50 protein-coding genes and 1 pseudogene (1 of these 51 only partly in view) are annotated in these 56467 nt (G+C 72.2%); 29 read left to right on the top strand and 22 right to left on the bottom strand.

What is annotated here, in order from left to right:
* Positions 1-137: 137 nt before the first annotated feature.
* Positions 138-728, bottom strand: coding sequence for a malonic semialdehyde reductase (locus tag ACZ3IG_RS11555; protein WP_467431107.1), 591 nt, complete (start codon positions 726-728; stop codon positions 138-140).
* A gap of 222 nt (positions 729-950) precedes the next feature.
* Between ACZ3IG_RS11555 and ACZ3IG_RS11560 the strand changes: the two genes are divergently transcribed.
* The 5 genes from ACZ3IG_RS11560 to ACZ3IG_RS11580 all read left to right on the top strand — a co-directional run bounded on the left by ACZ3IG_RS11560 (position 951) and on the right by ACZ3IG_RS11580 (position 5721).
* On the top strand, positions 951-2255 hold the full coding sequence (locus tag ACZ3IG_RS11560) for a nucleotide sugar dehydrogenase (RefSeq protein ID WP_467431110.1): 1305 nt from the start codon (positions 951-953) through the stop codon (positions 2253-2255).
* Positions 2252-3757 carry a glycosyltransferase family 2 protein gene (locus ACZ3IG_RS11565; RefSeq protein ID WP_467431112.1) on the top strand — a complete coding sequence of 502 codons (1506 nt, stop codon included), beginning with the start codon at positions 2252-2254 and terminating at the stop codon, positions 3755-3757. Before ACZ3IG_RS11560 ends, ACZ3IG_RS11565 begins: the two co-directional genes overlap by 4 nt.
* Positions 3754-3879 carry a hypothetical protein gene (locus ACZ3IG_RS11570; RefSeq protein WP_467431113.1) on the top strand — a complete coding sequence of 42 codons (126 nt, stop codon included), beginning with the start codon at positions 3754-3756 and terminating at the stop codon, positions 3877-3879. The genes ACZ3IG_RS11565 and ACZ3IG_RS11570 overlap by 4 nt, the downstream gene beginning before the upstream one ends.
* Entirely contained in the window at positions 3876-5414 is a 1539-nt protein-coding gene (locus ACZ3IG_RS11575; protein WP_467431115.1) for a polysaccharide deacetylase family protein, read from the top strand. The genes ACZ3IG_RS11570 and ACZ3IG_RS11575 overlap by 4 nt, the downstream gene beginning before the upstream one ends.
* Positions 5415-5505: 91 nt before the next feature.
* On the top strand, positions 5506-5721 hold the full coding sequence (locus ACZ3IG_RS11580) for a DUF4287 domain-containing protein (RefSeq protein WP_467431116.1): 216 nt from the start codon (positions 5506-5508) through the stop codon (positions 5719-5721).
* A 27-nt stretch (positions 5722-5748) separates the two neighbouring features.
* Here ACZ3IG_RS11580 and ACZ3IG_RS11585 read toward each other — a convergent pair whose 3' ends face one another.
* The 3 genes from ACZ3IG_RS11585 to ACZ3IG_RS11595 all read right to left on the bottom strand — a co-directional run bounded on the left by ACZ3IG_RS11585 (position 5749) and on the right by ACZ3IG_RS11595 (position 8696).
* Entirely contained in the window at positions 5749-5997 is a 249-nt protein-coding gene (locus ACZ3IG_RS11585; RefSeq protein WP_467431119.1) for an exodeoxyribonuclease VII small subunit, read from the bottom strand.
* Between the two features lie 9 nt (positions 5998-6006).
* Entirely contained in the window at positions 6007-7215 is a 1209-nt protein-coding gene (gene xseA, locus ACZ3IG_RS11590; protein ID WP_467431120.1) for an exodeoxyribonuclease VII large subunit, read from the bottom strand.
* Between the two features lie 116 nt (positions 7216-7331).
* A complete protein-coding gene (locus tag ACZ3IG_RS11595; RefSeq protein ID WP_467431121.1) occupies positions 7332-8696 on the bottom strand; it encodes an APC family permease in 1365 nt (454 codons plus the stop codon).
* Between the two features lie 92 nt (positions 8697-8788).
* On the opposite strand from ACZ3IG_RS11595, the gene ACZ3IG_RS11600 reads away from it, so the two are divergent.
* Both ACZ3IG_RS11600 and ppgK read left to right on the top strand, forming a co-directional pair.
* The gene (locus tag ACZ3IG_RS11600; RefSeq protein ID WP_467431124.1) at positions 8789-9805 is read left to right on the top strand and encodes a 4-hydroxy-3-methylbut-2-enyl diphosphate reductase; all 1017 of its coding nucleotides are present in this window, start codon (positions 8789-8791) and stop codon (positions 9803-9805) included.
* Between the two features lie 29 nt (positions 9806-9834).
* Positions 9835-10593: a polyphosphate--glucose phosphotransferase gene (gene ppgK, locus ACZ3IG_RS11605; protein WP_403532661.1), complete on the top strand. Its 759-nt coding sequence runs from the start codon at positions 9835-9837 to the stop codon at positions 10591-10593.
* 120 nt (positions 10594-10713) lie between these two features.
* Here the strand turns inward: ppgK and ACZ3IG_RS11610 are convergent, their stop codons facing one another.
* Positions 10714-11355: a DUF6542 domain-containing protein gene (locus ACZ3IG_RS11610; protein WP_467431125.1), complete on the bottom strand. Its 642-nt coding sequence runs from the start codon at positions 11353-11355 to the stop codon at positions 10714-10716.
* Between the two features lie 299 nt (positions 11356-11654).
* Here ACZ3IG_RS11610 and ychF point away from each other — a divergent pair, with 299 nt between their 5' ends.
* Positions 11655-12743, top strand: coding sequence for a redox-regulated ATPase YchF (ychF, locus tag ACZ3IG_RS11615; protein ID WP_467431128.1), 1089 nt, complete (start codon positions 11655-11657; stop codon positions 12741-12743).
* A 43-nt stretch (positions 12744-12786) separates the two neighbouring features.
* On the opposite strand, the gene ACZ3IG_RS11620 is transcribed toward ychF, so the two are convergent.
* From ACZ3IG_RS11620 to ACZ3IG_RS11645, 6 genes and pseudogenes are all read right to left on the bottom strand, one after another.
* A complete protein-coding gene (locus ACZ3IG_RS11620; RefSeq protein WP_467431130.1) occupies positions 12787-12966 on the bottom strand; it encodes a hypothetical protein in 180 nt (59 codons plus the stop codon).
* A 127-nt stretch (positions 12967-13093) separates the two neighbouring features.
* Positions 13094-13389: pseudogene (locus ACZ3IG_RS11625) on the bottom strand (CPCC family cysteine-rich protein).
* Between the two features lie 375 nt (positions 13390-13764).
* On the bottom strand, positions 13765-14358 hold the full coding sequence (locus ACZ3IG_RS11630; protein WP_467431131.1) for a hypothetical protein: 594 nt from the start codon (positions 14356-14358) through the stop codon (positions 13765-13767).
* A gap of 11 nt (positions 14359-14369) precedes the next feature.
* Positions 14370-15530, bottom strand: coding sequence for a hypothetical protein (locus ACZ3IG_RS11635; RefSeq protein WP_467431134.1), 1161 nt, complete (start codon positions 15528-15530; stop codon positions 14370-14372).
* Positions 15531-15588: 58 nt separating this feature from the next.
* On the bottom strand, positions 15589-16023 hold the full coding sequence (locus ACZ3IG_RS11640) for a hypothetical protein (protein WP_467431135.1): 435 nt from the start codon (positions 16021-16023) through the stop codon (positions 15589-15591).
* On the bottom strand, positions 16020-17744 hold the full coding sequence (locus ACZ3IG_RS11645; protein ID WP_467431136.1) for a hypothetical protein: 1725 nt from the start codon (positions 17742-17744) through the stop codon (positions 16020-16022). The genes ACZ3IG_RS11640 and ACZ3IG_RS11645 overlap by 4 nt, the downstream gene beginning before the upstream one ends.
* Before the next feature lie 285 nt (positions 17745-18029).
* Here ACZ3IG_RS11645 and ACZ3IG_RS11650 point away from each other — a divergent pair, with 285 nt between their 5' ends.
* Both ACZ3IG_RS11650 and ACZ3IG_RS11655 read left to right on the top strand, forming a co-directional pair.
* Positions 18030-19190: a sensor histidine kinase gene (locus ACZ3IG_RS11650; RefSeq protein ID WP_467431139.1), complete on the top strand. Its 1161-nt coding sequence runs from the start codon at positions 18030-18032 to the stop codon at positions 19188-19190.
* The gene (locus tag ACZ3IG_RS11655; protein WP_467431140.1) at positions 19187-19888 is read left to right on the top strand and encodes a response regulator; all 702 of its coding nucleotides are present in this window, start codon (positions 19187-19189) and stop codon (positions 19886-19888) included. Before ACZ3IG_RS11650 ends, ACZ3IG_RS11655 begins: the two co-directional genes overlap by 4 nt.
* Positions 19889-19904: 16 nt before the next feature.
* On the opposite strand, the gene ACZ3IG_RS11660 is transcribed toward ACZ3IG_RS11655, so the two are convergent.
* A complete protein-coding gene (locus ACZ3IG_RS11660; RefSeq protein ID WP_467431141.1) occupies positions 19905-20480 on the bottom strand; it encodes a hypothetical protein in 576 nt (191 codons plus the stop codon).
* Positions 20481-20641: 161 nt separating this feature from the next.
* Between ACZ3IG_RS11660 and ACZ3IG_RS11665 the strand changes: the two genes are divergently transcribed.
* From ACZ3IG_RS11665 to ACZ3IG_RS11695, 7 genes are all read left to right on the top strand, one after another.
* A complete protein-coding gene (locus ACZ3IG_RS11665; protein WP_467431143.1) occupies positions 20642-21223 on the top strand; it encodes a TetR/AcrR family transcriptional regulator in 582 nt (193 codons plus the stop codon).
* Between the two features lie 169 nt (positions 21224-21392).
* Positions 21393-22505, top strand: coding sequence for a DUF4190 domain-containing protein (locus tag ACZ3IG_RS11670; protein WP_467431144.1), 1113 nt, complete (start codon positions 21393-21395; stop codon positions 22503-22505).
* A 225-nt stretch (positions 22506-22730) separates the two neighbouring features.
* Positions 22731-23483: a GntR family transcriptional regulator gene (locus tag ACZ3IG_RS11675; RefSeq protein ID WP_467431145.1), complete on the top strand. Its 753-nt coding sequence runs from the start codon at positions 22731-22733 to the stop codon at positions 23481-23483.
* A gap of 389 nt (positions 23484-23872) precedes the next feature.
* Positions 23873-24061 (top strand): SPOR domain-containing protein, encoded by a 189-nt coding sequence (locus ACZ3IG_RS11680; protein WP_467431148.1) that lies wholly within the window; start codon positions 23873-23875, stop codon positions 24059-24061.
* Positions 24062-24253: 192 nt separating this feature from the next.
* On the top strand, positions 24254-24673 hold the full coding sequence (locus ACZ3IG_RS11685; protein WP_467431150.1) for a (deoxy)nucleoside triphosphate pyrophosphohydrolase: 420 nt from the start codon (positions 24254-24256) through the stop codon (positions 24671-24673).
* Between the two features lie 217 nt (positions 24674-24890).
* A complete protein-coding gene (locus ACZ3IG_RS11690; protein ID WP_467431152.1) occupies positions 24891-25298 on the top strand; it encodes an ATP-binding protein in 408 nt (135 codons plus the stop codon).
* A gap of 238 nt (positions 25299-25536) precedes the next feature.
* A complete protein-coding gene (locus tag ACZ3IG_RS11695) occupies positions 25537-28308 on the top strand; it encodes a SpoIIE family protein phosphatase (RefSeq protein ID WP_467431154.1) in 2772 nt (923 codons plus the stop codon).
* Between the two features lie 74 nt (positions 28309-28382).
* Here ACZ3IG_RS11695 and ACZ3IG_RS11700 read toward each other — a convergent pair whose 3' ends face one another.
* The 4 genes from ACZ3IG_RS11700 to ACZ3IG_RS11715 are packed head-to-tail and all read right to left on the bottom strand — an operon-like array spanning position 28383 to position 32285.
* Complete coding sequence (locus ACZ3IG_RS11700) at positions 28383-29165, bottom strand: succinate dehydrogenase/fumarate reductase iron-sulfur subunit (protein ID WP_467431156.1); 783 nt, start codon at positions 29163-29165, stop codon at positions 28383-28385.
* The gene (locus tag ACZ3IG_RS11705) at positions 29162-31096 is read right to left on the bottom strand and encodes a fumarate reductase/succinate dehydrogenase flavoprotein subunit (RefSeq protein ID WP_467431158.1); all 1935 of its coding nucleotides are present in this window, start codon (positions 31094-31096) and stop codon (positions 29162-29164) included. The genes ACZ3IG_RS11700 and ACZ3IG_RS11705 overlap by 4 nt, the downstream gene beginning before the upstream one ends.
* A 20-nt stretch (positions 31097-31116) precedes the next feature.
* Positions 31117-31953, bottom strand: coding sequence for a hypothetical protein (locus ACZ3IG_RS11710; protein ID WP_467431161.1), 837 nt, complete (start codon positions 31951-31953; stop codon positions 31117-31119).
* A 38-nt stretch (positions 31954-31991) separates the two neighbouring features.
* Complete coding sequence (locus tag ACZ3IG_RS11715) at positions 31992-32285, bottom strand: hypothetical protein (protein ID WP_467431162.1); 294 nt, start codon at positions 32283-32285, stop codon at positions 31992-31994.
* Between the two features lie 309 nt (positions 32286-32594).
* Here ACZ3IG_RS11715 and ACZ3IG_RS11720 point away from each other — a divergent pair, with 309 nt between their 5' ends.
* From ACZ3IG_RS11720 to ACZ3IG_RS11750, 7 genes are all read left to right on the top strand, one after another.
* The gene (locus tag ACZ3IG_RS11720) at positions 32595-34808 is read left to right on the top strand and encodes an ABC transporter family substrate-binding protein (RefSeq protein ID WP_467431163.1); all 2214 of its coding nucleotides are present in this window, start codon (positions 32595-32597) and stop codon (positions 34806-34808) included.
* 183 nt (positions 34809-34991) lie between these two features.
* A complete protein-coding gene (typA, locus tag ACZ3IG_RS11725; RefSeq protein ID WP_467431165.1) occupies positions 34992-36908 on the top strand; it encodes a translational GTPase TypA in 1917 nt (638 codons plus the stop codon).
* A 535-nt stretch (positions 36909-37443) separates the two neighbouring features.
* Positions 37444-39054 (top strand): peptide ABC transporter substrate-binding protein, encoded by a 1611-nt coding sequence (locus ACZ3IG_RS11730; protein WP_467431167.1) that lies wholly within the window; start codon positions 37444-37446, stop codon positions 39052-39054.
* 162 nt (positions 39055-39216) lie between these two features.
* Complete coding sequence (locus ACZ3IG_RS11735) at positions 39217-40143, top strand: ABC transporter permease (protein ID WP_403532609.1); 927 nt, start codon at positions 39217-39219, stop codon at positions 40141-40143.
* Positions 40136-41080 carry an ABC transporter permease gene (locus ACZ3IG_RS11740; protein WP_467431170.1) on the top strand — a complete coding sequence of 315 codons (945 nt, stop codon included), beginning with the start codon at positions 40136-40138 and terminating at the stop codon, positions 41078-41080. The genes ACZ3IG_RS11735 and ACZ3IG_RS11740 overlap by 8 nt, the downstream gene beginning before the upstream one ends.
* Before the next feature lie 11 nt (positions 41081-41091).
* Positions 41092-42150, top strand: a complete 1059-nt coding sequence (locus ACZ3IG_RS11745) for an ABC transporter ATP-binding protein (RefSeq protein ID WP_467431172.1) — start codon at positions 41092-41094, stop codon at positions 42148-42150.
* Positions 42143-43288 (top strand): ABC transporter ATP-binding protein, encoded by a 1146-nt coding sequence (locus tag ACZ3IG_RS11750; RefSeq protein ID WP_467431173.1) that lies wholly within the window; start codon positions 42143-42145, stop codon positions 43286-43288. Before ACZ3IG_RS11745 ends, ACZ3IG_RS11750 begins: the two co-directional genes overlap by 8 nt.
* 266 nt (positions 43289-43554) lie before the next feature.
* On the opposite strand, the gene ACZ3IG_RS11755 is transcribed toward ACZ3IG_RS11750, so the two are convergent.
* Genes ACZ3IG_RS11755 through ACZ3IG_RS11775 form a run of 5 tightly spaced genes read right to left on the bottom strand, consistent with a single transcriptional unit; the run spans position 43555 to position 49481 of the window.
* Complete coding sequence (locus tag ACZ3IG_RS11755; protein ID WP_467431175.1) at positions 43555-44544, bottom strand: ABC transporter ATP-binding protein; 990 nt, start codon at positions 44542-44544, stop codon at positions 43555-43557.
* Positions 44541-45596 carry an ABC transporter ATP-binding protein gene (locus ACZ3IG_RS11760; protein WP_467431177.1) on the bottom strand — a complete coding sequence of 352 codons (1056 nt, stop codon included), beginning with the start codon at positions 45594-45596 and terminating at the stop codon, positions 44541-44543. Before ACZ3IG_RS11760 ends, ACZ3IG_RS11755 begins: the two co-directional genes overlap by 4 nt.
* A complete protein-coding gene (locus ACZ3IG_RS11765) occupies positions 45593-46522 on the bottom strand; it encodes an ABC transporter permease (RefSeq protein WP_467431179.1) in 930 nt (309 codons plus the stop codon). The genes ACZ3IG_RS11760 and ACZ3IG_RS11765 overlap by 4 nt, the downstream gene beginning before the upstream one ends.
* Positions 46519-47553, bottom strand: a complete 1035-nt coding sequence (locus ACZ3IG_RS11770) for an ABC transporter permease (RefSeq protein WP_467431182.1) — start codon at positions 47551-47553, stop codon at positions 46519-46521. The genes ACZ3IG_RS11765 and ACZ3IG_RS11770 overlap by 4 nt, the downstream gene beginning before the upstream one ends.
* A 44-nt stretch (positions 47554-47597) precedes the next feature.
* Positions 47598-49481 (bottom strand): ABC transporter substrate-binding protein, encoded by a 1884-nt coding sequence (locus ACZ3IG_RS11775; RefSeq protein ID WP_467431183.1) that lies wholly within the window; start codon positions 49479-49481, stop codon positions 47598-47600.
* A 336-nt stretch (positions 49482-49817) separates the two neighbouring features.
* On the opposite strand from ACZ3IG_RS11775, the gene ACZ3IG_RS11780 reads away from it, so the two are divergent.
* Genes ACZ3IG_RS11780 through ACZ3IG_RS11800 form a run of 5 tightly spaced genes read left to right on the top strand, consistent with a single transcriptional unit; the run spans position 49818 to position 55366 of the window.
* Entirely contained in the window at positions 49818-51443 is a 1626-nt protein-coding gene (locus ACZ3IG_RS11780; RefSeq protein WP_467431185.1) for a peptide ABC transporter substrate-binding protein, read from the top strand.
* Positions 51444-51449: 6 nt separating this feature from the next.
* Complete coding sequence (locus ACZ3IG_RS11785) at positions 51450-52373, top strand: ABC transporter permease (protein ID WP_467431187.1); 924 nt, start codon at positions 51450-51452, stop codon at positions 52371-52373.
* Complete coding sequence (locus ACZ3IG_RS11790; RefSeq protein ID WP_467431189.1) at positions 52366-53349, top strand: ABC transporter permease; 984 nt, start codon at positions 52366-52368, stop codon at positions 53347-53349. Before ACZ3IG_RS11785 ends, ACZ3IG_RS11790 begins: the two co-directional genes overlap by 8 nt.
* A 9-nt stretch (positions 53350-53358) precedes the next feature.
* Entirely contained in the window at positions 53359-54342 is a 984-nt protein-coding gene (locus ACZ3IG_RS11795) for an ABC transporter ATP-binding protein (protein WP_467431191.1), read from the top strand.
* A complete protein-coding gene (locus ACZ3IG_RS11800) occupies positions 54326-55366 on the top strand; it encodes an ABC transporter ATP-binding protein (RefSeq protein ID WP_467431193.1) in 1041 nt (346 codons plus the stop codon). Before ACZ3IG_RS11795 ends, ACZ3IG_RS11800 begins: the two co-directional genes overlap by 17 nt.
* 148 nt (positions 55367-55514) lie before the next feature.
* On the opposite strand, the gene ACZ3IG_RS11805 is transcribed toward ACZ3IG_RS11800, so the two are convergent.
* Positions 55515-56467, bottom strand: partial view of a prolyl oligopeptidase family serine peptidase gene (locus ACZ3IG_RS11805; protein ID WP_467431195.1) — the final stretch only. It continues 1168 nt past the right edge of the window; only the last 953 of its 2121 coding nucleotides appear in the window; its start codon lies beyond the right edge, outside the window; its stop codon occupies positions 55515-55517.

Below are 56467 nucleotides of genomic sequence, written 5' to 3' on the forward strand. Positions count from 1 at the left end.
CTTTCAGTTGCGCCGTCGGTGTCTGGTTGGTTTGTGGGCCTTGTGGGTCGGGGGCTCATTGTTTTGCGGGCCGGGGCTGGCCCCGGGGAACCCGATCGGGTTCCCGGGGCCACGCCCGTTCCTGCTCGGACGGTTGCTCAGACGGTGGTGACGACCTCGTCGTACGCCAGCCGCGGGGAGCGCGGGTACCAGGCGTCGGGGCCCGGCTTGCCGATGTTGACGATCATCAGCGGGGTGTGGTCGTCGTCAAGGAACTCCTTGCGGACGCCCTCGAAGTCGAAGCCGGTCATCGGGCCGGCGGCCAGGCCGGCGGCGCGGACGCCGACGATGAAGTACCCGGCCTGGAGGGCGGCGTTCAGCGCGGCGGCGTTCTCGCGGGCGGCGCGCTCGGAGAAGAAGGCGTCCTTGGCCTGCGGGAAGTGCGGGAAGAGTGCCGGCAGTTCCTCGTGGAACTCGTTGTCCGCGGACAGGATGGCGACCAGCGGGGCGGACGCGGTCTTGGCGGCGTTGCCCTCGGACATGTGCCGTACCAGGCGCTCGCGGGCCTCGGGGGAGCGGACCAGGGTGACCCGCAGCGGGGACTGGTTGAAGGCGGTCGGACCGAACTTGACCAGGTCGTAGATCGCCTGTACCTGCTCCTCGGTCACCGGCTCGTCGGTGAAGGTGTTCGCGGTGCGGGCCTCGCGGAACAGCAGGTCCTGGGCGGCGGGGTCAAGAACGAGAGACATGCGTGCCTTCCTCGGGGGTGTGCGTCGGCTCCGCCTGGTCGGCGGGGTGCCGTTGACGGGGACGACACTACGCCAAAGAAGTTCAATGTTCAACAAAAGTTGGAGCGTGGTGATCCGCTTCACACCGCTGCCGGGGTGAAGGGGCTGTGGCGAGTCGGGCGGTCAGGCGTGTCGGCCGGGGGCCGCGTCGAGGGGGTGCGTCTATATGACGATGTGAAACCTATGTCGAATGGTGATGTATCCGGACACACCGTCGCGGTTGTCGGCCTCGGCTACGTGGGACTGCCCACCGCCCTCGCCCTCTCGGACGCGGGCGCGACGGTCATCGGCGTCGACACCAGTCCCGCCCGGCTGCACGCGATCGCCCGGGGAGCGGTGGACCTGCTCCCCCTGCACCACGCCCAGCTCGCCTGCGCCGTCGCGGGCGACGGCTTCCGCCTCACCACGGAGCCCTCGGCCGTGGGCGCCGCGGACGCCGTGGTCATCTGCGTGCCGACCCCCGTCGACGCCCGCCGCGAACCCGACCTCACGGCGCTGTCCGCCGCCTGCGCCTGTGCGGTGGAGCACGCCGTGCCCGGACAGCTGATCGTGCTCACCTCCACCAGCTACGTCGGCACCACGAGGGACCTCCTCGTCGAACCCCTGCGGGCCCGCGGACTCGTCGTCGACGAGGACGTGTACGTGGCCTTCGCCCCCGAGCGGATCGACCCCGGCAACGAGCGCCACACCCCCGAACGCACCCCGCGCCTGGTCGGCGGCGCGGGACCGCGCAGCACCCGGGCGGCCGCCGCCCTGCTCGCACCGACCGCCTCCGCCGTCCGCACCGTCGCCGATCCCGAGACCGCCGAGATGGCGAAGCTGTGGGAGAACACGTACCGCGCCGTCAACATCGCGCTCGCCAACGAACTGGCGGACGCCTGCCACGCGCTGGGCCTCGCGCCGGTCCCGGTCATCGAGGCGGCGGCGACCAAGCCGTACGGCTTCCAGCCCTTCTACCCGGGGCCCGGCGTGGGCGGCCACTGCATCCCCTGCGACCCCCACTACCTGCTGTGGCAGCTGGACAAGATCCGCCAGCAGGCCCCCGTGGTGGCGACCGCGCTCGCCGCCAACACCGGCCGGCCCGCGCGGATCACCGAACGCGCCCTGGAACTGCTGGCACGGACCGGCGTCCCCGTACCGGGCGCACGGGTGCTGCTGGTCGGCGTCGCCTACAAGGAGGGCGTGGCCGACGTCCGGGAGAGCCCCGCGCTGGAGATCATCGACCGGCTCACCGCGGCCGGCGCCGACGTCGCCTACTGCGACCCCCTGGTGCCCTCGGTCGGCGTCGGCGCGGGCACCCTGCACCACGTGCCCGACCCGCACACCCGCCCCTGGGACCTGGTCGTCCTGCACACCGTCCACCCCGTGCACGACCTGACCTGGCTGCGCACCGGCGACGCCCCGCCCGTCCTGGACCCCCGGCAGCGCGGAGCCCTGGCGACCGGCACCCCGGCCGGCGCCACCGCCGAGGCCGAGGTCACGGCATGACCGCGCCCCGTCCCGGCCGCGCACCGGCCACCCCCGCCGGGTCCGGCACCCCCGTCCCGGGCCCGGCCGCCCCCGTGGCCCGCACCGGTGTCCGCCACCGGCTCGGCGCCCGCCTGGACGCCCTGGACCCGGGCGTCCGCCGCGGCGTCGTACGCCTGCTCACCCTCCTGGCGCTGCTGCCCCTCCTGCTGCTCCTGGCCCTGCGCGCCGTCCGCCTGCCCCACGTCTTCGACCCGCTCGCCCTCTACGGCCTCCTCGTCCTGGCCGGCACCGTCTGCCTCCTCCACGTCGCCTACAGCCGCTACGACGACCCCGCCCTGCGCCCCCTGCGCAGGCGCCCGCGGCACGCGGCGGCGTTCCCGGCCCTGCCCGCGCGGCCCCGGGTGAGCTTCCTGCTGGCCGTGCGCAACGAACGCGACCACATCGAGGCCTGCGTGCGCTCCATGGCCGCCGTCGACTACCCGGACCTCCAGCTCGTCGTGGTCGACGACGCCTCCGACGACGGCACGGCGGACGTCCTCGGCCGGCTCGCCGCCGAACTGCCGCTCACCCTCGTCCGGCTGGACGAGAACCTCGGCAAGAAGGGCGCCCTGGTCCGCGCCTGCTCCCTCGCCGACGGGGACGTCCTGCTGTTCACGGACTCCGACTGCGTCGTCGCACCGGACGCGGTTCGGCGCTGTGTCGATGCCCTGGTGCGCCACCCGGAACTCGGCGCGGTCAGCGGCCACTGCCGGGCGCTGAACACCGACGCCGGACTGCTGGCCCGCGTCCAGGACGTCTGGTACGAGGGCCAGTTCCGGATCACCAAGGCCGCCGAGGCCGCCTTCGGCTCGGTGACCTGCGTCTCCGGTCCGCTCGCCGCGTTCCGCCGCGAGGCGATCTGGAACTACCTGCCCGCCTGGGCCGAGGACCGCTTCCTCGGCGCCCCCTTCCGCTTCGCCACCGACCGCCAGCTCACCGGCTACGTCCTCGGCCAGGCATGGCACGGCCGGGCGCTCAAGGACCGGCACGCCGACTCCCCGTTCGTGACCGGGCACGACTACCCCGAGCGGCGCTGGGAGGTCGGCTACACCCGCGCCGCCCGGGTGTGGACGCGGGTGCCGTCGAGACCCTCGTCCTTCCTGCGCCAGCAGATCCGCTGGAAGAAGAGCTTCATCAGGAACCTCTTCTTCACCGGCCGCTTCATGTGGCGCCGGGGCCCGGCCGCCGCCGCGCTGTACTACGGACACGCCCTGTGGGTGATCGCCGCGCCGGCCCTGGTCCTGCGGCACCTGGTGTGGGCCCCGCTCCGGCTGGCCGGTGTGCTGACCCTGCTCTACCTGGGCGGGGTGGTCCTCAAGGGCTGTGTGTGGGGCATCGCCTACCGGCTCGACCACCCCGGGGACCGGGCCTGGCGGTGCCGGCCCCTGATGAGCCTGCTGTCCTGCTGCGTACTGGCCTGGCTGTTGCCGTACGCCCTGCTCACCCTGCGCCGCGACGTCTGGTCGAGGAGTGCCGCATGAGACGTCCGAGGAGAGCCGTGAGCCTGCTGCACGGGCTGGGCCGCGCGCTCGCCGTCGCTGCCACGCTCGCCGCGATCGGGCTGGTCTACCTGTTCGTCATCACCCGAGGACGCCCGCTGTGAGACACCATGGTTCCCCACCGGACCAGGGGGCGCGACGGCCGCTGCTGCGCGCCGCCCTCGGAGTGCTCGCGCTGGCCGTGCTCGCCCTGCCCTTCACCGTCGCGTGGCAGTACGACACCTTCCGGCGCACGGTGGCGCAGCAGGCGCCCGCGCCCGGGGCGGACGCACGCGGTGGAGCCATGGGGAGCGGCGCGGCCGTGCCGGCCGGCGGGGCGCCGGCCGTCCTCGCGTACCACGACATCGGCCCGGCCGGGCGCAGCCGGTACACCGTCGCCCCGGAGCGGTTCGACGCACAGCTGCGCGCCCTCGACGCCGCCGGGTACCGCACCCTGTCCACGCGGGAGTTCACCGACTTCCTGCGGACCGGCCGCTCACCCGGGCCCCGCAGCGTCTACCTCACCTTCGACGACGGCACACACGGACTGTGGGTGCACGCCGACCCGATCCTGGCCAGGCACCGGATGAAAGCGGCCGCCTACCTGATCACCGGACAGGTGGACACCCACCGGCCGTACTACCTCTCATGGCACGAGGTCGAACGGATGGCGGAGTCCGGGCGCTGGGACTTCCAGGCCCACACCCACCTCAGCCACGACCGTGCCGCCGTGGACGCCGCCGGACACGAGCGGTCGGCGTTCACCAACCGGATCTGGCTGGCGGAGGAGGGGCGCGTCGAGACGCGGGACGAGTACCTGCGCCGTGTCGCGGCCGACCTCGACCGTTCGGTCCGTGACCTGACCGCGCACGGCCTGCCCGAGCCGCGGCTGTTCGCCTACCCCTTCTCGGAGCGGCTGGACGACTCCAACCTCGGGCCGCGCGGCGCCGGCATGCTGCGGTCGCTGCTGCGGGAGCGCTTCACGGCCGCCCTCACCAACAACGCGCGGCGGCCGCTGCCCGCCGGTCCGCGAGCGGCCGCCGCCGGCCTGGTGCAGCGCCTGGAGGTCACCCGGGACACCACACCGGCGGCCCTGCTGCGCGAACTCGCCCGCCGGGCCCCGGTGGCACCGTCCGACGCCGACCGGCCGTTGGCCCACCCGGAACACTGGGAGGTGGCGGGTGACGCCGAGCGGGCCGGTCCGGGCGCGCTCACCGGCGAGGGCCCCCACCCGCGCGGCACGGACCACGTCTCGGCCGCCTATCGTCCCGTCGCCACCGCCGACTGGACCACCTACCGCGTGCGGGCCACCGCCGACGGACTGCACGGCACCACGAACGGCGTCGGCATCACCGTACGGTCCGGCAGCGAACACCCGGTGGCCGTCTCCGTCGGCCGCAACACCGCGAGCCTCACCACGCGCGGGCCCGGCGGCACGGGCGAGAGGCGCTCCTGCCGGCTCGACCCCGCCGACCGGCACGAGGTCACCGTCTCGGTCTCGCCCGAGCGGGTGCGGGTGAGTGTCGACGGCGAGCCCTGCGTGACGGTCCGGGCCGACGGGCGGCGAGCCGCCGAGGGCGCGGGAGGCTTCGTGCTCGGCGTGCGCAACAGCGGGACGGACGAGCAGTGGCCCCGCTTCACCTCCCTCACGGTGCAGTGACGCGGATCACAGGCGGCGGGCGATCACTCGGTCCGCCGCCCGCGGTCATGAAGGGTGCGACGCCATCATCCGCGTAGAGGAGCGCACCGACATGACGACCAGCAGCACGAAGGGCCCCGCCTCCTACTTCCCGTCGATCGAGAAGAAGTACGGCCGCCCGGTCGCGGAGTGGAAGGAGCTGATCCGCTCCTCCCCGCTCACCCGGCACATGGAACTCGTCACCTGGCTCAAGACCGACCACGGCCTGGGCCACGGCCACGCCAACGCGCTCGTCGCGCACACGCTGGCCGAGGACACCGGGAAGTAGGCCCCGCCAGGGCCTGTCAGACAGGCCCTACCGGCCCTCGTCCTCCTCCGCCCCGGCCTCCTCGGCCAGTGCCGCGTCGAGGCGGGCCCGGGCGCCGTCCAGTCGGCGACGGCAGACCTTCGCCAGCTCCTCGCCCCGCTCCCACAGGGCGAGGGACTCCTCCAGCGTCGTACCGCCCGCCTCCAGCCGCCGTACGACCTCGATCAGCTCGTCCCGCGCCTGCTCGTACCCGAGCGCCTCGGACACGGCCGTCGGCTGCTCCACCTCGCTGGTCATCCACCCACCTTACGCATCGACTCGTACGGAGAAATCGCCCTCGGAGACGCGGGCCCGCAGCGTCTCGCCCGGCTCCACCTCGCCCGGGTCGCGGACGGCGTGGCCGTCGGCCCGCTGGAGCACGGCGTACCCGCGCTTCAGGGTCGCGGCGGGGGAGAGGGCCACCACGCGCGCGTGCGTGTGCGTCAGCTCCGAGTCGGCCCGGTCCAACTGGTGCCGCAGCGTACGGCGGCCCCGCTCCAGCAGGGCCGTCACCTGCTCCGCGCGCTCGTCGATCATGCGGTGCGGGTCCTGTACCGACGGCCGGGTGAGCGCGTGGGCCAGCCCCCGCTCCTCCCGGTCGACGAAGGCCGCCACACAGCGCCGCGCCCGGTCCCGCAGCAGCCGTACCCGCTCGTACTCCTCCCCGACGTCCGGCACCACCTTCTTCGCGGCGTCGGTCGGCGTGGACGCGCGCAGGTCGGCGACCAGGTCCAGCAGGGGGCTGTCCGGCTCGTGCCCGATCGCCGAGACGACCGGCGTACGGCACTGGGCGACCGCCCGCACCAGCTGCTCGTCGGAGAACGGCAGCAGATCCTCCACGCTGCCGCCGCCGCGCGCCACGACGATCACGTCCACGTCGTCCCTCGCGTCCAGCTCCTTCACGGCCTGGACGACCTGCGGCACCGCGTGCACGCCCTGCACGGCGACGTTGCGCACCTCGAAGCGGACGGCGGGCCAGCGGTGCCGGGCGTTCTCCAGCACGTCCCGTTCGGCGGCCGAGGCGCGCCCGCACACCAGGCCGACGAGGTGCGGCAGGAACGGCAGCGGCCTCTTGCGCTCCGGCGCGAACAGCCCCTCGCGCGCCAGCGTCTTCTTGAGCTGTTCGAGCCGCGCCAGCAGCTCGCCCACCCCCACCGGCTTGATCTCGGCGGCCCGCAGCGACAGCTGCCCGCGCGGCGCGTACCACTCGGGTTTGGCGCGGACCACCACCCGGGCGCCCTCGCCGATCACGTCGGCGACCGCGTCGAAGACCTGCCGGTAGCAGGTGACGCTCACCGAGATGTCGTGCGAGGGGTCGCGCAGGGTCAGGAACACCACCCCCGCGCCCGGCCGCCGCGACAACTGGGTGATCTGCCCCTCGACCCAGATCGCGCCGAGCCGGTCGATCCAGCTCCCGATGAGCCGCGACACCTCACCCACGGGCAACGGGGACTCCGGACTCGTGTTCACAGCCATGCCGCGAGGGTAACGGGCTCCACTGACAACGCCGGGGACGAGCGACCTCCTCAAGGGGTGCGGGGACCCGCGCGATCAACCGCGTACTACGCGCACCCGCCGACCACCGCCACCCCTCACGGCGACGGCCGCCCCCGCTGCGCCACCAGCACCACCAGCCCGATCACCAGCCAGACCGCCCCCACCACCTGCGCCGTCCCCGACGCCTCCACGATCACCGCCACCGTGATCGCGGCCCCGGCCACCGGCACCAGCACATGCCGCCACCAGCTCACCGGGCCGCCCCGGCGGCGCACCGCGAACCAGCCCACCACGCTCGCGTGCAGCAACGTGAACGCGGACAGCGCGCCCAGGTTCACCACCGTCGTCAGATGGTCGAGGCCGTCGTCCCGCCGGGCCGCCCACACCGCCGCGACCAGCGTGATCACCGCCGCCACCAGCAGCGCCACCCGCGGCACACCGGAGTACGTACGGGACAGCACCCCCGGCAGCCGTCGGTCCCGGCCCATCGCGAACAGCAGCCGCCCGGCCGCCGCCTGCCCGGCCAGCGCCGCGAACGCCGCGCCGACCGCCTTGCTCACCGCCACCAGATCGTGCAGCCACGTGCCCACCGACGCGTCGACCGTGTCGTAGAACGCCGACCCCTGCCCGCCCGGCCCGGCCGCCAGCTCCGCCGACGACATCGGCGCCAGCAGCCCCGCCAGATACGTCTGCGCCACGAACAGCACCCCGGCCAGCGCCAGGCAGAACAGCAGCGCCCGCGCCACCTTCGCCGACCCGCCGGTCACCTCCTCCGCGAACGTCGCGATCGCGTCGAAGCCCAGGTACGACAGCACCGCCACCGACACCGCCCCGACCACCGCCGACAGCGCGAACGCCCCCTGCGTCCCGTCCCCCGACAGCGGCGACAGCCAGCCCCGCTCCGCCCCGTCCCGTACCAGCACCACGACCGCCGCCGCCACGAACACCAGCAGCACCACGATCTCCATCACCAGCACCGCGAACCCCACCCGGGCCGCCGCCCGCACCCCCCACAGGTTCAGCAGCGTGGTGACGAGGACGGCCAGCGCCGTCCACACCCACCGCGACACCTCCGGGACCAGCTCGTTCATCGCGATGCCGGAGAACAGGTAGGCCACCGCCGGGATGAGGACGTAGTCCAGCATCGCCATCCAGCCGGCCACGAACCCGGCCCCCTCGCCGAGCCCCGCCCGCGCGTACGCGAACACCGACCCCGCCTGCGGCACCACCCGCACCATCTGGGCGTAGCTGAACGCGGTGAACGCCATCGCCACCGTGGCGACGACGTACACCAGCGCCACCGCGCCGTGCGACTTGGCGTCCAGCGTGCCGAAGACGCCGACGGGCGCCATCGGCGCGATGAACAGCAGCCCGTAGACCACCAGGTCGCGGAAGCCCAGGGTGCGCCGCAGCTCCCGCCGTTCCCCGGTCCCCGGGGCCGTCGTGCCGGTCTCGGACATCGCGCCTCCGCCCGTACTCGTACACCGTCCCGCCAGTCTCCCCGCCGATGCGCCCCCCACGCGATCTCCGACCCGCCGAACGCGCCCGTACGATGGACCGCATGACTGCTTCGCCTGGCCGCCGTGTCCTGCTCGCCGCCCCCCGTGGCTACTGCGCGGGTGTGGACCGCGCCGTGATCGCCGTCGAGAAAGCGCTGGAACAGTACGGCGCTCCCGTCTACGTCCGGCACGAGATCGTCCACAACAAGTACGTCGTGCAGACCCTGGAGAAGAAGGGCGCCGTCTTCGTCGAGCGCACGGAGGAGGTTCCGCCGGGCAACATCGTCATGTTCTCCGCGCACGGCGTGGCCCCCGTCGTCCACGAGGAGGCCGAGCGCGGCCGGCTCGCCACCATCGACGCGACCTGCCCCCTGGTCACCAAGGTCCACAAGGAAGCGGTCCGCTTCGCCAACGACGACTACGACATCCTCCTGATCGGCCACGAGGGCCACGAGGAGGTCATCGGCACCTCCGGCGAGGCCCCCGAGCACATCCAGCTCGTCGACGGCCCCGGCGACGTCGCCAAGGTCGAGGTCCGGGACGAGTCCAAGGTGGTCTGGCTCTCCCAGACCACGCTCTCCGTCGACGAGACCATGGAGACCGTCGACGCGCTGAAGGAGAAGTTCCCCCAGCTCATCTCCCCGCCCAGCGACGACATCTGCTACGCCACGCAGAACCGCCAGCTCGCGGTGAAGCAGATGGGCGCCGAGGCCGACCTCGTCATCGTCGTCGGCTCCCGCAACTCCTCCAACTCCAAGCGGCTGGTCGAGGTCGCCAAGCAGGCCGGCGCCCGCGACGCGTACCTGGTCGACTTCGCCGACGAGATCGACGAGACCTGGCTGGAGGGCGTGACCACGGTCGGCGTCACCTCCGGCGCCTCCGTCCCGGAGATCCTGGTCGAGCAGGTCCTGGAGTACCTCTCCGCGCGCGGCTACGCGGACGTGGAGATCGTCAAGGCGGCCGAGGAGTCCATCACCTTCTCCCTCCCCAAGGAGCTGCGCCGGGACCTGCGCGAGGAGGCGGCGGCGCTGGTCGCGGAGCGCGGCGGTTCGGGTACCTCGGAGGAGTGACTGTCCGTCGCAGGCCGTAACGTGGTGCCATGCAGATCTTCGGCGTGGACATCGGCGGCTCGGGCATCAAGGGCGCCCCTGTGGACCTCGACAGGGGCGACCTGGCCCAGGAACGCTGCAAGGTGCTCACCCCGCACCCGGCGACGCCGGACGGGGTGGCCGACGGGGTACGGGAAGTCGTCGAGCACTTCGGCTGGACCGGCCCGGTCGGGCTGACCTTCCCGGGCGTGGTCACCGGGGGCGCCACCGTCCGTACGGCGGCCAACGTCGACAAGAGCTGGGTCGACCGGGACGCGCGCGCGTTGTTCAGCGACCGCCTGGGCGGCCTGCCGGTGACCGTCGTCAACGACGCGGACGCGGCGGGCGTCGCCGAGATGCACTTCGGCGCCGGACGCGGCCGCACGGGCACGGTCGTCCTGCTCACCTTCGGCACCGGCATCGGCAGCGCCGTCTTCACCGACGGCGTCCTCGTCCCCAACACCGAACTGGGCCACCTGGAGCTGGACGGCCACGAGGCCGAGAAGCGGGCCTCCAGCAAGGTCAAGGAGGACCACGACATGTCCTGGGAGCACTGGGGGCACCGGGTGCGGACGTACCTGGCGCACGTCGAGATGCTGTTCTCGCCCGAGCTGTTCATCATCGGCGGCGGGGTCAGCCGCAAGGCGCACAAGTTCCTGCCGTACCTCGACGGCATCCGCGCGGAGATCGTCCCGGCCGAGTTGCAGAACAACGCGGGGATCGTCGGCGCGGCGATGCGGGCGGCGGAGGGGCGGCCGGCCGCGGGCTGAGCGGCGCGGGGCCGGGGGCCGCGGGGAGGCCGTCGAGGACGGCCGGACGACGGGGCGGGGCGGGGCCGTCAGGGGTGGTTCAGTGGTGGGCTCCGTGGGCTCCGGTGGCTCTGCGGTGGCTCAGCCCGCGGCCGGTACCCGGCCGCCCCGGGCGGCGACCCGGCGCCGCACCAGCCGGATCCGGCGCACGAGCACGATCGATCCGGCGATCAGCGTCCCGCCGTACAGCCACCCGGCCTCCGTGGCCAGCGCGGTCACGAACCCGGTCAGCGCGCCGGTGAAGCCGTCACCGCCGTCCGCCACGGTGGTCAGCCCCACGGCGAAGGCGATCGGCACCACGATCGGCGCGGTCAGCAGATCGACCTGGCGCACCCAGCAGGCGGTCAGCACGCAGACCGGCAGGAACAGCACGCCGTACACCGTCCGCGACGCCCCGAACAGCACCAGGTCGAAGAACCCGAACACGAGCATCACCGCCGCGCAGAACAGACCGCCGCCCAGCCCGGTCAGCCTGGGGTCGGGCAGCAGACGGGCGGCCCGCGGCGCGGCCGGCCAGGGCGACCGTACCGGCGCGGGTCCGCGCGCGGCGGTCCCGGAGGGCCGCCGGCCCCCCGGCCCCGGCACCCGCGCGGAACCCCGCGCCGGTACGCCCCGTACGTCCCCGGCGCCCCGTACGTCCCGGACGACACGGCCGCCCGCCGGCCCGCCGCGGTCGTCCGCCGGCCTGCCACGGCCGTCCGCCGGCCCGCCGCGGTCGCCCACCGGTCCTCCGGCGGCCCCGCGTGCCGCCGGCAGGCCCCGCTCTCCCCGGCCCTGCCCGGGCAGCGGCGGCCGGCTGTCTCGCGGTCCGTTGTGCGCAGGTCGCGTCCTGTGTTGCTCCACTGGTCCAACTTAGGTCGGTTTATGTGCGGAATCGGCTGTCGGACACGCCGAGAGCCGGGCCTGGCCATGCGTTCGACTGCCCGCCTGATCCGTACCCCACACCCCGTAGACTGGTGGATCGGCCCCGCCCGGGCCGCCCCGCTCCCACCGCATCCTCCTCACGTACGGGAAGTCGCAACGTGTCGCTCACGATCGGAATCGTCGGTCTGCCGAATGTCGGCAAGTCGACCCTGTTCAACGCCCTGACCAAGAACGACGTGCTGGCGGCCAACTACCCGTTCGCCACGATCGAGCCCAACGTCGGCGTCGTGGGCGTCCCCGACCCCCGCCTGACGAAGCTGGCCGAGATCTTCTCCTCGGAGAAGGTCCTCCCGGCCACCGTCGACTTCGTCGACATCGCGGGCATCGTGCGGGGCGCCAGCGAGGGCGAGGGCCTGGGCAACAAGTTCCTCGCGAACATCCGCGAGTCCGACGCGATCTGCCAGGTCATCCGCGCCTTCAAGGACGAGAACGTCGTCCACGTCGACGGCAAGGTCTCGCCCAAGGACGACATCGAGACGATCAACACCGAGCTGATCCTCGCCGACCTCCAGACCATCGAGAAGGTCCTGCCGCGCCTCCAGAAGGAGTCGCGCATCAAGAAGGACATCGCTCCCAAGGTCAAGGCCGTCGAGGAGGCCAAGGAGATCCTGGAGAAGGGCGACACCCTCTTCGCCCACGGCATCGTCCAGAACACCGAACGCGCCGAGCTCCTCCACGACCTGCACCTCCTCACCACCAAGCCCTTCCTCTACGTCTTCAACGTCGACGAGGACGAGCTGACCGACGAGGACTTCAAGAACGACCAGCGCGCCCTGGTCGCCCCCGCCGAGGCGATCTTCCTCAACGCCAAGCTGGAGGCGGACCTCGCCGAGCTGGACGAGGACGAGGCCCTGGAACTCCTCCAGTCCGTCGGCCAGGAGGAACCCGGCCTCGCCACCCTCGCCCACGTCGGCTTCGACACCCTCGGCCTCCAGACCTACCTGACGGCCGGCCCCAAGGAATCCCGCGCCTGGACCATCAAGAAGGGCGCTACCGCCCCCGAGGCCGCCGGCGTCATCCACACCGACTTCCAGAAGGGCTTCATCAAGGCGGAGGTCATCTCCTTCGACGACCTGGTGGAGACGGGGTCGGTCGCGGAGGCGCGGGCGAAGGGGAAGGCGCGCATGGAGGGGAAGGACTATGTGATGCGGGACGGGGATGTGGTGGAGTTCCGGTTCAACGTGTAGCGGCTGACATATCACCACGTCGCTGATCTGGCAAAGATGCAGGTCAGAGAGGGCTCGGCTCTTCGGAGTCGGGCCCTTGGTTTTTTCCCGTGCTGGAAGGCAGGCCGTTGATGACGGCGGGTATGGCGTCGGCGCCGATCGAGATCAGCTCCGCGTGGGCGTCGTAGGACTCGTCGGCCTTGCCGTCGCGCTGCCGGACGAGTGTCTCGATGTGGGAGGTCATGACGCGGAGAGTCCCGGCGCCAGAAGGTGGGCAGGCCACCAGCAGAGCGCCGAGCGGTCATCCAGCCAGGGGCCCGGTCCTCGGCTTCCCAGTCCTCGAAGGAATCGCGCCTCGGTCCGATGGGGCGTCAGGCCGGGTCGAGCGGCTCGTCCTCGGCCAGTGGGCGGACGTACCGAAGGCCGTGCCGGTCGCAGGAGCTGAGGTCCTGGTAGTTGCGCTGGGCCTCGATCAGGGAGACCTTGTTCGCGCCGCCGGGCATGGTCGGCCAGCGGAACCGGACCCCGTCGTCCTCCCAGAGGCACACGGGCAGAGCTCGTACGAGCCGGGCATCGCCTCCAGCACGCGGTGCCCGCAGCACGGGCAGGGGTAGGAGTTGCTCACCTGCGCACTCTCCTTGCAGGACCCGTCGGTGTGCCAGGGCATTCGCCACCTGGCCCCCGCCAGTGGCGGGACACCCGTGAACGGCCGTCGTGAGCCACCGCGTGCCAACCGGAAATTCCCAGGTCGAAGCCCTGGACGAGGCTCCACCGCAGGTCAGGATCGACCCGCAGACATTCCGCTTCACCGTCTGAGCAGCGGCGCAGCGCACGTCGGCAGTCCGACCCTCCTCGGTGACGGCGGCCGGTTCGCGGCCCGTCTCGTCGCCGTTCCGGGGCACGGGGTGAACCGCGACGGTGCCGGACCAGGTCAGCGGCCGGGCCCCCGGCGGATGCGAGGGTCCGGCCGCTGACCTGAGGGGACGGCTGACGCGGGCCGGAGGAGCGGTGTCGCCTCCGCCGCGCCGGCCGTCGGGTGGGCTCAGCCGATCAGTGATCCCACCTGGTCGGCGGGCCGGTTGCGGCGCCAGCCCATGGCGAGGTACGCCAGCATCCCGATGGGCGGGAGTGCGCATACGGTCCAGCTGACGGCCAACGGCGGGCCCGGCTGGTCGAGCACGCCGACGTCGTGCAGGGTTCCGCGGCCGTGGCCGGCGTGGCCGTCGATGTCGAAGGTGAGGTCCACCGTCCCCGCTTCCGGCAGCGCCTGGACGTCCAGCCCCCAGACGTCCAGCTTGCGGGGGTGTCTGGCCAGTTCGGACGTCCGGTCCTCGTCATCGATGCCGGGGCCGTCCATGGTGAGCGTGCCGGCCTTGTGGGTGATGCCGCCGTCGGGCGCGAAGGTGAAGTCGAGTGACTGCATGGCGCGCAGGGGCCACTCGGAGAAGCCGACGGTGACGGTGTAGGGCCCGGCCTTCACCTGTTCGGTGTGCACGATGCCGACCGGGGCGTACGCCGCGGCCGGCGCGGTCGACACCAGGGCCAGGGCGAGGGCGGCGGTCAGGGCGAGGGTCAGCCGGCGCGCGTGGTGGCGGGCCCACCGGAAGGCGGTGGCGGTGCGGCTGGAACGGGACATGCGCATGGGGGTCATCGGCCCTTCGCGACGGGTTCGGTGGAGTGCTCGCGCAGCAGGACCGCGAGTCGTGCGGCGAGGAAGCCGGCGAGGGCACCCGCCGTCAGGCCGCAGGCCGCCATCACCAGCAGGTCGGACGCGGTCGGGGTCGAGACTCCGAGCAGGGCGTCCTGGAAGGGCAGTGACACGCCGACCACGAGTCCGCCGCCGGCCCCCATGATCTGCGGCGCGACGCGGCCCGACCAGCCCCGCTTCCGGCTCAGCCACAGCAGCGCGGTGACGGCTGCCGCGCCCAGGAGCATGAACAGCGGGATCTCCGCGGGCAGTTCGGGCGGGTTGTCGCCGAGGTTGTCGCGCAGCGGCAGACCGCTCGCGTCCGCGTAGACGCGGGCCGCCCACGGGGAGAACCACCACAGGACGGCCTGCAGGGTGCCGAGGGCCGCCGCGATGGTCAGCGCGGAGCCCCGTCGGCCGAGGGTGAACGCCCCCGTGATCAGCAGCAGCGTGGCGAAGAAGATGTTGCCGATGACGTCGGGTTCGACGGGCAGGGGCAGGGCGCTGAAGGCGTTCGCCGTGATGGGGCTGAAGACGATGAGCACGGGGACGCTGAGGACCAGGCCCGCCCTGCCCCACCGGGTGTCGCGGGCGGCGGCGAAGACGATGACGCTTCCCACCATGGAGAAGGAGATCGACAGGAACAGCCCGATGTGGGGCGGCGAGTCCAGTACGGCGTCGAAGCCGTACAGGGAGTGCCACCACAGGTCCAGGAGGCCGAAGAGCAGGAAGAGGGCGGCTCCGATACCGGAGATGAGATGGCCCAGCGGAGCGCGGAAGGTGCCGCCGAGGACCCGTACGAGCTTGCCGGTGGCGGGGTCGACGGGCCGGCCGGCGCGCTGGGCGGCGGTGGCGATCAGGACCATGGCCAGGCTGGTGATGCCGGCGATGGCGCTGCCGGAGTACAGCATCAGGTGGGAGAGCGTGAAGAACGTGTCCGGGCCGACGTCGACGTGCCACTGGACGTCCCAGCTGATGCCGAGCAGGGACGTCAGGGTCCCGGCGAGGACCAGGGCGGCGGCGGTGGGGCCGGTGCGCCTGTTCTGGGAGATCCTGACGACGGGTGACGACTGCGTCGGCCGGGACGCGCCGGTCCCGGTGAGGGGCAGGGCTGTGTTCATGTACATGCCTTTCTCGTGGTCGTGCCGGGCAGCGGGGCGGCACGGTGGGGTGGGTCGGTCAGCCGGTGATCACCAGGGGGAAGTCGAACCGGTCGGTCCGGGTGCCGTGGTCGACGCTGACGTGGAAGACCCAGCGGCCCGGCATCATCAGGTGGACGGCCGTGGAGTAGGCGCCCCGGCCCCGCGGGCGCGGGGTCGCCGCCGGCGTCGCGTGTCCGGTGGTGGGCAGGACGGCCTGCAGCGTGACCGTGGCCGGGCGTGCGTCCCGTCGCCCCGGGCGCGGGGTCACACGGATGCCGACGTCCGTCGCGCCGACGCGGGGCCGGGCCACGGTCAGGGTCACCTCGTCGGTGGCGCCGCCCCCGGTCAGGGACACGGTGTCGTCCGTCCAGGACGGCGCGAACGCCACCGTCGCCAGGGCGAGGCACACCGCCAGGAGCGCGGCGGCCCCCGCGTACAGGAACCGGTCGAGGGGAGGACGGGCGTCGCTCACGCCGCTCCTCCCGCCGCCGGTGACACATGCAGGAGGTAGGGGACGGTGAGGACGGCGTTGTCACGCTCCGCCTGGATCCACACGCGGTAGTACCCGGCGGTGGGGAAGGTGTAGACGAAGGAGACATCCGGCCCGTACGCGGCGACGGTCTCGTCCGCGGGGCTGTCGCCGTTGAGGGGCATCAGCCCGCTCATCGAGCCCGACGCGGCCTCGTCCCCGCCCCCCGCGGCGCCGGCCTCCGGCGCGCCGTGACCCGACCCGCCGCCCGGGTCATGGTTCGCCGTGCCGTGCGCCGAGTGGCCGCCGGCCGTGTCGTGCCCGGGCGGGTCCATCGCGCCGCCCATGGAGTGGGCGTGGGCCCAGAGCGGTGCGTCCTGGGCCGCTCGTCCCAGCCGGGTCGGGCTGGACGCGTCCGTTTCGTCGAGCGGGCCGACCACGATCATGTGGCCGATCATGCCGAGCCAGGGCTGGAGCGTCGGGGTGTCGCCGACCTGCGCGGTCAGGGTGCTCGCCGCCCCCGCCACGGGGGAGGAGGCCGTCAGGCGGACCGGTACGCCGTCGACCCGCCGTGTTCCCGGCCCCCGCGCGGTGAGCGCGGCGGGCAGGGCCGGGGCGTGACCGCGCGGGGCGTGGCCGGTGACGGTCAGCCCGGTCGCCGAGCGGATCTGCTGGACTCCGCCGCCGCGGCGGGCGAACTCCGCGGACACCGCGTAGTGGCCGGCCACGGGCAGCCGTAGCCGGACCTCGTAGGCGCCGGGCGCGGTGCGGACGGGATGCAGGTGCCACAGTTCGCCGGTCGGCCCGATCACGATCAGGTGCATCAGGGCGCCGTCATGGACGACGAGGTCGTCCGCGGGCAGGCCGGTGGAGCCGTCGGTCACGCTCAGCCGGAGCGTGCCCGCTTCCGCCGCCCCGGCCGGGTACGGGTCCAGGGTGAGGGCGGCGGGCGGCCGGGAGTGGTCGTTCGTCGCGGGCCGGACGACCGCGTAGGGATCGGCGACGTTGTCCGAGGTGGCGTCCACGTCCCGGCCCGGTTCGGGCGGCGCGGGCAGCGAGGCGGAGAGCAGCGCGGCGGTGACGGCCGTCGCGAGCGCCGCCACGACGCCTCCGGCCGGCACCAGCACCCAGCTCCCGCGCCGGGCCCGGACGGCGACGAACAGGGCCACCAGGATGAGCCCGCCGGCGGCGACGAAGCCGCCGAACACGACCCGCTCCGGCGGGGAGGTGACCTGGCCCGGGACCACGAAGGGGACGCGCGCCGTACGGGAGCCGTCGTCGATCACGAGTTCCCAGGGGCCGGCCCGGTCGATGTGCAGGGCGGCCCCGTAGGAACCGGGGGCGCCACCCAGCCGGACCCGGGCACCGCTGGTGACGGTGCCCGTCGACGCGCCGGCCTCCGGGTCCGTCGAGACGCCCGTGGGGACGGTGCCGAGGCGCAGGGTCCCGGCGGGGGTGCCCCTGTGGGTGATGACGTCCACGTGCAGGGGGCCGGGCAGTCCGGTGACGCGTCGCAGGACAAAGGTCAGGTCGCGGTCGCCGAGTGTCTGCGCGACGTGGAGGTCGCCGCCGGCCGAGGAGTCGGCCCGCGCGGAGGCCGGCACCGCGACGGACAGGCCCAGCGCGCAGAGGACGGCCCATACCGTGCGGGCGGCGCGGGCGAGGAGCGGCGAGCATCGGCCGCCGGGCCCGCCGCGGGCGGAGGGGGAGGGTGAGTCGGTCACGCGACAGACCGTAGGAACCGCGCCCGCGCGGTGTCGTCACGCGGCCGGGGCACCTCAGGTCCCCCGCGCGGGGGACCACTCCTCCCTCGGGCGCAGGAGTCCCGCGGCGCGGAAGTCGTGCACTATATGGGCACGTCGGGGGCGAGCGGCCGGGTGCGGGGCGGCGCCGCGCCCGCGTCGGCGCGACCCTCGTTCGGGGGCGACGCACAGGGTCTCCCGCGCGGGCGCAGGGGGCGTACCGATCAACTTCGTGGCAGGAGGGGCGTGTCCGTGCGGACGTGGGACGTGAGCGGGCCCTTGACCCGGCAGTCCCTCATGGTGGCGGGCTTCTGCGTGCTCGCGGACGTGCTCACCTTCTTCTACGAGGGTGCGTACGCGTATCCCGGCATGTCGTTCTGGTGGCTGCTGGCCGGGATCGTCCTGGCGGACGCGGCACTGGCGAGCCCGGCCCGGCTCTCGGGCGCCGTCGCCCTGGCCCAGGCGGTCCTGGCGGTGGCCGGTGCCCTGATCCTGCCCGCCGGCGGCCCGCTGCCGGACGTGAACGACGCCGGTCTGCTCGTGGCGGCCTACCGGTCCGGTGCCTGGCTGCGCGGCCGCCCCGCCGTGCTGGCGCTGCTGTACCTGGTCGCGGGGTCCGTCGGGGCCGGCGTCCTCGGCGGAACCGATCCCGCCGACTGGCGTTCCCTGCTGCTGCACGCGGTGAAGGAGGCCCTGCTCGCCTGGCTCGTCGGCCGCTACACCGCCGCCCGGGGCGCCCACATCGCCGAACTGCGGCAGCGGGCCGAACGGGAGCGGGAACGGGCCCAGCAGGCCCTCGCGGACGCCGTCGCGGGGGAGCGCAGCGCCATCGCCCGCGACCTGCACGACGTCATCGCCCACCATGTGAGCGCCATCGGCGTCCATGCCGGAGCCGCCCGCCTGGGGCTCGGTGCCGCCAAGGAAGCGTCCCCCGTGTCGACGGCGCTGGTGGCGGTGGAGACCTCCAGCCGTGCGGCCCTCCTGGACCTGCGCCGCATGCTGGACTTCCTCCACGCCGGCGCCGCGGAGGGCGCCCGGCAGCCCGGTCTGGACGACCTCGACGAACTGGTCCACACCGTGTCCGCCGCCGGCCTGCGCACGAGCGTGACGGTCGAGGGCGACCCGCGCGAGCTGGAGGACTCCCTGGACATCGCCGTCTACCGGGTGGTGCAGGAGATGCTGACCAACGCGCTGCGCCACGGCGACGGCCGCGTGGACGTGGTCCTGAGCTACGGTTCCTCCTCTCTCACGGTCACGGCGGTCAACCCGAAAGCCGCGCCGGGACGTCCCCCGGCCGACTCCCCGCACCGGGGTCTCGACGGCATCAGCAGCCGTGCCCGTATGTTCGACGGACACGCCGAGTACGGGCCCGTGTCCGGCGGAGCCGACTGGAAGACGACCGTCACCTTCCCCCTGGACGGCACATGAGCCTGCGTATCCTCCTGGCCGACGACCACGCCATGTTCCGCTCGGGACTCAAGGCGGTCCTGGGCACCCAGGACGACCTGTGCTGCGTCGCCGAAGTGGCCGACGGCCAGGCAGCCGTCGAAGAGACCGTCAGACTCTCACCCGACGTCGCCGTCCTGGACGTCCGCATGCCGCGGATGGACGGACTCCGCGCCGCCGAACGCATCCTGGGCAGGCCGGGGAACACCACGCGGATCATCGTGCTCACCACCTACGACGACGACAGCTACGTCTACCGGGCCCTGCACATGGGAGCCAGCGGCTTCCTCCTGAAGAGCGCCCCGCCGGAGGAGACGATCGCGGCCGTCCGCGTCGCCGCCCGGGGAGACGCCCTGATCGACCCCTCCGTCACCCGCCGGCTCATCTCCCGCTTCGCCGGCAGCATCGCACCGCCCGCCTCGTCCACCGAGCTGGAACGGCTGACGGTCCGTGAGTACGACGTCCTGCTCCTCCTGGGCCGGGCGCACAGCAACACGGAGATCGCGCACCGTCTCGGGATCGGCGACGAGACGGTCAAGACGCACGTCTCCCGGGTCCTGGCGAAACTGGGGCTGCGCGACCGCGCCCAGGCGGCCGTGTACGCGGCGTCCCACCGGCTCGTGCCGCCGCCCCCGCCACCGTCCACGGCCCGGCCCTCCCCTGGACGCAGGAGGCGGTGAGCACGGCCGGGGCGCGTCAGGCGTCCGTGCCGGCGCGCTTCAGCCGGAGGGCGGAGGCGAGGAAGAAGACGCCGCCGAGGAAGGCGTAACCGGCCAGGCTGCCCAGGCCGGCGCCGTCCTTGCCCGCCTGCGCGAAGAAGGAGGCGCCGGCGAGGGCGGAGATGGCGCCGCTGGCGATCATCGGCCACTGGCCGCCCAGCCGGCGGCGGGCGGCGCCGACGGCGAGCTGGACGAGCCCCGCGGTGACGGCCCAGACGCCCCAGAGGCGCAGGACCGCCGGGATGCCGGACGTGGCGGCGACCGCGAGGCCGACGCCGGTGAGGGCGCTGAGCGCGATGTTGACGTACAGGCCGCGGACCGGACCGTCGTCCGCGCGGGCGGACCGGACGTCGACGACGGCGCACGCCACGTCGAACAGGGGATAGAGCACCAGCAGCGGCACGCTCAGCGGGCCCAGCGTGTCCGCGGTGGCGAACAGCAGGGCGGCCCACACGGCGGCGAACGCGAAGCGCAGCAGGTACAGCTTCCGCAGGGCCGCGGGGGCGGCGGGGGCGGAGGAGGTGGAGGAGGTGGTGTCGACGAGGGTCTTCATCGGATGCCTTCCAGTGGCAGGGAAGCGGTGCGGGACGGACCGGCTCCTCCCGCATGGACGACGGGAGGGAGAACGTTCGGTCTCTTTTCTTACTCAAGAGGACGCCGCCACCCCTGTCAAGACCGAACGTTCTCCCTCTTCGGTTTGATAGCCTCGCGACCATGCGGCAGGGCACAGAAGGCGGCAGCACGTCCGAGGCGCGGGCCCGGCTGCTCGGTACGGCGACGAGGATCTTCTACGCGGAGGGCATCCACTCCGTCGGCGTCGACCGGATCATCGCGGAGGCGCAGGTGACCCGGGCGACGCTGTACCGGCACTTCGCGGGCAAGGAGGACCTCGTCCTCGCCTACCTCGACCAGGCCGACCGGGGAATCCGGGCACAGGTCGAGGCCGCGGGGGCAGGCGGCGGGACGGCGGAGGACCGGATCCGGGCCGTCAGCCGTTCGATCGCCGAAGGCATCCGGTCCCCCGGGTTCCGCGGCTGCGCCTTCCTCAACGCGGTGGCCGAATACCCCGACCCCGCCCACCCGATCCACCAGGCCGTACTGGCCCACCGGTCCTGGTTCCTGGACACGGTCACGGAGTTGCTGGCGCAGAACGGCCACCGGCCCGCCGACGCGGCCGGCCGGCACCTCGTCATGCTCCGGGACGGCGCCATGGCGGCCGGCTGCCTCTTCGACCCGGAGCTGGTCTGCGAGACCTTCCTGCAAGGAGTGGAAGGGCTGTTGCGGACTCCGCGGTGACGCCGCCCGCCTCCGCTCCGGAGGCGCCCGCTCCGCCGCCCTCACCAGGGGAACGACTCCGCGTGCCCGCCGCCGGGCGCTTACGATGCGCCCAGCCGTACGGCAGGCAGCGGTACGGCATGTCCGCGGACGCCTGCGCGCCGCCGTCCGAGTCAGGAGCACGGTACTCGTGTCCATACCGCCGCCGTCCCACCCGCACCCGGCCTGGGGCCGGCCCTACGCGCCGCCCGGCCCGGCGCCCGTCAACGGGATCGCCATCTCCGCCCTCGTGCTCGGCCTGCTGTGCTTCCTGCCGGCCGTCGGGCTGGTGCTGGGGCTGATCGCGCTCCGTCAGATCAGGCGGCGGGGCGAGCGCGGTACGGGGTTCGCCGTGGCCGGGGCGGTGGTGTCCTCGGTGGGGCTGGTGCTGTGGGCGGTGGCGCTCACCACGGGGGGCGCGTCCGCCTTCTGGCAGGGTTTCCGCGAGGCGGCGAGCGGCGAGGGCACCGCGTACGCCCTCGACACCGGCCAGTGCTTCGACACCCCCGACGGCTCCCTGGGCGGCGTGACGTACGACATCGACGAGGTGCCCTGCGCCGGTGCGCACGACGGTGAGGTGTTCGCCGCCTTCGACCTGGCCGACGGGCCCTTCCCCGGGGACGACTCGGTCGCGCGCACGGCTGACGACAAGTGCTACGCGCTGCGCACCGGTTACGCCATGGACACCTGGGCGGTGCCCGCGAACGTCGACATCTACTACCTCACGCCGACCCGGCAGAGCTGGCGGGCGGGCGACCGGGAGGTCACCTGTCTGTTCGGCGGCGCGGAGGAGGGCGACGTCCTGACCGGCTCGCTGCGCAACGACGAGACGACGCTCGACGCCGACCAGGTCACCTTCCTGAAGGCGGCCGGACTCCTCGACGAGGCGCTGGAGTCCGAGCCCGCGACCGCGTACATCGAGGACGACCTGCCCGCTCACCGGGAGTGGGCGGGCCGGATGGAGAGCGCGCTCGGCGAACAGAGCCGGCGGCTGCGCGGCCACACCTGGCCGGCCGGCGCCGAGCGGCCGGTCGCCGGTCTGGCCGAGGACCTGGACGCGGCCCGCGAGGAGTGGGCCGCGGCCGCGAAGGCCGCCGACGCGGACACCTTCTACGAGCACTACGACACGGGGTACGACCTGATCGCCCCCGCCGCCTCGGTCGCCGCGCGCAAGGCCCTGGGGCTGGCCTCCACGCCGCCGGCGTACCAGGAGGGCGACGCGGGGGAGGGGACGGACGGGGACGACCCCGGCTTCGAGGTGTGAGACGGAGGTGTGAGACGAAGGTGTGGGGCCAAGGTGTGGGACGGAGGTGTGAGACGAGGAGGGGCGACGGGCGGGGGGACGGGCGAGGCCCCCGGGAAACTCCTGGGCAAAACCCGTCGCCGCCGTAAGTCATCACATCGAGTGATTCTCTGGCCTTCGCTTGCCTGGTACAACCTACGGTTGCCACGCTGTTGCTGTCTGTACAACCTGATGGGAGAGCGGCCAGTGACATTCGGTGAGCAGCCGGCGTATCTGCGTGTCGCGGGGGATCTGCGCAAGAAGATCGTCGACGGCCTGCTGCCGCCCCACACCCGCCTGCCCTCCCAGGCCAGGATCCGCGAGGAGTACGGCGTCTCGGACACCGTCGCGCTGGAGGCCCGCAAGGTGCTCATGGCCGAGGGCCTGGTCGAGGGCCGCTCCGGCTCGGGGACGTATGTGCGCGAGCGTCCGGTGCCCCGGCGCATCGCCCGCTCCGGTTACCGGCCGGCCGGCGGGGCCACGCCCTACCGGCAGGAGCAGTCCGACGCCGAGGCGCGCGGCACCTGGGAGTCCAGCAGCGAGCAGACCGAGGCGGGCGTCGCCGTCGCCGAGCGGCTCGGCATCAAGCCCGGCGAGCGCGTGATGCGCACCAAGTACGTCTTCCGCGAGGGCGGCGACGCGGTCATGCTCTCCACTTCCTGGGAGCCGCTCGCCGTCACCGGCCGCACGCCGGTGATGCTGCCCGAGGAGGGCCCCCTCGGCGGGATGGGCGTCGTCGAGCGCATGGCCGCCATCGACGTCGTCGTGGACAACGTCACCGAGGAGGTCGGCGCCCGCCCCGGCCTCGCGGAGGAACTGCTCACCCTGGGCGGTGTCCCCGGCCACGTCGTCCTGGTCGTCCAGCGCACGTTCTACGCCTCCGGCCTGGCCGTCGAGACGGCCGACGTGGTGGTCCTGGCGGACCGGTTCAGGGTGGCCTATCACCTGCCGGTGAAGTAACCCCGCCCTGGGGGGGGCGGACGTACCGGACGTACGGCGTCCAGGGCGCCGGTGTGAGATGGCGCACGCCGCCCGTGTCTCTCGCGCCCCTTCGAGGCGCGCGGCCCTCGCCTCGCTGAGGCCCGCCGTTCCCCGCGCCGACGGGGTGGTCCGGCCGTTCCCGCAGGTGGGCCCGACGGGGTCCGGCGGACACCTCGATCCGATACGCCGACGCCCGGCCACGGCGCGTTCGGCGCCGCACGCCCCCGCGCTCTGGCCGGTCGCGTACCTCTTTGTAAAAAGCCGTATTCGGTGCGTGAAGGTAGGGCGTAAGGTCGGGCATATGCGGACTGCGGTTTCCTTGGCGGGTGGGGTGCGGCACAGCCATGGGCGCGAAGTGGAGGGGCACGATGAATGACGGCACGGTCACTCTGCCCTGGCTTGTCGTGCGGCAGGATGACAACGGCCATCGCTACCGGGTGGGCAGGTACGCGACCCGGGCCGAGGCCCAGGAGATCGCGGAGAGCCTCGGGGGCCGCGGCGCCCAGCAGATGTACTGGGTCGAGCGGATCGGACAGAACGGCACCGCGGCCGACTGACGACGGCCGACTGACGACGGCCGGCCGACGACGGCCAGCCGACGGGGCCGGCCGGCGGGCCCACGGGCCCACGGTGCAAGTCGGCCGGGCGCCGAGGTGCCGGCCGGTCCTGCCCGGTGGCGCCGTCGGCCGGGCGTGGCCTCGCGCCGCGGGCCGCACGAGGGGCGCGTGCCCTCCCGTAGGCTCCGGCGCATGACGGAACGGATCGTGGTCGGGGCCGCCCTGTTCGACGGCGGGCGCCTGCTCGCCGCGCGCCGCAGCGCGCCGGCCGAACTGGCCGGACGGTGGGAACTGCCCGGCGGCAAGGTGGAGGAGGGCGAGACGCCCGAGGCCGCGCTCGTGCGCGAACTGCGCGAGGAACTCGGTGTGGACGTCCGGACCGGTGACCGGGTTCCGGGACGGTGGCCGCTGAGATCCCCTTACGTCCTTGAGGTGTGGACCGCCCACCTGCTCCCCGGCTCCGCCGCCCCCGAGCCGCTCCAGGACCACGACGAACTGCGCTGGCTGACCCCCGCCGAGATCTGGGACGTGCCCTGGCTCGACCAGGACGTGCCGGCCGTCCGCCGGGTGCTCGCCCACCTCGGGACGCCGGGGGAGCCCGGCGCGGCGTGATCCGGCGCGCACGCCCTCGTGTACCTCCGCGTGTACGCCCTCATGTACCTCCTCATTGACCCGGGCCGCGCCTCCCCGTGTGATCCGGGGCGTGCTCCCGTACGCCGTGCGTGCCACAGTGCGCCCCTCCGGGCGGTACTCGAAGCGACAAATCGGGTATGTGCCCATTGGCCCCACGAAAACGGACCGACGTGAGTGGGTCTCCAGCGGCCGGGGAGTGAGCGGAGTGATCGGCACCGAAGGCGAGTGCGCCGAGTGGGTCTTCCCCGCGGAACCGGACGCCGTGGGTGCCGCTCGTTCGCTGGTGCGCGGCCGGCTGAGCGACTGGGGCCTCGACGGCGTCGGCGACATCACCGTCCTGCTCGTCAGCGAACTGGTCACCAACGCCCTGCGGCACGCCACCGGCCCCATCGGAGTCCGGCTGGTGGCGCCGGGTGGACCGGACGGCGTGCTGCGCGTGGAGGTCTCCGACCCGCTTCCCGACCTGCCCCACGAGCGGCCCGTCCGCCCCGAGGACGAGAGCGGCCGGGGCCTGCACATGGTCGCCACCGCCGCCCGCCGCTGGGGAACGCGGCCGGGGGCGGTGGGCAAGACGGTGTGGTTCGAACTCGCCCCGACCGGGTGAGCGCCCGTCACGCTCCGTATCGGTGCCTCCGTGACACCCACCGTTGCCGAAGTACGTGGTTCGATGACGTGACCGCTGGTTAGAAGACTGGAAGTGTTGTCACGGTCCGGTCCGGAAAGCACAGGGACCGTGCTGTGATCGTGAACACCGTGTTGTGCGGCGCCGTAGTGCTGGATACTGCGGACAGCCGCCCCCGGTGACCGGTGCCGGACGCGGTGAGCTGGAGGGGACGGTTCGCGTGAGCGAGATACCAGCGAGGGCCACGGGGTCCACGGGGTCCAACGGGTCCACAGGGTCCAACGGGCCCGAGGGGCCCGAGGGGTCCAAGGGGTCCAGGGTGACCGAGGGCGCGTCGGGCGGCGTGCGGTCCGGCGCCGCGGGTGAGGCCTTGGTGCCCGAGGCGCGGGTGTCCGCGGGACGGGAAGAGGTCCTGCCCGGCGACACCATGTGGCAGAGCAGTCCGCCCGGCTCCATCTACGACTACATCAAGGTCGCCTCCTTCTCCATCGGGCCCGACGGGCTGGTGGACCAGTGGAGTCTGCGCGCCGAGCAGATCTTCGGCATCCCCGCGCAACGGGCCCTCGGCACCGACCCCATCGACGTCTTCATCGACCCCGACCTGCGCGAGCGCGGCCAGCGCAAGATGGCCGAGATCCTCGACGGACGCGAGTGGACCGGCGTCGTCCCCTTCCGCATCCCGCACGGCGAGGGCGGGGAGTGCGGCAAGCGCGGCATCGCCGAGGTCTACGTCATGCCGACCCGGACGCGGGACGGCGAGAAGGCCGCCGTCTGCATCGTCGTCGACGTCCGCATCCTGCGCAGCATCGAGACCGACCTCGCCGCCTCGCAGTCCATTTTCGGTCAATCTCCGTTCGGGTTCCTGCTGATCGATCCCGAACTGAAGGTGCGCCGGGCCAACCAGCGGTTCGCCTCCGTCTTCGGCGGCACCCCCGAGGACCACCGCGGCCGGGGCGTCCACGACTACCTGCCGCGCGGCGAGGGCGACCGGGTCACCGCGACCCTGCGCCGGGTGCTGGAGACCGGCGAGTCCATCACCGACATGCACGTCACCGGCTTCCGGCCGGGCTCCGACGAGCGCCGCCACTGGTCGGTCAACCTGTACCGGGTGCACAGCGGTTCGGGCCGCCCCATCGGGGTCGCCTGGCTCGGCACGGACATCACCGCCCGCCGCGCCGCCGCCCGCGAGGCCGCCGCCGCCCGCCGCAACCTCGCCCTCCTCAACGACGCCGGCGCCCGCATCGGCACCTCCCTCGACCTGGAGACCACCGCCCGCGAACTCCTCGACGTCGTCGTCCCCGGCTTCTGCGACCTGGCCACCGTCGACCTCTACCAGGGCCTGCTGACCGGCGACGAGACACCGCCCGGCCTCGCCGACGGCAGCGCCGAACTGCGCCGCGTCGCCTACGCCAGCGCCGTCGCCGACGTGCCCTTCCTCGGCACCGGGCAGAAGGTCCAGGTCGGCGCCGTCCACCACTACCCCTTCACCTCGCCCTGCGCCGACGCCCTGCGCACCGGCCGCCCGCGTACCGTCCCGGCCGAGGAGGGCGGCCTGGTGCAGTCCACGCTGGCCGTGCCGATGGTCGCCCACGACACGGTGGTGGGCCTCGCGCAGTTCGCCCGGACCAAGGGCAGCGAGCCGTTCGGCGACCGCGACCGCGGGCTCGCCGTGGAACTGGCCGCCCGCGCCGCCGTCTGCATCGACAACGCCCGCCTCTACCGCCGCGAGCACGAGCGGGCGCTGATACTCCAGCGGTCCCTGCTGCCGCCCGGCGACCCGGAGGCGTCCGGCCTCGACATCGCCTGCCGCTATCTGCCCGGCAACGCGGCCACCGGCCGGCCCAGCGAGGTCGGCGGCGACTGGTTCGACGTGATCGAACTCCCCGGGCACCGCACCGCGCTGGTCGTCGGCGACGTCATGGGCCGCGGGCTGCGGGCCGCCGTCGCGATGGGCGAACTGCGCACCGCCGTGCGGACGCTGGCCCAGCTCGACCTCGAACCGGCCGAGGTCCTCTCCCAGTTGGACGAGATCGCCCGGGGCCTCGGCGCACCCGGCGGCCCCTCGCAGGCGTTCGCGGGCGGTGTCCGGCAGGCCACCCGGTCCGCCCGCCGCCCCCGCGAGGCCGACCTCTCCGAGGTGTACCTCGCGACCTGCGTCTACGCCGTCTACGACTCCGTCACCCGGCGCTGCACCTTCGCCAACGCCGGCCACCTGCCGCCCGTCCTGGTCGAGCCGGGCGAGCCCGCCCTGATGCTGGACGTACCGCCCGGCCTGCCGCTCGGCGTCGGCGGGGAGCCCTTCGAGGAGGTGGAGGTCGAACTCCCCGAGGGCGCCCTGCTCGCCCTCTACACCGACGGACTCGTCGAGAGCCGCGACCATCCGCTGGACGAAGGGCTCCAGGCGTTCGTCGGCGCGCTGACCGGCCCGGCCCGCCCCTCGGCCGCGCCGCCCCGCGCCGACACCCACCGGGACCTGGAGGACGTCTGCGACCACGTCCTGCACACCCTCGACTCGCACCACGGCGAGGACGACATCGCGCTGCTCATGGCCCGGGTGCAGGGGCTGCCCGCCGAGTCCGTCGGCGACTGGGCGCTGCCGCGCGAGCCGCGCAGCGTGGGCCGGGCCCGGGAGTACGCCCGCGCCCAGCTGACCGAGTGGGACCTGGAACCGCTCGTCGACACCACGGAACTGCTGGTGAGCGAGTTGGTCACCAACGCCCTGCGGTACGGCGAGGGCGAGATCAGGCTCCGTCTCCTGCTCGACCGCACCCTGGTCTGCGAGGTCTGGGACTCGGGTCTGGTCCAGCCGCGCCGCCGCCGTGCCCGCGACACCGACGAGGGCGGCCGGGGCCTGCAACTGGTCGGGCTGCTCAGCGCCGCGTGGGGGTCACGGCGTACGCCGCGCGGCAAGACGGTGTGGTTCGAACTCCCGCTGCCGGGCGGTGACTCCGGCCTGCCGGACCCGGCGGAGGCCCTGCTCAGCCTGTTCTGACCCGGTGCGCGCGCCCCGCCGGGACCGCGACCCGGACCGCGATCCGGACCGTGACCCGGACCGCGAGGGCCGGGTCAGGGCTCCCGACGCCTCCTGATCTTCGAGCCGAGCCAGACCAGCGGGTCGTACTTGCGGTCGACGGCCCGTTCCTTCAGGGGGATCAGGGCGTTGTCCGTGATCCTGATGCCCTCGGGACAGACCTCCGTGCAGCACTTGGTGATGTTGCAGTACCCGAGGCCGTGCTCGTCCTGGGCGGTCCTCTTGCGGTCCAGGCCGCCCGCCTCCGCCGCGTCCAGCGGGTGCATGTCCAGCTCGGCGACCCGCATCAGGAAGCGCGGACCCGCGAACGCCGGTTTGTTCTCCTCGTGGTCCCGGACCACATGGCAGGTGTCCTGGCACAGGAAGCACTCGATGCACTTGCGGAACTCCTGCGGCCGGTCCACGTCCTCCTGCGTCATCCGGTACTCGCCCGGCCCGACCCCGGCGGGCGGCACGAAGGCCGGGACCTCGCGGGCCTTGGCGTAGTTGAAGCCGACGTCCGTCACCAGGTCCCGTACGACCGGGAAGGCGCGCAGCGGGGTGACGGTGACCGTCTCCTCGCGGGCGAAGACCGACATCCGGGTCATGCACAGCAGCCGGGGCCGCCCGTTGATCTCGGCGGAGCACGAGCCGCACTTGCCGGCCTTGCAGTTCCAGCGGACGGCCAGGTCGGGGGCCTGGGTGGCCTGGAGGCGGTGGATGATGTCGAGGACCACCTCCCCCTCGTTCACCTCGACGGCGAAGTCCTCCAGCGCGCCGCCGCCGGTGTCGCCCCGCCACACCCGGAACCGGGCCGTGTAGCCACCGTTGTCGCTCATCGGTACAGCTCCTCGTCGGCGAGGTACTTGGCCAGCTCTTCCTTCTCGAACAGGGCGAGCAGGTCGGGACGGACCGGCTCGGTGGTCTCCCGGTGCAGGGTGATCTGTCCGCGCACCGGGTCCGTCGCCGCCAGGCCGCCCGTCGGGTCGGTCAGCCGGCAGAGCAGGTTGACGTTGCGCCACCGGCGGTCCATCGCGGCGTGGTCCTCACGGGTGTGGCCGCCGCGCGACTCGGTGCGCTCCAGCGCGGCCCGCGCCACGCACTCGCTGACCAGCAGCATGTTGCGCAGGTCCAGGGCGAGGTGCCAGCCCGGGTTGAACTGCCGGTGCCCCTCGACGCCGGCCCGCCGGGCCCGTACCCGCAGCTCGGCCAGTTTCTCCAGGGCCCGCTCCATCTCGGCCTCCCGCCGGATGATGCCGACCAGGTCGTTCATGGTCTGCTGGAGTTCCTGGTGGAGGGCGTACGGGTTCTCCGGGGGCCCGCCGGCCGGTTCCGCCGTCTCCGCCTCCGCCGAGAACGGGCGCAGCGCCTCGGCGGCGGCCGAGCCGATGTCCTCCTCGGCCGTGCGGGGCCGCTCCCCGCCGAGCGCGTACTCGGCGGCGTGCCACCCCGCCCGCCGCCCGAACACCAGCAGGTCGGAGAGGGAGTTGCCGCCGAGCCGGTTGGAGCCGTGCATCCCGCCGGCCACCTCACCGGCCGCGTACAGCCCCGGCACCCCGCGCGCGGCGGCGGTGTCGGAGTCGACGGCGATGCCGCCCATCACGTAGTGGCAGGTGGGCCCGACCTCCATCGCCTCCGCCGTGATGTCGACGTCGGCCAGCTCCTTGAACTGGTGGTACATCGACGGCAGCCGCCGCTTGACGACCTCGGGGGGCATCCGCGTCGACACGTCGAGGAAGACACCGCCGTGCGGGGAGCCCCGGCCCTCCTTCACCTCGCTGTTGATGGCGCGGGCGACCTCGTCGCGGGGGAGCAGTTCGGGGGGCCGCCGGTTGCGGTCCGGGTCCTCGTACCAGCGGTCGGCCTCGGCCTCGGACTCGGCGTACTTCTCCTTGAAGACGTCCGGGACGTAGTCGAACATGAACCGCTTGCCCTCGGAGTTCCTGAGCACCCCGCCGTCCCCGCGCACCGACTCGGTGACCAGGATGCCCTTCACGGACGGGGGCCAGACCATGCCCGTCGGGTGGAACTGCACGAACTCCATGTTCAGCAGCGGGGCGCCCGCGAGCAGGGCCAGCGCGTGTCCGTCGCCGGTGTACTCCCAGGAGTTCGAGGTGACCTTGAAGGACTTGCCGATGCCGCCGGTGGCGATCACCACGGCGGGGGCCTCCAGGACGAGGAAACGGCCGGTCTCGCGCTCGTAGGCGAAGACGCCCGAGACCCGTGAGCCGTCCTTCAGGACGCGGGTGACCGTGCACTCCTGGAAGACCTTCAGCCGGGACTCGTAGTCGCCGGTCTCGCGGTGGTCCTCCTGCTGGAGGGCGACGACCTTCTGCTGGAGGGTGCGGATCAGCTCCAGGCCGGTGCGGTCGCCGACGTGGGCCAGGCGCGGGTACTCGTGGCCGCCGAAGTTGCGCTGCGAGATCCGGCCGTCCTTCGTACGGTCGAACAGGGCGCCCCAGGTCTCCAGCTCCCAGACCCGGTCCGGGGCCTCCTTGGCGTGCAGTTCGGCCATCCGCCACTGGTTGAGGAACTTCCCGCCGCGCAGGGTGTCCCGGAAGTGGACCTGCCAGCTGTCGCGTTCGTTGGCGTTGCCCATCGCCGCCGCGATGCCGCCCTCGGCCATCACCGTGTGCGCCTTGCCGAACAGCGACTTGCAGATCACCGCCGTACGGGCGCCCCGCTCGCGCGCCTCGATCGCGGCGCGCAGTCCGGCGCCGCCCGCGCCGACCACGACGACGTCCCACTCCTGCCGGTCCACCACGGACATCGGAAGCACCTTTGTTTTCGCTAGAAGAGGGTCGGATCGTCGAAGGCGCCGGACGCGACCAGGTACACGTAGAAGTCGGCGAGCGCCACGCTCACCAGGGAGGCCCAGGCGAGCTGCGTGTGCCGGGCGTTGAGCCGGCCCACCCACCGCCAGGCGCGGTAGCGCACGGGATGCCGGGAGAAGTGCTTGAGCTTGCCGCCGACGATGTGCCGGCAGGAGTGGCAGGAGAGGGTGTACGCCCAGATCAGCACGATGTTGATCAGGAAGACCAGGGTGCCCAGCCCCATGTGGCCCCACGCGTAGTGCTCGTCGCGGAAGGCGAGCACCGTGTCGTAGGTGAGGATGCCCGCCACCAGGAGCGCCGCGTAGAAGAAGTAGCGGTGGAGGTTCTGCAGGATCAGCGGGAAGCGGGACTCGCCGGTGTACTTCTTGTGCGGCTCGGCCACCGCGCAGGCGGGCGGCGAGGCCCAGAAGCCGCGGTAGTACGCCTTGCGGTAGTAGTAGCAGGTCAGCCGGAAGCCGAGCGGGAAGACCAGGATGATGACCGCGGGGGAGATGCCCCACCAGGAGCCGAAGATCTCCCAGTTGGGCCCGGAGCGCATCGGCGCGCAGCGCTCGGCCAGACACGGGGAGTAGAACGGCGAGACGTAGGGGGCCGCGTAGTAGTCGGTGTCGGCGAACGCCCGCCACGTCGAGTACACGATGAACGCGAGCAGCCCGGCGGCGGTGCCGGCGGGAGCCAGCCACCAGCGGTCGGTGCGCAGGTGCGGGGCGCTGATCGCGGCGCGCGCCGGGGCGTGGACGCCGCCGCGCCGGGGACGGGGGTCGGTGGGGGGTGGTTCCGTTCCAGTGGCCACGGGGCGACTCCGGTGGGGTCCGGTCGGATGCGGTCGGGTCAGGGGGCGCGCCGGTCGCGGGCGCCCAGTCCCTCGTCGTCCGAGTCCGTCCACAGGGTGAGGTCGTACGGGGCGTCGGAGATGGTGACGAGGTCCGGCCGCGGTATCGGCGCGTCCCCCGTGGCGGTGGCGGCGTGCAGCAGCGCGACGCTCTCCCGCAGATGACCGGCGTCGGTGCGGACCCGCCGGACCTCCAGACCGTCGCGGCCGATCCGCTGTTCCAGCCGGCCCACGGCCCGCGACAGATCGTCGAGGCAGCGCCGGATCGTCGTCAGTTCGTCGTGCACGGACATGACGTGACCTCACTTCCGTCGGACACGGCCGCAGCGGCCGGCCTGGGGTGGCGACGTTCATGCGCCTGAGAGTGTCGCGCGTCACACCTGTCCCTGTGAAGGGACGTGCGGCGATTGGCCGAGGCGCGCGGGCGCACCCCGGGGCGCGCGTTCCCCCGGACGGGTGGCCTTACGGAGCGGGGCCGACGTGTCGCCGGTCGTTGCCGAACCGATTCCTCTTCAGTGGCCGCATACGTCTGAATACAAATGATCACATCCATATACCGCCAGAAGTGAACACAACGCCCGCGGCTCTCCGGAGGTAGACAGATGTCCCACGTCGGCGTCGGACCACGCGCCCGCACGCGCTCGGTCGCCTTCCTCACCGCGGGCGCGCTCGCGGTCCCCGTTCTCGCCGGGTGCACCTCCGAGGACCCCGCGGGCGAGCCGCTCGCCGGTCCGGACACCGCCGTCGCGGCCCGCGCCCGGATCGCCGACGGCGGCACCCTGCGCTGGGCGGCGGACTCCGTGCCGGACACGCTGAACGTCTTCCAGTCCGACGCCGACGCCACCACCACCCGGGTCGCCCAGGCCGTACTGCCCTCGATGTTCCGCATGGACGCCACCGGCCGCCCGGTGCGCAACCCGGACTACCTGGAATCCGCCGAGGTGGTCGCCACCGAGCCCCGGCAGGTCGTCCTCTACAAGCTCAACCAGCAGGCCGTCTGGAGCGACGGCCGGGAGATCGGCGCCGCCGACTTCGCCGCCCAGTGGCGTGCCCTGTCCGGCAAGGACAGCGCCTACTGGACCGCCCGCAACGCCGGCTACGACCGCGTCGAGAAGATCGAGCGGGGCAAGAACGACCTGGAGGTCAAGGTCACCTTCCGCCGCCCCTACGCCGACTGGCGCTCCCTGTTCACGCCGCTGTACCCGAGGGAGGTCATGGGCACCCCGGACGCCTTCAACGACGGGGCGCGGCGCAAGCTCAAGATGACCGCCGGGCCGTTCGCCGTCCAGAAGGTGGACCGTGAGGCCGAGGAGGTCGTCCTCGGGCGCAATCCGCGCTGGTGGGGCGAGCCGGCCAAGCTGTCGCGGATCGTGCTGCGCGCCGTGGAGCGCGGGGAGCGGACCGCGGCCCTGACCGCGGGCAGGCTCGACCTCGCCGAGGTCGACCCGGCCACCGCCCGGGAGGTCGGCCGGGCCGGCGCCCCGCCCGGCACCGGCAACCCGCTCGGCTCCGCCGCCGAGGACGCGGCACCCCTCTCCGGCCCGGAGCGCGGCCAGGGGCGGTCCGCCGCCGACGCCCTGCGCTCCTGGGCCGTCGCCCACGGCTCCGACGAGGAGGCCGCCTACGAGGAGACGCTCGCCCGCGAGGAGCGGCGCGCGGCCCTCGCCCGGACCGAACGCCGGCGGGCCGCCCTGCGCGGCTTCGAGGTCCGCAAGTCGCTGGAGCCCGCCTACACCCAGCTCGCCCTCAACGGGGCGGACGGCCCCCTCGCCGACGAACGGGTGCGCCGGGCCGTCGCCCGCGCCGTCGACCGCGAGGAACTGGCCGAGGCGGTGCTGAAGCCCCTCGGCCTCCCGGCGGAGCCCCTCGGCAGCCACCTCGCGCTGGCCGGCCAGGACGCCTACGCCGACGGCAGCGGCGCGCTCGGCGAACCGGACGCCAAGGAGGCGCGGGCGCTGCTCGCGGACGCGGGGTGGGTACCCGGGGGGCCCGTGAAGAAGGGCAAGGAGAAGGAGAAGGAAGGGGAGGCGGAGGAGGCGGCCGGCGCAGAGGAGGGCGGGGGCAGCTCCGCCGAGAGCGACTCCCCGGGCGGCGACGACGGCACGTACATCGTGGGGGAGGACGGCAAGGGCGAGCGCGAAGCCGACGGAAACGGCGACGGCGAGAAGAACAAGGCCAACGGCGGCGCTCCCGGAGCCTACGCCCCCAAGGGCACCGCCGCCCCGGCCGGCGCCGCGGCCCCGCTGGCCAGGAACGGCAAGCCGCTCACCCTGCGCTTCGTGCTCCCCTCCGGCCCCGGCTCCGGCACACTGCGCACCGTCGCCGACCGGATCAGCCGCATGCTGGACCGGATCGGCATCCGCACCGACATCACCAAGGTCCCCGACGAGAGCTACTTCCGGGACCACATCGCGAGCGGTGACTACGACCTGGCGCTCTACTCCTGGCCCGGCACCGCCTTCCCGGCCACTGACGCCCGCCCCGTCTACGCCAAGCCCGTCCCCGCCGCCGACGGCTCCCTCAACGTCGAACAGAACTACACCCGGGTCGGCACCGACCAGGTCGACCAGCTCTTCGAGCAGGCCATCGGCACCCTGGACGAGAAGGAGGCCCGGTCCCTGCTCCGCAAGGCCGACTCCCGGATCTGGGCGGCGGCCGGCTCCCTCCCCCTCTACCAGCGCCCCCAGCTCACCGTGGCCCGCGAGAACCTCGCCAACGCGGGCGCCTTCGGCTTCGCCACCCCGGTCTACGAGGACATGGGCTTCCTGAAGAAGGGCGCGCAGGGCGGGCAGCGCTCCGCGACCCCGTCCGCGTGACTGTCCGCGTGACTGTCCGCGTGACTGTCCGCGTGACCGTCCTGGTAACGGTCCTCACAGGGTCGAACAAGGCCACTGCCGTCAGCCCCGTACCATGGAAGGGAAAAGGCCGAGGCGTCACCAGCCCGGCGAGGCCAGCGCAGCAGACCTGGCCGTCCTCACCACTCCGGGAGTACGCCGCACATGGCTGTGTCCGTAACGCGTCACGACATCCGCAACGTCGCCATCGTCGCCCACGTCGACCACGGCAAGACCACGATCGTCGACGGCATGCTGAAGCAGGCCGGTGCCTTCGCCGCCCACCAGCTCGACTCCGTCGACGACCGCATGATGGACTCGAACGACCTGGAGCGTGAGAAGGGCATCACGATCCTGGCCAAGAACACGGCGGTCAAGTACCACCCGAAGGATGGCGGCGACGTCATCACCATCAACATCATCGACACCCCGGGCCACGCCGACTTCGGCGGCGAGGTCGAGCGAGGCCTGTCCATGGTGGACGGTGTGGTCCTGCTGGTCGACGCCTCCGAGGGCCCGCTGCCGCAGACCCGCTTCGTGCTGCGCAAGGCGCTCGCCCAGCGGCTGCCGATCATCCTGTGCATCAACAAGACGGACCGGCCCGACGCCCGCATCGACGAGGTCGTCAACGAGACCTACGACCTCTTCCTGGACCTGGACGCCGACGAGGAGCAGATCGAGTTCCCGATCGTCTACGCCTGCGGCCGTGACGGCGTCGCCTCGCTGACCAAGCCGGAGGACGGCACGGTCCCGGCCGACTCCGACAGCCTGGAGCCGTTCTTCTCCACGATCCTCCAGCACATCCCCGCGCCCACCTACGAGGAGGACGCGCCGCTCCAGGCCCACGTGACCAACCTGGACGCCGACAACTTCCTCGGCCGTATCGCGCTGCTCCGCGTCCACCAGGGCGAGCTGAAGAAGGGCCAGACGGTCGCCTGGCTCAAGCGCGACGGGTCCACGCAGAACGTGCGGATCTCCGAGCTGATGATGACCGAGGCGCTCACCCGCAAGCCCGCCGAGAAGGCCGGCCCCGGTGACATCTGCGCCGTCGCCGGTATCCCGGACATCATGATCGGCGAGACCCTGGCCGACCCGGAGAACCCGGTCCCGCTGCCGCTGATCACGGTGGACGAGCCCGCGATCTCCATGACCATCGGCACCAACACCTCCCCGCTGGTCGGCCGCGGCGCCACCGGCAAGGGCGCGGACAACAAGGCGGTCGTCAAGGACCGCAAGGTCACCGCCCGCCAGGTCAAGGACCGCCTCGACCGCGAGCTGATCGGCAACGTCTCGCTCCGCGTCCTGGACACCGAGCGCCCGGACGCCTGGGAGGTGCAGGGCCGCGGTGAGCTGGCGCTGGCCATCCTGGTCGAGCAGATGCGCCGCGAGGGCTTCGAGCTGACCATCGGCAAGCCGCAGGTCGTCACCAAGGAGGTCGACGGCAAGACCTACGAGCCCGTCGAGCGGATGACCATCGACGTGCCCGAGGAGCACATGGGCGCGGTCACGCAGCTCATGGGCGTCCGCAAGGGCCGCATGGACAACATGTCCAACCACGGCTCCGGCTGGGTCCGCATGGAGTTCGTCGTCCCCTCGCGCGGTCTGATCGGCTTCCGTACCGAGTTCCTCACCCAGACCCGCGGCACCGGCATCGCGCACTCCATCCACGAGGGCCACGAGCCCTGGTTCGGCCAGCTCACCACGCGCAACAACGGCTCGCTGGTCGCCGACCGCTCCGGCGCGGTCACCGCGTTCGCCATGACGAACCTCCAGGAGCGCGGCGTGCTCTTCACCGAGCCCGGCACCGAGGTGTACGAGGGCATGATCGTCGGCGAGAACTCCCGCGCCGACGACATGGACGTCAACATCACCAAGGAGAAGAAGCTCACCAACATGCGGTCGTCCTCGGCCGACTCGTTCGAGGCGATCGTCCCGCCGCGCAAGCTCTCCCTGGAGCAGTCGCTGGAGTTCTGCCGCGACGACGAGTGCGTCGAGGTCACCCCGGAGGCCGTACGCATCCGCAAGGTGAACCTGGACGCCCGCGAGCGCGCCCGCGCCGCGAGCCGCGCCAAGCACGGCTGATCCCGCTCCGGCGGCCTCGGCCGCCGGACCACGGACGAGCGTCGGGCACCCCTGTCACGGACAGGGGTGCCCGGCCCCGTTTCACGGCTCCCGCGAAGCCGCGTACGGGGGGGACAGGACGGGAACGAGAGGTGCCCCACACCCCGTTGCGCACGCGTCCGGTCACCGACGGTTCGCACACGGCATGTTCCGCGCGTTCGGGCAAGCGGATTTCCGCACCCGAGTGTCCGCAATGCGGACACCTTCCCTCGATAGATGTGTAACAAGTCCGTTTCGCAGGGATCTTTCTGCAAAGGGTTTGTCCGGATTTTGGAAGAAGTTAGCGCCAGGTGTGATCGAACCGAGACCTTTGGGGTGTGGTTCGGCTGTGGGGGGATGGCAGATAGTTAGGCGCGTAGAACTCGATCGAGCGGGGCGTCCGCAGCCGCGGCGCCGACTCACGAGTCACGGGCACCCAACCTTTTCAGGCACCGGTGACGGTGTCGTGTCGCGGGCCTGCCCGTGCGATGAACCATTGGTCTCCTAGGAGGAATCCATGCGCGGTGCGAAGAGCGCCAAGTGGGTCGCGATAGCCGCGGTTGTGGCGCTGAGCGCGACCGCTTGTGGTGGCGGCAGCGGCGACGACGGCGACAGCAAGGCCGCGATCGACCCGGACGGCACGTTCTCCGTCGAGGTGGGTGAGCCGCAGAACCCGCTGCAGCCGGCCAACACCATGGAGTCCAACGGCAGCATCGTCATCAACTCGCTGTTCTCGGGCCTGGTCGACTACGACGCCGAGGGCAACATCACCATGGTGAACGCCGAGTCGGTGGACACCAAGGACAACAAGACCTTCACGGTCAAGCTGAAGGCGGGCTGGAAGTTCCACGACGGAACCCCGGTCACCTCCGAGTCCTACATCAAGGCCTGGAACTGGGCCGCGAACCCGGACAACAAGCAGACCAACAGCTTCTGGTTCTCCGACATCAAGGGCTACGACGACATCGCCGGCGGCAAGGCCGACGAGCTGTCCGGTCTGAAGGCCGTCGACGACACCACCTTCACGATCGAGCTGAGCAAGGCGCTGCCCTACTTCGTCTACAAGCTGGGCTACGAGGTCTTCTCCCCGCTGCCGGAGTCCTTCTACAAGGACCCGGACGCCGCCGGTGAGAAGCCGGTCGGCAACGGCCCCTACAAGTTCGTCAGCTGGGACCACAAGAAGCAGATCGTGGTCGAGCGCAACGACGACTACAAGGGTGAGGACAAGGCCAAGAACGGCGGCGTGGTCTTCAAGAACTACGCCCAGCTGGAGACGGCCTACCAGGACCTCAAGTCCGGCAACCTCGACGTGATGCGCCAGATCGCCCCGCGCGACCTGCCGGTGTACAAGCAGGACCTCGGCGACCGCGCCGTGGACCAGGCGCAGTCCTCGATCCAGTCCATCGCCGTCGCCTTCTACACCAAGCAGTGGAAGGACATCGACCCGAAGGTCCTCCAGGGCCTGTCGATGGCGATCGACCGCGACACCATCACCAAGACCGTCCTCCAGGGCACCCGTGAGCCGGCCACCGGCTGGGTCGCCAAGGGCGTGCTCGGTTACACGGACAACGCCGCCGGGGACATCACCACGTACGACCCGGCGAAGGCCAAGGCCCTCATCAAGGAGGGTGGCGGCGTCCCGGGCAACAAGATCTCCATCCAGTACAACGCGGACGGCGGTCACAAGGAGTGGGTGGAGGCCGTCTGCGGCTCCATCACCAACGCCACCGGCGTGGCCTGCACCGGCGACTCCAAGGCCGACTTCCAGGCCGACACCAACGCCCGTGACGCCAAGCAGGTCAAGTCGCTGTACCGCTCCGGCTGGGTGCTCGACTACCCCTTCATCGCCAACTTCATCCGGGACCTGTTCGGCACCAAGTCGGACGGCAACCAGGGCGGCTTCTCCAACGCGGAGATCGACAAGCTCATCGGGCAGGCCGACAGCGCCGCCACCCTGGAGGAGTCGGAGAAGCTCTACCAGGAGATCGAGAAGAAGCTTCCCGAGTACATGCCGAGCATCCCGCTCTGGTACTACAAGGTCAACGCGGGCTACTCGGAGAAGGTCTCCGGCGTCAAGTACGCCCAGGACGGCGACCCGATCCTGACCGGCGTTCAGGTCACGAAGTAACCGCTGATCACAGCGTGTGCCGTGCCGCACCTCAGCAGGTGCGGCACGGTGTCGGCCGGTCGGCCGGGGGGCCCTTTTCACCGGGTACGTACGGACATCCGCGAGGACCGTCAGGCGTGCGCGGTGAAAAGGGCCTGCCGCTGTAACTGACATGGAGGCACCATGGGGCGCTACGTCATACGACGACTGCTCCAGATGATCCCGGTGTTCATCGGGACGACTCTGCTGATTTTCCTGATGGTCTACGCGCTGCCCGGCGACCCCGTGCGCGGACTCTTCGGAGACAAGAGCGCGAGCCCCGAAGTGCTGCAGGCCCTGCGGCACGAGTACGGGCTGGACAAGCCCATCATGGTCCAGTACCTGGACTACATGAAGGGCATCGTCCTTCACTTCGACTTCGGCAACCAGATCGCCAGCGGCCGGCCGGTCACCGAGATCCTCGGTGACGCCTTCCCCGTGACGCTGCGTCTGGCCGGCCTGGCCTTCGCCATCGAGGCCGCCCTCGGCATCATCCTCGGCCTGATCTCCGGCATGCGCGCCGGCAAGACGGCCGACACGCTGATCCTCATCCTGACCCTGCTGCTCATCTCGGTGCCGGTCTTCGTGCTCGGCCTGATCCTGCAGACGGTGGTCACCAACGCGGGCGGCGCCCCCTCGGTGAACGACGACACCGACATCGGGCAGATGCTGATGCCGGCCATCGTGCTGGCCAGCGCCTCCCTGGCCTATGTGGCGCGGCTGACGCGGACCTCGGTCGCCGAGAACATGCGGTCCGACTACATGCGCACCGCCATCGCCAAGGGACTGCCCCGGCGCCGGGTCGTCGGCGTCCACCTGATGCGGAACTCGCTCATCCCGGTCGTCACCTTCCTCGGCACCGACCTCGGTGCCCTGATGGGCGGCGCGATCGTCACCGAGCGCATCTTCAACATCAAGGGCGTCGGCGGCACGATCGCGGAGGCCATCACCCGCCGCGAGGGAACGACACTGGTCGGCCTGGTCACGGTCCTGGTCCTCGTCTACCTCGTCACCAGCCTCATCGTCGACCTGCTGTACGCGGTCCTGGACCCGAGGATCCGTTATGCCTGAGCTGACCAAGACCTCCGCGGAGAACTCCGCCACGTCCGCCGCCCCGGACGGCCAGAGCCTGCCGGAGGCCGGCCAGGAGAAGGCTCGCAGTCTGTGGGGCGACGCCTGGCGCGACCTGCGCACCAACTGGATCTTCATCGTCTCCTCGGTGCTGATCCTGCTGCTGCTCGTGATCGCGCTGTTCCCCGGTCTGTTCACCAGCGCCAGCCCGGACACCAAGGACCTCGCGGCGCACTATCTCCAGAAGCCCAACTACGGGCACATATTCGGCGCCGACTGGCTCGGTTACGACGCCCAGGGCCGCAGCGTGTACGCCCGTGCCATCTACGGCACCCGCGCCTCGCTGCTGGTCGGCGGCGGCACCACCCTGGCCGTCACGGTCTTCGGCGGTCTGGTGGGCATGCTGGCCGGCTACTTCGGCGGCTGGATCGACGCGGTGCTCTCCCGCATCACCGACATGTTCTTCGGCATCCCGTTCCTGCTCGGCACGATGGTGATGCTGAACTCGTTCACCGAGCGGTCCATCCCGATCGTCATCCTCGCGCTGACCTTCCTGGGCTGGACGCAGACCGCGCGTGTCATGCGCGGTTCGGTGATCACGGTCAAGTCGCAGGACTACGTGCAGGCCGCCAAGGCGCTGGGCGCGAGCACCTCGCGCATCCTCTTCCGGCACGTGCTGCCCAACGCGATCGCCCCGGTGATCGTCGTCGCCACCATCGCGCTCGGTGTCTACATCGGCGCCGAGGCCACGCTGTCGTACCTCGGTCTCGGCCTGGAGGGCGCCTCGTGGGGCAACGACATCTCCGACGGCCAGAACCAGATCCGGGTCGCGGCGTACATCATGCTCTACCCGTCGATCATGCTCAGCATCACGGTGCTGGCGTTCATCATGCTCGGTGAGGCCGTCCGCAACGCCCTCGACCCGAAGCAGCGCTGAGGGAGGCGTACGTGACCATCATCGACCAGACCGCTTCCGTACCGGGACCGGCCGACGGCGGCGCCGACGACGCGCCGCTGCTCGAAGTGCGCGACCTGCACGTCGAGTTCCACACCCGGGACGGCGTCGTCCGTGCCGTCAACGGCGTCAACTACAGCGTGTCCGCGGGGGAGACCCTCGCCGTGCTCGGCGAGTCCGGGTCCGGCAAGTCCGTCACCGCGCAGGCCATCATGGGCATCCTGGACATGCCCCCGGCGAAGATCCCGCAGGGCGAGATCCGCTTCCGCGGCCAGGACATGCTGCGGATGGACGCCGAGGAGCGGCGCCGGCTGCGCGGCGCGAAGATCGCGATGATCTTCCAGGACGCGCTGTCGTCCCTCAACCCGGTCCTCTCCGTCGGCTACCAGCTCGGCGAGATGTTCCGGGTCCACCAGGGCCTGGGCAAGAAGGAGGCCAAGGCCAAGGCCGTCGAGCTGATGGACCGGGTGAAGATCCCGGCCGCCGCGGCCCGCGTCGACGACTACCCGCACCAGTTCTCCGGCGGTATGCGCCAGCGCATCATGATCGCCATGGCGCTGGCCCTGGAGCCGGACCTGATCATCGCCGACGAGCCGACCACGGCCCTCGACGTGACGGTCCAGGCCCAGGTCATGGACCTGCTCGCCGAGTTGCAGCGCGAGTACCACATGGGTCTGATCCTGATCACCCACGACCTCGGCGTCGTCGCCGACGTGGCGGACAAGATCGCCGTGATGTACGCGGGCCGCATCGTGGAGCAGGCCCCGGTGCGCGAGCTGTACAAGCGCCCCGCGCACCCCTACACCCGGGGGCTGCTGGACTCGATCCCGCGCCTGGACCAGAAGGGCCAGGAGCTGTACGCGATCAAGGGGCTGCCGCCCAACCTGCTCAGGACGCCGTCGGGCTGCGCGTTCAACCCGCGCTGCCCCAAGGCGCAGGACATCTGCCGCACCGACACCCCGGCCCTGTTCGAGGTGACGGAGCGGGACGGCTCCGCCCTGCCGGGCCGGCGCAGCGCCTGCCATTTCTGGAAGGAGACGATCCATGGCTGAGATCAAGAAGGACGAGGCCGTGGACGCCACGCCGAACGTCACGGACGTCGAGGTCGTCGACGCGGCCACCGAGGAGGCGTCGGTCGTCGCGCTGGACAAGCCGGTGGACCGGGGCGAGCCGATCCTCCAGGTCCGCAACCTCAAGAAGCACTTCCCGCTGACCCAGGGCGTCCTGTTCAAGCGGCAGGTCGGCGCGGTCAAGGCCGTCGACGGCGTCTCCTTCGACCTCTACCAGGGCGAGACCCTCGGCATCGTCGGCGAGTCCGGCTGTGGCAAGTCCACGGTCGCCAAGCTCCTGATGAACCTGGAGCGGGCCACCGCGGGCGAGGTCTTCTACAAGGGCCAGGACATCACCAAGCTGTCCGGGCGCGCGCTGAAGGCCGTCCGCCGCAACATCCAGATGGTGTTCCAGGACCCGTACACCTCGCTGAACCCGCGCATGACGGTCGCCGACATCATCGGCGAGACCTTCGACATCCACCCCGAGGCGGCTCCGAAGGGCGACCGGCGGCGCAAGGTGCAGGAGCTGCTGGACGTCGTGGGCCTGAACCCGGAGTACATCAACCGCTATCCGCACCAGTTCTCCGGCGGTCAGCGCCAGCGCATCGGCATCGCCCGCGGCCTCGCGCTCAACCCGGAGATCATCATCTGCGACGAGCCGGTGTCGGCGCTGGACGTGTCCGTCCAGGCGCAGGTCATCAACCTGATGGAGAAGCTCCAGGACGAGTTCGACCTCTCCTACATCTTCATCGCGCACGACCTGTCCATCGTCCGGCACATCTCGGACCGGGTCGGCGTCATGTACCTCGGCAAGATCGCGGAGATCGGCACCGACGTGCAGATCTACGACCACCCGACGCACCCGTACACCCAGGCGCTGCTCTCCGCGGTGCCCGTGCCCGACCCAGACGCGCGCGACCACCGGGAGCGCATCATCCTCACCGGTGACGTGCCCTCGCCCGCCGACCCGCCGTCGGGCTGCTCCTTCCGCACCCGCTGCTGGAAGGCGCAGGACAAGTGCGCGCAGGAGACTCCGCTGCTGGCGGTCCCCGAGCGGTTCAAGGGCGAGAAGTCGCAGGCGGCGCACGAGTCGGCGTGCCACTTCGCCGAGGAGAAGGACGTCGTGCACGCGGCCTGATCCTGTCCTTCCCGCCGGTTCCCGGCACCTGCCCCAGGTGCCGGGAACCGCCGTTTTCGCGGACCGCCGCAGGTCAGGCGGGGCCTGCCGCGCGTCTGCCGCCGCCGGTCGCCGGTCGCCGGTCGCCGGTCGCCGGTCGCCCGTCTGCCGTCGCCGGTCGCCCGTGGCCCGTCTGCCGCCGCCCGTCGCCCGTCAGCCGTCGACCGCCCGTCGCCCGTCTGCCGCCGACCGTCGCCGGTCGTCCGTCGCCCGTCGCCCGTCGCCCGTCAGGCCCGGGCGGCGGCCCAGTGGCACGCGGCCCGGCTCGGCCCGCCGTCGCCCGTGAGGGACGGGTCCTCGCCGAGGCAGCGCTCCGCGACCCCCGCCCGCTCGGCCTCCCCGTCCGCGAGGACCGGGCACCGGACCCGGAAACGGCACCCGGAGGGAACCCGGGACGGGTCGGGCGGCTCACCGGACAGCACCACCGGGTCCCCGGGGGTGTCCGGCAGCACCGACAACAGGGCCCGGGTGTAGGGGTGCCGGGGCGCCGTCAGCACCTGCTCGACCTCGCCCGTCTCCACGATCCGGCCCAGGTACATCACCGCCACCCGGTCGGCGACGTTCCAGGCCAGCCCCAGATCATGGGTGACGATCAGCGCGGCCAGCCCCAACTCCGCGCGCAGGCGCAGCAGCAGTGCCAGGATCTCGCCGCGCACCGACGCGTCCAGCGAGGCCACCGGCTCGTCGGCGACCAGCAGTTCGGGCGCGAGGACCAGCGCGCCCGCGATCACCACGCGCTGGCGCTGGCCGCCGGAGAGTTCGTGCGGGTGGCGCGGCAGGAAGCGTTCCGGCGGGCGCAGTCCCGCCCGCGCCAGCGCCCCGGTGACGGCCTCCTGCTCGTCACCGGCGTACCCGTGGACGCGCAGCCCTTCGGCGACCGCCTCGTACACCGTGTGCCGGGGGTTGAGCGAGCCGCCGGGGTCCTGGAGCACCAGCTGGACGCGCTTGCGGTGGGCCTTGAGGGCACGTGCGCCGTACTCCAACGGGCGTCCGGCGAACTCGATCCGCCCCGAGACCGGTCTGACCAGCCCGAGCAGGGCACGGGCGAGGGTGGTCTTGCCGCAGCCCGACTCACCGACCAGCGCCACGATCTCGCCGGCCCGCACGGTGAGGCCGACCCCGTCCACGGCTCTGGCCGGCGGAGCGCCGTGCCGCCCGGGGAAGGTGACGCGCAGGTCGCGCACGCCGAGCAGCGGAGGAGGGGGCGCGGTCGTCATGGGGTCCTTCCGCTGGGGCCGGCCGGCGCTCCGCCCGGAGCGGTCCGGCCGGCACCGGGGGGCGGTAACTCGGGCGGGGCCGCCTGATCCTCGTCGGCGGCTGACGGCTGTACGTGGACGCACGCGGCCCGCCGGTCCCCGGCCGCCTCCCGCAGGGCGACGTCGTGGGCGGCGCACTCGTCCAGCGCGACCGGGCAGCGCGGGCGGAAGGCGCAGCCGGCGGGTACGGCGGCCGGGTCGGGCGGGTCGCCGGGCAGGCCGCGGGGCGCGAACCGGGAGGCGGGGTCGCCGACGCGCGGGAACGCGGCGGACAGCGCCTCGGCGTACGGGTGCAGGGCCCGCTCGTGGACGGCTCCGGCGGGCCCCTCCTCGACCACCCGGCCCGCGTACATCACCGCCAGCCGGTCGCAGGTCCGCGCCAGTACGGACAGATCGTGACTGATCATGATCAGGCCCAGGCCGCGTTCGGTGACGGACCGCTCGATCAGCCGGAGGATCTGCGCCTGCACCATCACGTCCAGCGCGGTGGTCGGTTCGTCGGCGATGATCAGCCGGGGCGCGCAGGCCAGCGCCATGGCGATCATCACGCGCTGCCGCTGTCCGCCGGAGAGCTGGTGCGGGTACGCCGCCGCCCGCGCCGCCGACAGGCCGACCTGTTCCAGCAGCTCACCGGCGCGGGCGCGGGCCGCGGCCCGGGAGGCCCGCTGGTGCAGCAGGACCGGCTCGGCGATCTGATCGCCCACCCGGTGCACGGGGTTGAGGGAGTGCATCGCCCCCTGGAACACGATCGACGCCCCGGCCCAGCGCACCGCCCGTACCCGGCCCCACCGCATGGTGAGCACGTCCTCCCCGTCCAGCAGGACCCGCCCGCTCACCTCGGTGCCGCCCGGCAGCAGCCGCAGCAGCGCGAGCGCCAGCGTCGACTTGCCGCATCCCGACTCCCCGGCGATGCCCAGCTTCCGCCCGGCCAGCAGGGTGAGGTCGACGCCCCGCACCGCTTCCGCCCCGCCCGGATAGGTCACCCGCAGGCCCCGTACCTCAAGGAGCGTCACCGCCCCACCCCCAGCCGGGGGTCGAGCACCGACTCCGCGGCCCGCCCGCACAGGGTGAACGCCAGCGCCACGACGGCGATGGCGAGCCCCGGCGGCACCAGGTACCACCAGTCCCCGGAGCTGACCGCCCCCGACTCCCGCGCGTCCTGGAGCAGGCCGCCCCAGGACACCACCGTCGGGTCGCCGAGCCCGAGGAAGGCGAGGGTGGCCTCGGCGAGGACGGAGGCGGAGACCATCAGGGTGGTCTGGGCCAGCACCAGCGGCATCACGTTGGGCAGCACGTGCCGGACCATGACGTGCCGGTGGCCGCCGCCGAGCGCCTTGGCCCGCTCGATGTACGGCCGGGCCTCCACCGCCAGTGTCTGGGCGCGCACCAGCCGGGCCGTGGTCGGCCACGAGGTGACGGCGATCGCCAGGATCACCGTACCCAGCGAACGGGACATGACCGTCGCCAGCGCGATGGCCAGCACCAGGGCCGGCATCACCAGGAACCAGTCGGTGACCCGCATCACCACCGTCGCGTACGCCCCCCGGAAGTGACCGGCGGTGATGCCGGCCACCGCGCCGATCGCCACCGACAGCACCGCGGCGAGCAGCCCCACCAGCAGGGAGACGCGCGTGCCCCAGACCAGCAGGCCGAGCAGGTCGCGGCCGAACCGGTCGGTGCCCAGCGGGAACTCCCCGCTCGGGCCCCGCAACGGCCGGCCCGGTGCCCCGGTCACACTGGCCACGTCACCGCCCACGGTCAGCGGCGCGGTCAGCGCGGCCAGCGCCAGCAGCGCCAGGACGACCAGGCCCGCCAGTCCGGCGCGGTGGGCGCGGTACTCCCGCCAGAAGCGGGCCGCCGCCCGGCGCCGCCGCCGCCACGCCGGCGACCGGGGTCCGGCGGGCACCTCGGGGGCCGGGGAGGCGGACGGCGCGGTCATCGCCCCACCCGGGGATCGAGCAGTGGATGGAGCAGGTCGGCCACCGTGTTCAGGATGATCACCGCCGAGGCGAAGAAGAGGAACAGCCCCTGCACCAGGGGCAGATCGGGCACGCTGAGCGCCTGGTAGAAGAGGCCGCCCAGGCCGGGCCAGGAGAAGACGGTCTCCACCAGCACCACCCCGGCGACCGTCCGGCCGAGGTTGACGAAGACCAGGGTGACGGTGGGCAGCAGGGCGTTGGGCACGGCGTGCCGGCGGCGCACCAGGTCGTCCCGGAGCCCCTTGGCCCGCGCGGTGGTCAGATAGTCGCTGCCCGTCTCGTCGAGCAGCGCCGACCGCGTCACCAGCAGCGTCTGCCCGTACTCGACGGCGACCAGGGTGACCACCGGCAGCACCAGGTGGTGGGCGACGTCGAGGACGTACCCGGCCCCCTCCTCCCCGCCGGACTCCATGCCGCCGGTCGGGAACAGGCCGGGCACCGGGCCGACACCGACGGAGAGGACGACGATGAGCAGCAGTCCCAGCCAGAACGACGGCAGGGAGTACAGGGTCAGCGCCAGCCCCGTGTGCAGCCGGTCGGCGAGGCGTCCGTGCCGCCAGGCCGACCGGGTGCCGAGGAAGATCCCCAGCGCGGTGGAGAGGACGAAGGCCGTGCCGGTCAGCAGCAGGGTGGGCCCCAGCGCCTCGGCGATCTTCTCGGTGACCGGCGTACGGAACTGGTACGAGGTCCCCAGGTCCCCGGTGAGCGCCTTGCCGCAGTAGTCCGTGAACTGCTGCCACAGCGGCAGGTCGAGGCCGAACTCCTCCCGGTAGGCGGCCAGTTGCTCGGCGGAGACCGGGCGGCCGCCGGTCATGGTCTTCACCGGGTCGCCGGGTATGAGCCGGAACAGGAAGAACCCGGTGACGAGGACGGCGAGGAGCGAGACGGCCGCGCCGCCGGTCTTCCCCAGGCCGTAGCGGACGTAGGCGGCGCGGTGGCGGCCGGTGGCGGTGGGCGCCGGGGCGGTCCGGGACACGGCGTCCGTGGTCATCGGCGCCCGCCCTGCGCCGGACGGGTCGGCTCGGCACGCATCGGCTACTCGCGGTCGTCGGCGGTCGAGCGGCGCCGCAGGGCGAGGAGGACCCCGGCCCCGGCGAGTACGACGGCCCCCGCGGCGATCCCGACGACGACCCCGGTGGAGCCGCCGCCCCCCGTGTCGCCCCCGGAGCCGGCCGGTACCGCCGACCACCAGCTCCAATAGCCGTCCTGGCCGTAGATGTTGCCGCCGTCCTCGGGCATCGTCCGCAGCGAGGCCACCTGGTCGGTGCGGTAGGCCTCCAGGGCGTTCGGGTACGCCATGACGTTCATGTAGCCCAGGTCGTACAGCCGGGACTGGAGCTGTCTGACCAGCTCGGCGCGCTTGGCCGGGTCGTACTCGGCGAGCTGGCGGGCGTACAGGTCGTCGTAGCGCCGGTCGCAGATGAAGTTGTCGGTGGCGCCGGTGTCGTGCTCGGTGGCGGGCAGCGCGTCGCAGGTGTGGATGGAGAGGACGAAGTCGGGGTCGGGATTGACCGACCAGCCGTCGATGGCGAGGTCGTAGGTGCCGGCCAGCCACGGGTCGGACACGTTGTCCAGGCACCGCAGCTCCACACCGATGCCGAGGTCGCCCCACCACTCGGCGAGGTACTGCCCGACCGCCTTGTCGTTGGGGTCGGTGGCGTGGCACAGCAGGCGGTAGCTGAGCGGCTCGCCGTCCTTGCCGGTCCGCTCGCCGTCGGCGTTCTTCCGGTAGCCGGCCTGGTCGAGGAGGCGGGCCGCGCGGTCGGGGTCGTGGGCGAGTTCCTGCTCGGCGGAGGGTTTCCAGAAGTACGTGTCGAAGCGGGGCGGGATGTAGCCGGCGCCCTCGACGGCGTGGCCCTGGAAGACCCGGTCGACGAGGGTCTCGCGGTCCACGGCGAGGAAGAGGGCCTGCCGGACCCGCAGGTCGCGCAGCGAGGGGTCGCCGTCGCCGAAACGCGTGCCGTCCTTGGCGCGGGCGCCCGGGTTGGTGGCGAGGGCGTAGAAGCGGCGGCCCGGCGCGTCGTTGACCTTGATGTCCTCCTGGCCCTCCAGGGCGTCGGCCTGCGCGGGCGTCAGATTGCTGACGAACGACACCTCGCCCTTGCGCAGCGCGGCGACGGCCGCGTCACCGTCCTTGTAGTACTTGAAGACCAGCTCGTCGAACTCGGGTGCCCCGCGCCAGAACCGGGGGTTCGCCTTCAGCCGTACGTAGCTGTCGGCCCGGTAGCCGGTGAGGACGTACGGGCCGCTGCCGACGACCGGGAACGCCTTGTCGTTGGTGAACTTCCCGATGTCGCCGACCTTCTCCCACACGTGCCTGGGCACGATCGGCACGTCCAGCGCGACCATGGTGGCCTGCGGTTTCTCCAGCTCGACGACCAGCGTGGTGGGGTCCGGCGCCGACACCTCGCGGAAGTTGCCGACGAAGCTGCCGTTGGCGGTGGCCGCCGCCTCGTCGGTCATCATCGTCCGGAACGTCCAGGCGGCGTCCTCGGCGGTGATCTTCCGTCCGTCCGACCAGGTGGCGTCGGAGCGGATGGTGTAGGTCCAGGTGAGCTTGTCGGCGGACGGCGTCCACTTCGTCGCCAGTCCGGGGACGGTGTGCCCGTCGCCGGGGTCGTAGTCGGTCAGGTACTCGTACATCAGCCGCAGCACGCTGGTGCTGACCAGGCGGGTGGCCAGGAACGGGTTGAGCGAGTCGACGCTCTGCGCGACGGCCGCCGTCAGCACCCGCTCGCCGTCGTCGGCCGCCGCGGCCCGCCGGGGCGCCGGGTCGAGCGGGGTCGCGAGGCCGGCCGTGAGGAGCAGGGCCGCGGCCCCGGCACCGGCCGCCCGCCGCAGCGCGCGGAGCCAGGACGGCCCAGGGGGCCGTGACCGTGGGCGGGAGCGCCCCGGGCCGTGCTGTTCTTCCGTGCTCATGGTGGTGACCTCGCGTCGTCGTCCGGACGGGTCGGCAGTGGCGCCACCTGCGTGAGGAGAGTGTCTATCAGTGCCGTATGTACGCGTCAACGGGCCCTCAGGGCCTGTGTGGCCAGCGGAAACACCGGTGTTGATGTTTCTTCGCGTGGCTTCTTCGCGTGCCAGTGGTCCAGACCTGTGATGCCGTGCTGGTACGAGGCCGGCGCCGCGTCGGGGGTGCCCTGTTCGCTCGGACGGAGGGGGTGAAGATGGCATCACGGTCATACCGGGCGATAGTGGGGTGAACCGAGTTCCGCGTCTTGAGACGGGCGCGCGGCGCACACGAGGAGGCATCCCATGCGTGGAGCGACGTACGCCACCCGGGCCGCGTGCGCGGCGGCGGTGGTCCTCGCGGCGACGGCCTGCGGAGGCGGCGGCGGGGGCGGGGGCGCCGACGCGGTGCTCAGTTCCTCCTGGGGCGACCCGCAGAACCCCCTGGAGCCGGCCAACACCAACGAGGTGCAGGGCGGCAAGGTCCTCGACATGATCTTCCGGGGCCTGAAGCGGTACGACCCGGAGACCGGCGAGGCCGAGAACATGCTCGCCGAGAAGATCGAGACGACCGACTCGCGCCACTTCACCGTCACCGTCAAGGACGGCTGGACCTTCAGCAACGGCGAGAAGGTCACCGCCAGGTCGTTCGTCGACGCCTGGAACTACGGCGCGTCCCTGAAGCACAACCAGCGCAACGCCTACTTCTTCAGCTACATCGAGGGCTACGACAAGGTCCACCCGGAGGACGGGAGCAAGCAGAGCGCCGACACGCTCTCCGGGCTGAAGGTCACCGGCGAGCGCACCTTCACCGTCGCGCTCAGCCAGAAGTTCTCCACCTTCCCCGACACCCTGGGCTACCCCGCCTACGCCCCGCTGCCCCGCGCCTTCTTCGACGACCACGCCGGCTGGCTGAAGAAGCCCGTCGGCAACGGCCCGTACCGGGTGGACAACTACACCCGGGGCTCGCAGATGTCCCTGCGGAAGTGGGACGGCTACCCCGGCGACGACAAGGCGGCCAACGGCGGCGTCGACCTCAAGGTCTACACCGACAACAACACCGCCTACACCGACCTGATGGCCGGCAACCTCGACCTCGTCGACGACGTCCCCGCCGCCCAGCTGAAGAACGTCGGGAGCGACCTCGGCGACCGGTACATCAACACCCCGGCCGGCATCATCCAGACCCTCGCCTTCCCGTACTACGACAAGGACTGGAACAAGAGCGGCTCGGACAAGGTCCGCAGGGGCCTGTCCATGGCGATCGACCGCGCCCAGATCACCAAGACGATCTTCCACGGCACCCGCACCCCGGCCACCGACTGGACCTCGCCCGTGCTCGGCGCGGACGGCGGCTACAAGAAGGGCCTGTGCGGCGAGGCGTGCGAGTACAGGCCGGACGAGGCCAAGAAGCTGGTCGAGGAGGGCGGCGGGCTGCCCGGCGGGCAGGTCAAGATCACGTACAACTCGGACACCGGCTCCCACAAGCAGTGGGTCGACGCCGTCTGCAACTCCGTCAACAACGCCCTCGGCGACGACAAGGCGTGCGTCGGCAACCCGGTCGGCACCTTCGCCGACTTCCGCAACCAGATCACCGGCAAGAAGATGAGCGGCCCCTTCCGGGCGGGCTGGCAGATGGACTACCCGCTCATCCAGAACTTCCTCCAGCCGCTCTACTACACCAACGGCTCCTCCAACGACGGCAAGTGGTCGAACGACGAGTTCGACTCCCGCATCGACAAGGCCAACGGCGAGACCGACACCGCCACGGCCATCAAGGACTTCCAGCGGGCCGAGGAGGTCGTCCGGGACACCATGGCCGCCATCCCGCTCTGGTACCAGAACGGCAGCGCCGGCTACTCCGACCGGCTCTCCGGCGTGAAGCTCAATCCGTTCAGCGTCCCGGTGTACGACGAGATCAAGGTGAGCTGAGCCGCCGTGGGCCGCTATGTGATCCGACGGCTGCTCCAGATGATCCCCGTCTTCGTCGGGGCCACCCTGCTGATCTTCCTCATGGTCAACGTCATGGGCGACCCCATCGCCGGGCTGTGCGGCGACCGGGAGTGCGACCCGGCGACCGCCGCCCAGCTCAGAAGGGAGTTCGGCCTCGACAAGCCGGTCTGGCAGCAGTACGCGACCTACATGGGCAACGTCTTCACCGGCGACTTCGGCACCGCCTTCAACGGCCAGCCGGTCACCGAGCTGATGGGCACCGCCTTCCCGGTCACCATCCGGCTGACGGTCATCGCGGTCGTCTTCGAGGTCGTCATCGGCATCACGCTGGGCGTCATCACCGGTCTGCGCCGGGGCCGCCCCGTCGACACGGTGGTCCTCCTCGTCACCCTCGTCGTCATCTCCGTCCCCACCTTCGTCACCGGCCTGCTCCTCCAGCTCCTGCTCGGCGTCAAGTGGGGGTGGATCGCCCCGTCCGTCTCCTCCGAGGCCCGCGTCGACGAGCTGATCCTGCCCGGCCTGGTCCTCGCCTCGGTCTCGCTGGCGTACGTCACCCGGCTCACCCGTACCTCCATCGCGGAGAACCGGCGCGCGGACTACGTCCGCACCGCGATCGCCAAGGGCCTGCCGCGCCGCCGGGTCATCACCCGGCACCTGCTGCGCAACTCCCTCATCCCGGTCGTCACCTTCATCGGCACGGACGTGGGCGCCCTGATGGGCGGCGCGATCGTCACCGAGCGGATCTTCAACATCCACGGCGTCGGCTACCAGCTCTACCAGGGCATCCTGCGCCAGAACACCCAGACCGTCGTCGGCTTCGTCACCGTCCTGGTCCTCGTCTTCCTCGTCGCCAACCTCCTCGTCGACCTCCTGTACGCCGTACTCGACCCGAGGATCCGCTATGCCTGAACAGGAGCCCTACGAGCCCGAACGCGTCATCGCCGGCACCGGCATGGGCGGGCAGATGGACCTGGGCGCGAGCGAGGCCGTCACCCTGGAGAAGACTCCCAGGGGACCGGACGGTACGGGCCCCCAGGAGAAGGCCCGCAGCCTCTGGTCCGACGCCTGGCACGACCTGCGCCGCAACCCCGTCTTCCTCCTCTCCGCCCTGGTGATCCTCTTCCTCGTCGTGATCTCGGTCCGGCCGTCCCTGATCGCCTCCGGCAACCCGCTCCACTGCGACCTCGCCCTGGCCCAGGAGGGCTCCCGCTCCGGCCACCCCTTCGGCTTCAACGGCCAGGGCTGCGACGTCTACACCCGCACTGTCCACGGCGCCCGTACGTCCGTCCTGGTCGGCGTCCTGTCCACGCTCGGCGTCGCCGTCCTCGGCAGCGTGCTCGGCGGGCTCGCGGGCTTCTTCGGCGGGGTCTGGGACGCGGTCCTCTCCCGCGTCACGGACATCTTCTTCGCCATCCCGGTCGTCCTGGGCGGCCTGGTGCTGCTGTCGGTCATCACCAGCAACACGGTCTGGCCGGTCATCGGCTTCATCGTGCTGCTCGGCTGGCCGCAGATCTCCCGCATCGCCCGCGGCTCGGTCATCACCGCCAAGCAGAACGACTACGTGCAGGCCGCCCGCGCCCTCGGCGCCACCAACTCCCGCCTGCTGCTCCGCCACATCGCGCCCAACGCCGTGGCCCCCGTCATCGTGGTCGCCACCATCGCGCTCGGCACCTACATCTCGCTGGAGGCGACCCTGTCCTTCCTCGGCGTCGGCCTCAAACCGCCCAGCGTCTCCTGGGGCATCGACATCTCCGCCGCCGCCCCCTACGTACGCAACGCCCCGCACGCGCTGCTCTGGCCCTCCGGAGCCCTCGCGATCACCGTCCTGGCGTTCATCATGCTCGGCGACGCGGTCCGCGACGCCCTCGACCCGAAGCTGAGGTGAACGGCCGCCATGCTGCTCGAAGTGCGTGACCTGCGCGTGGAGTTCCGCACCCGGGACGGCGTCGCCAAGGCCGTCAACGGCGTCTCCTACGGCGTCGACGCCGGCCGCACCCTCGCCGTGCTCGGCGAGTCCGGCTCCGGCAAGTCCGTCACCGCCCAGACCGTGATGGGCATCCTCGACGTCCCGCCCGGCCGGATCACCGGCGGCGAGGTCCTCTTCGAGGGCCGGGACCTGCTGAGACTGAAGGAGGAGGAACGCCGCGCGGTGCGCGGCGCCGAGATGGCGATGATCTTCCAGGACGCGCTGTCGTCGCTGAACCCGGTGCTGACGGTCGGCGACCAGCTCGGCGAGATGTTCACCGTGCACCGGGGGATGTCCCGCAAGGACGCCCGCGCCCAGGCCGTCGAGCTGATGGACCGGGTCCGCATCCCGGCCGCGCAGGAGCGCGTACGGCAGTACCCGCACCAGTTCTCCGGCGGCATGCGCCAGCGCATCATGATCGCCATGGCGCTGGCCCTGGAACCCAGGCTCATCATCGCCGACGAGCCGACCACCGCCCTCGACGTCACCGTCCAGGCCCAGGTCATGGACCTGCTCGCGGACCTCCAGCGCGAGTACGACATGGGCCTGATCCTGATCACCCACGACCTCGGCGTGGTCGCCGACGTCGCCGACGAGATCGCCGTGATGTACGCGGGCCGGATCGTGGAGAGCGCCCCCGTCCACGAGATCTACAAGAACCCCGCCCACCCCTACACGCGCGGCCTGCTGGAATCCATCCCCCGCCTCGACCAGAAGGGCCGGGAGCTGTACGCCATCAAGGGCCTGCCGCCCAGCCTCACCCGCATCCCGCCCGGCTGCGCCTTCCACCCGCGCTGCCCGATGGCCCAGGACGTCTGCCGCACCGACGTCCCCCCGCTCTACGAGGTGAGCGGCACCCGGGGCAGCGCCTGCCACTTCTGGAGGGAGTGCCTCGATGGCCTCGACGGCTGAACCGATCCTCGAAGTGACGGGGCTGGTCAAGCACTACCCGCTCACCAGCGGCATCCTCTTCAAGAAACGGGTCGGCGCGGTCAAGGCCGTCGACGGCGTCGACTTCCGCCTGGACGCCGGGGAAACCCTCGGCATCGTCGGGGAGTCCGGCTGCGGCAAGTCCACGGTCGCCAAGATGCTGGTCAGCCTGGAGCAGCCGACGGCCGGGTCGATCCGCTACAAGGGCGAGGACATCACCCGCCTCACCGGCCGCGCCCTGCGCGCCGTACGCCGCAACATCCAGATGGTCTTCCAGGACCCCTACACCTCCCTCAACCCCCGCATGACGGTCGGCGACATCATCGGGGAGGCGTACGACATCCATCCCGAGGTCGCGCCCAAGGGCGACCGGCGGCGCAGGGTGCGGCACCTGCTGGACGTCGTCGGCCTCAACCCGGAGTACATCAACCGCTACCCCCACCAGTTCTCGGGCGGCCAGCGCCAGCGCATCGGCATCGCGCGGGGCCTCGCCCTGCGCCCGGAGATCATCGTCGCCGACGAGCCGGTCTCGGCGCTGGACGTCTCGGTCCAGGCGCAGGTCATCAATCTGATGGGCCGGCTGCAGGACGAGTTCGACCTCTCCTACATCTTCATCGCCCACGACCTCTCCATCGTCCGGCACATCTCCGACCGGGTCGCCGTGATGTACCTGGGCCGGATCGTGGAGACGGGACGGGACGCCGAGATCTACGAGCACCCCACCCACCCCTACACACAGGCGCTGCTCTCCGCCGTGCCGGTGCCCGACCCCGAGGCCCGCGAACACCGCGAGCGGATCATCCTCGCCGGTGACGTGCCGTCCCCGACCAGCATCCCCTCCGGCTGCCGCTTCCGCACCCGCTGCTTCAAGGCCCGGGAGCGGTGCGCCCTGGAGGTGCCGGAGCTGGCGGTCCCGGCGGAGTTCCGGGGGGCCGGCGGGCCCGCGGCGCACGACTCGGCGTGTCACTTCGCGGAGGAGAAGGTGGTCGTGCCACCGGAGACATAGACGTACAAAGCGGGGCCAACTCCGTTAACACGCAGGCAACTTCACGGAATCCGTATCGATATACGGACGGGGGAAGCTCTTCAGCGTACGGCCGTGCGGGTGCCGTAAACGGGCCGGGGCGCGCCATGTCGCCCCGGCCCGTTGCCTGTCAGGTCAGTCCCAGGGAGCGGCGCAGGAAGTTCACCTGGAGCAGCAGCAGGTTCTCCGCGACCGACTCCTGCGGGGTCATGTGCGTGACGCCGGACAGGGGCAGCACCTCGTGCGGGCGGCCGGCCGACAGCAGGGCCGAGGACAGGCGCAGGGAGTGGGCGACCACCACGTTGTCGTCCGCCAGCCCGTGGATGATCATCATCGGGCGGTGCGGCTCGGCCGCGTCGACCAGGCCCGCGTCGTCGATCAGCGAGTTGCGCCGGTAGACCTCCGGCCGCTCGTTCGGGTCCCCGAGGTAGCGCTCCTGGTAGTGGGTGTCGTAGAGGCGCAGGTCGGTGACCGGGGCGCCGACCACCGCCGCGTGGAAGACGTCCGGGCGGCGCAGGGCGGCGAGGGCGGCGAGGTAGCCGCCGAAGGACCAGCCGCGGATGGCGACCCGGCCGAGGTCGAGGGGGAAGTCGGCGGCGAGGGCGTGCAGCGCGTCGACCTGGTCCTGGAGGACTACGGCGGCGAGGTCGTCCTTGACGGACTTCTCCCAGGCGGGCGAGTGCCCCGGGGTGCCGCGCCCGTCGGCGACGATCACCGCGAAGCCCTGGTCCGCGAACCACTGCGATGTGAGGTGGGCGTTGTGGGCGGCCACCACCCGCTGACCGTGCGGACCACCGTAGGGGTCGAGGAGCACCGGGAGGGAGGTGTCACCGTGGTAGTCCGTTGGCATAAGCACGGCGCACGGTACGCGGCGTGCGCCCCCCAGAGTGAGCGTCACGCGCGGGGACAGACCGGGATCTTCCGCGTACGAGGTGACGGTGGCCGTCGGCTTCCCGTCCCGCAGGACCTGGGCCCGGCTCCCCGGCCGGTCGAGGGTGGCGGAGACCAGGACGGTCGTGTCGCCGGCGCGCACGGCCGAGTGCACTCCGGGGACGGCGGAGACGCGCTCCACGCCCAGTTCGT

Source organism: Streptomyces sp. NPDC016677, from assembly GCF_055562815.1.

Excerpts from the sequence above, each read along its gene's own strand:
- ACZ3IG_RS11555 (WP_467431107.1), bottom strand. The coding sequence starts at position 728 with ATGTCTCTCGTTCTTGACCCCGCCGCCCAGGACCTGCTGTTCCGCGAG.
- ACZ3IG_RS11560 (WP_467431110.1), top strand. The coding sequence starts at position 951 with ATGTCGAATGGTGATGTATCCGGACACACCGTCGCGGTTGTCGGCCTC.
- ACZ3IG_RS11565 (WP_467431112.1), top strand. The coding sequence starts at position 2,252 with ATGACCGCGCCCCGTCCCGGCCGCGCACCGGCCACCCCCGCCGGGTCC.
- ACZ3IG_RS11570 (WP_467431113.1), top strand. The coding sequence starts at position 3,754 with ATGAGACGTCCGAGGAGAGCCGTGAGCCTGCTGCACGGGCTGGGCCGC.
- ACZ3IG_RS11580 (WP_467431116.1), top strand. The coding sequence starts at position 5,506 with ATGACGACCAGCAGCACGAAGGGCCCCGCCTCCTACTTCCCGTCGATC.
- ACZ3IG_RS11585 (WP_467431119.1), bottom strand. The coding sequence starts at position 5,997 with ATGACCAGCGAGGTGGAGCAGCCGACGGCCGTGTCCGAGGCGCTCGGG.
- xseA (WP_467431120.1), bottom strand. The coding sequence starts at position 7,215 with ATGGCTGTGAACACGAGTCCGGAGTCCCCGTTGCCCGTGGGTGAGGTG.
- ACZ3IG_RS11595 (WP_467431121.1), bottom strand. The coding sequence starts at position 8,696 with ATGTCCGAGACCGGCACGACGGCCCCGGGGACCGGGGAACGGCGGGAG.
- ACZ3IG_RS11600 (WP_467431124.1), top strand. The coding sequence starts at position 8,789 with ATGGACCGCATGACTGCTTCGCCTGGCCGCCGTGTCCTGCTCGCCGCC.
- ppgK (WP_403532661.1), top strand. The coding sequence starts at position 9,835 with ATGCAGATCTTCGGCGTGGACATCGGCGGCTCGGGCATCAAGGGCGCC.
- ACZ3IG_RS11620 (WP_467431130.1), bottom strand. The coding sequence starts at position 12,966 with ATGACCTCCCACATCGAGACACTCGTCCGGCAGCGCGACGGCAAGGCC.
- ACZ3IG_RS11630 (WP_467431131.1), bottom strand. The coding sequence starts at position 14,358 with ATGTCCCGTTCCAGCCGCACCGCCACCGCCTTCCGGTGGGCCCGCCAC.
- ACZ3IG_RS11635 (WP_467431134.1), bottom strand. The coding sequence starts at position 15,530 with ATGAACACAGCCCTGCCCCTCACCGGGACCGGCGCGTCCCGGCCGACG.
- ACZ3IG_RS11655 (WP_467431140.1), top strand. The coding sequence starts at position 19,187 with ATGAGCCTGCGTATCCTCCTGGCCGACGACCACGCCATGTTCCGCTCG.
- ACZ3IG_RS11660 (WP_467431141.1), bottom strand. The coding sequence starts at position 20,480 with ATGAAGACCCTCGTCGACACCACCTCCTCCACCTCCTCCGCCCCCGCC.
- ACZ3IG_RS11665 (WP_467431143.1), top strand. The coding sequence starts at position 20,642 with ATGCGGCAGGGCACAGAAGGCGGCAGCACGTCCGAGGCGCGGGCCCGG.
- ACZ3IG_RS11680 (WP_467431148.1), top strand. The coding sequence starts at position 23,873 with ATGAATGACGGCACGGTCACTCTGCCCTGGCTTGTCGTGCGGCAGGAT.
- ACZ3IG_RS11685 (WP_467431150.1), top strand. The coding sequence starts at position 24,254 with ATGACGGAACGGATCGTGGTCGGGGCCGCCCTGTTCGACGGCGGGCGC.
- ACZ3IG_RS11700 (WP_467431156.1), bottom strand. The coding sequence starts at position 29,165 with ATGAGCGACAACGGTGGCTACACGGCCCGGTTCCGGGTGTGGCGGGGC.
- ACZ3IG_RS11705 (WP_467431158.1), bottom strand. The coding sequence starts at position 31,096 with ATGTCCGTGGTGGACCGGCAGGAGTGGGACGTCGTCGTGGTCGGCGCG.
- ACZ3IG_RS11715 (WP_467431162.1), bottom strand. The coding sequence starts at position 32,285 with ATGTCCGTGCACGACGAACTGACGACGATCCGGCGCTGCCTCGACGAT.
- ACZ3IG_RS11720 (WP_467431163.1), top strand. The coding sequence starts at position 32,595 with ATGTCCCACGTCGGCGTCGGACCACGCGCCCGCACGCGCTCGGTCGCC.
- typA (WP_467431165.1), top strand. The coding sequence starts at position 34,992 with ATGGCTGTGTCCGTAACGCGTCACGACATCCGCAACGTCGCCATCGTC.
- ACZ3IG_RS11730 (WP_467431167.1), top strand. The coding sequence starts at position 37,444 with ATGCGCGGTGCGAAGAGCGCCAAGTGGGTCGCGATAGCCGCGGTTGTG.
- ACZ3IG_RS11735 (WP_403532609.1), top strand. The coding sequence starts at position 39,217 with ATGGGGCGCTACGTCATACGACGACTGCTCCAGATGATCCCGGTGTTC.
- ACZ3IG_RS11740 (WP_467431170.1), top strand. The coding sequence starts at position 40,136 with ATGCCTGAGCTGACCAAGACCTCCGCGGAGAACTCCGCCACGTCCGCC.
- ACZ3IG_RS11750 (WP_467431173.1), top strand. The coding sequence starts at position 42,143 with ATGGCTGAGATCAAGAAGGACGAGGCCGTGGACGCCACGCCGAACGTC.
- ACZ3IG_RS11755 (WP_467431175.1), bottom strand. The coding sequence starts at position 44,544 with ATGACGACCGCGCCCCCTCCTCCGCTGCTCGGCGTGCGCGACCTGCGC.
- ACZ3IG_RS11765 (WP_467431179.1), bottom strand. The coding sequence starts at position 46,522 with ATGACCGCGCCGTCCGCCTCCCCGGCCCCCGAGGTGCCCGCCGGACCC.
- ACZ3IG_RS11770 (WP_467431182.1), bottom strand. The coding sequence starts at position 47,553 with ATGACCACGGACGCCGTGTCCCGGACCGCCCCGGCGCCCACCGCCACC.
- ACZ3IG_RS11775 (WP_467431183.1), bottom strand. The coding sequence starts at position 49,481 with ATGAGCACGGAAGAACAGCACGGCCCGGGGCGCTCCCGCCCACGGTCA.
- ACZ3IG_RS11780 (WP_467431185.1), top strand. The coding sequence starts at position 49,818 with ATGCGTGGAGCGACGTACGCCACCCGGGCCGCGTGCGCGGCGGCGGTG.
- ACZ3IG_RS11790 (WP_467431189.1), top strand. The coding sequence starts at position 52,366 with ATGCCTGAACAGGAGCCCTACGAGCCCGAACGCGTCATCGCCGGCACC.
- ACZ3IG_RS11795 (WP_467431191.1), top strand. The coding sequence starts at position 53,359 with ATGCTGCTCGAAGTGCGTGACCTGCGCGTGGAGTTCCGCACCCGGGAC.
- ACZ3IG_RS11800 (WP_467431193.1), top strand. The coding sequence starts at position 54,326 with ATGGCCTCGACGGCTGAACCGATCCTCGAAGTGACGGGGCTGGTCAAG.